The sequence below is a fragment of the Desulfovibrio sp. genome (genome assembly GCA_016208105.1).
Lineage (GTDB): Bacteria > Desulfobacterota > Desulfovibrionia > Desulfovibrionales > Desulfovibrionaceae > Fundidesulfovibrio.
The window spans coordinates 56251-113921 of sequence record JACQYS010000027.1; the positions used below are offsets into that span (position 1 = coordinate 56251).

A 57671-nucleotide genomic window follows, 5' to 3' on the forward strand; every position below is an offset into this window, starting at 1 on the left:
ATGGGGCCATCGCTGGAGTTCTTGAGGAGCTCCTCCAAGGTCATGGAGTCGAGGCGCTCGAGCAAAGCCTTGCTCACTTCCTGCCAGAGCTTGCTGGTTGCACAGGTTTTGAGCCTGGGGCAGCTGGTCCGCTCGGTCCAGCAAGTGACGAGGTTCAAATCTCCTTCCAGGGCCCGTACGATTTCGCCCATGGAGATATCCGCAGGAGGCTTGGCCAGCAGATGCCCGCCCTTGGACCCGCGCATGCTGCGGATAAGACCGGCTTTCTTGAGAATCCTGGACAACTTTTCCAGATACTTAACCGAAATACCCTGGCGCTGGGCAATCTCGCTGACCCGTACAGGGCCGTTTCCGCCGTTCTCGGCTAGGTCCAGGAGCATTCGGGTGCCATAGCGGCTTCGGGTGGTCAACTTCATCGGACGTGTCCTTCTTCTCTGCCGGTGCTGAGCTGCTTTCGATGGGCGAAATGTTTCAAAACCTTAGCTGGAGTCTAACGCGCTGACAAGTCGTATAAATTCCTAAAACCATGTCACAGGACAGCGAACTATCTTCTGGGCCTTGTTGCGGTACAAAAGATACCCGTTTTCGCGCCCGAAGAGATAGATATCGCGGGTAAGAGCCACGTCCGTCGTGCAGTAGCGGGTGATCTCGTCCAGTTTTCCCTGCTTCCACCACTCCAGGGCCTTGAGCCCGTCTGCTGTTTTAGACGCTCCCAGGGTGGCCGCGCCAAGAGTGTCCAAGGAGATCCGCACACCGATGCGGCTCTTTATGTGCTCAAGCATGTCCAGGGTGGGCAGTGAGCCGAAGTCGACATTCGAGTAGCCGCGCAACACCTCGTAATCGAACCGTTTGCAGTTGAACCCCACTACGAGGTCCGCTTTTTCAAGCGACTGTATCAGCTCCCCTACGCGCTCCTCCGTAAAGACCAGGAAATCGTCCAGCGCGGAGTCGTAGACCACGCCCACCGAAAGACGCATTTTGCTTGCGTTGTGCCAGCCGCCTACTTCCTGGGCGGAAAGCTGGGTTTCCAGGTCGAACACGGCGAACCGTCCTGGAGGATGCGACGCTTGGGATTGCGGCACCGAACCGTTGAATACGTCTGAAGTGCCATCCGTTCCCTGTCTGTCATGAGCTTCGCCCAGGGTAAAACCTGGGTCGTTAACCCCGCCAACAGTCTCCACAACAAAAGGTTCCGTGGATTCTGGAACTCCCCTAAGGATGGACTCCGCCACGAACTGGGCGGCGACCTTGTCGATCGGCCGGTTGCCTGAGCCGCATTTGGGGGAATGCACGCAGGAAGGGCAGCCGTTCTCGCAGGAGCAGCCGGTCATAACGGACAGCGTCCGCTCGAGCAGTTCCCCGGCCCGGGCATAGGCCTGACGGGTCAGGCCCACTCCACCGGGCACACCGTCGTATATGAACACCGCCGCTCTTCCAAGCTGCGGGTGCAACGGGGTGGAGATGCCGCCAAGGTCGTTGCGGTCGGTCATGACCAGCAGCGGGAGGATGCCTATGGAGGCGTGCTCCATGGCGTGAATGCCGCCCATGAAATGAAACAGGCGTCTCTCAGCCTCCTCCTGCACCTCTCTGGGTATTTCGTACCACAACCCTTCAGTTTCAAATGTCAGGGGCGGCAGGTCCAGGGGCACAATGTTCAAAATTTGGCCGCCACGGGTTTTGCGTCTCTCATATCCGGTGATGGTCTCAGTTACCTTGAGCCGCCCGAAGCCAACACGGGCCCCGAAGACCACTCCCTGATCCTTCACGCTGAGTATTTCCGTGGTCTTCTGGCCTCTTGTGCGGGTGTAATAATCGACTTGTTTGGGCACCACCTTGGCCAGGCGCTCAGCCAGAGACAACTCCTCGACCAGGTAACTGACGCCACGATGCAGATAGATGGCACCCGGGTGGGTTTCACGAAACGCCCTGTGCTCGTCCATGAACCCGATGGAAATCCCGCCGGAAGCCTCGATATGGTAGCGTCCGCCCGAGCCGCGCAGATCAACGTCCCGGTGCGGGGATTTCCGCCCGGCATGGATGCGCTCGCCCTTGGCGTCCAACAAAAGCTTCCCAACAACCAGGAGTTTCTCCACCTCGCAACGCGCCGCCTCCGAAGCCAGGTACGGCTCACCGGGACGCAGGGCGTATTCGGCCGCCGCGCATTCCAGATGCCTGGCCATGATGGCCGGATTGTTCGGGTTGACCACGGCATCCTCGGGCGGCCGGTCGAAGAAGTCCTCAGGATGGCGCATGAAGTACTGGTCCAAGGCGTCTTCACCCGCAACCAGGATCATGGCCGACTCGCGCATGCTGCGCCCCACGCGGCCTCCGCGCTGCCAGGTGGACATCACCGTGCCGGGGTATCCGGCCAGTATGCACAGGTCGAGGCCCCCGATATCGATGCCCAGTTCCAGGGCCGAGGTGGAAATGACTGCCAACAGCTCCCCCGAGGCCATTTTTGCTTCGATGTCGCGGCGTTCCTCAGGCAGAAACCCGGATCGGTAGGCGCTGATGCGCGGGGCCATGGGGCCGGCCTTTTCCGCTGCCCACAGGGCGATGAGTTCGGTCATCTTGCGGGACTGGGCATAGACGATGGTGCGAAGCCCTCGGGCCAACGCAGCTTTGAGGAGCATTATGGCCGTGTGCGCCGCCCCTTGAATCGGATTCACGAAGAGGAAGTGGCGTTTGCCGGAAGGCGCGCCGGATTCGGAGACCACCTCCACAGGAAGGTCCGTGAGAGCCCGGGCCAGCTCTCCAGGATTTCCTATGGTGGCCGAACAGAAAAGATGTGTCGGGCGAGTCCCAAAGCGTTCACACACCCGGTTCAACCGACGGAACACGTGGGCCATGTGCGAGCCCATCACTCCCCGGTAGGTGTGCACCTCGTCCACAACCACATGGGTGAGCCCGGCCAGGAACGTGGCCCAGGTTTCCTGATGGGGCAGAATGGAAAGGTGGAGCATCTCAGGATTGGTGATCAGTACATTCGGAGGGTTCTGGCGCAGCTTCTTGCGGAAATGCGGGGTGGTGTCACCGTCGTACACCGCCACCGTTGGCCTGGCCGAGGCAGGCAACAAGGACGTCAGCTCATTAAAAGCCCGCAACTGGTCCTGGGCAAGAGCTTTAAGAGGAAAGAGAAACAGGGCCCGGCTAGCCGGATCGGCGATGATCTGCTCCAAGACGGGCAGGGTGTAGGTCAGTGTCTTGCCGGACGCGGTTGGCGTGGCAGCCACCACGTGGCGCCCGGCCCGGGCAAGGGAGTGGCAGCGCGCCTGATGGCTGTAGAGGCGTTCGATCCCGCGTGCGGCCAGCATCTCCTGCACCGCCCTGGACAGTGGTCTTACAGGATCAGCATATTCGGCTTCGCGAGCAGGGATGAGGCGATGGTGGCAAATGCAGTTCTTGAGGCGCTCCGAGGCCTTCAGCGCCGAGACGTATTCGGCGATGTCGAGTGTGTTCATCGCCCCGCCGGAAATCCGGTGACCATCATGCGCCGCTCCCGCTTTTGCCCGTCCATGCGTTCGGTGCAGAGCCTACTCGTACCGGACATGCGCACGAGTATTCTGAAGGAGGTAGGGGCAATGTCCTTAAACGGCAGGTCGAGGAGAAAGTATGATTCGTACGTTCCCTGTCGTTGCGATCCCGTGCTGGCCTTGCAAAGAAGAGGCTGCCAGACTTTGCCATCAAGGGAAAAATATGCCTCGAGCTTCGAGCGACGGGCTGGATCCTCCCCAGCATACCCTGGCAAGCGCAACTCCACGGAAGAGAGGGGCTCGGGGGCAACAAACGAGAACTCCGCCTCACCTTCCCCAGCGGCCTCATCCTCAAGCTTAACGGCGTTGATGGGGAAGGAGCCTTCTTTTTCTACGGTCAGACCGGACACACGCTCCAGCCTGCCAATCAGCCGAGCGCCCGGAGCCAGGGTGAAAATCGCCTGAGGATCTGCCAGGACCTCCGCCTCCAAGGGGCCTGCGAAGCTTGACATGCGAGGTCTCGGAGCCACTCGCAAAAGGCTTTTTTTCTCAGATGATTCGGCCAAGACCAAACTGTCCGCCACAGCGCGAGCGATGAGCTGGTTACCATATGGGGAGCAGTGGCCATCGCGGGGAACCAAGTAGGGATGGACACCGGTCAAGAACCGGGCGGTCCTGAAGGATGCGAGCATGTCCACAGCCGGAATGCCAAGTCTTTCCAGGGCAGGAGACAGGACTTGGTTCACTGTGTAGGCCCTGCCCTCAACCTGCACTAGGTCCGGCACACACAAAAAGAGCATGTCCGCACCGAAATGGCGGGTCATGTCCCTGAAGCCCTTTAGAGCCTCCAGATAGGCTTCCCAGGCAGGCGCGGCCGGACCTGAAGGATCACCGCCCGCGATGCGTTCATGGGAGCCGAAAAAATCGACCGTTTCTTTGGAGGCCTTGAATCTGTATGGATCGAGTCCTGGATTGAATCTCGCGGTTTCCCTCGCGCTCCGGCTGACAGGCTGGGTGAATTGGGTGGTTTTGGTGAAGGCGAGGCGAACACTGACGGCCAATTGATACAACCTTGAACCGGAGAGTAGCTTAGAAATCCCACTCCGCCTGGAATAGGTGGGATCGTTGGAAAACATCTCGCGGATGACTACCTCGCGACAGATATCCTGGAGGTCGTTGAGGAAGAACTGCAGCACTACCACGTCTGGGTTCAGAGCCGCTCCCTTCTGGAGGAAGTAATCCATTTCGTCGAGGATGCCGAACATGGGCACCCCGGCGTTAACGATCTCGATAGAGCGCCCTGGAAAGCGGCGGCCGAGTTCCTGGCGGAGAAGTTCGGGGTAGGTGTCTTCGTCATCCACGCCGTACCCGAAGGTGAAGGAGTCGCCGACACACAGCACGCGCAGGGTTCCTTCCGGCTTTTTTGCAGTAAAAGGTACAAGCCCTCGCGTGCCCTGTTGAGTAGCGGTGATACGGTAGAGCAGTTGCGGATAGAGGCTATCCGTGATTCGCATTCCCGGCTCCAGGTCTCCGTGCACACCGGCGTAGTACCTGGGTAGGAAAAAACTGTTTGGAACAAAGTCGAAAAAGCGCAGGCCGAACTCGATCACAAAAAAAAGTCCTGCCACTGTCGCCAGAAGGTAGAACGCGAACCAAACCTTGCGCATGCGTCCTAGTGCCCTGCAATATTGTATTTTTTCAGTTTATACTGCAGCAAGCTCTTGGAAACGCCCAGCATTTCGGCTGCCTTCACCTGCACGAAATCCGTCCTGGCCAGGGCCCGGCGCACCAGGGCGGCTTCGATCTTCTCCAGGGTCTCGCCCAGGTTTATCTGGACAGGCAGGAGGTCCACGGCCGATTTGTACTGGGTTTCCTCGTCACGCACTTCGGCGGGCAAATCTTCCACGCCGATCAACTCACCTGAAGCCAGCACCACGCAACGCTCCACCACGTTCTGGAGCTGGCGAACGTTACCCGGCCACTCGTATCCGGTGAGTGAATCCATAGCTTCGGACGTGAAACCCTGTACCGTCTTTTCGTTTTCAGCTGCGTACTTGCGAAGGAAATGGCCGGCCAACAGCGGGATGTCCTCGCGCCGCTCCCGCAGGGCGGGCATGTCGATGCGAACCACGTTCAAGCGGTAGAACAGATCCTCACGGAAGGTACCGGCTGCCACCGCGGCCTGAAGGTCCTTGTTGGTGGCGGTCACCACCCGGATGTCCACCTCGATGGGCTGCGTGCCACCCACGCGCTCGAAGGTGCGCTCCTGCAGAACGCGAAGAAGCTTCACCTGTATGTCGGCGGAAAGCTCACCGATTTCGTCCAAAAAGAGCGTCCCACCATGCGCCATTTCAAACCGGCCGCGCCGTTTGGCCACGGCACCAGTGAATGATCCCTTTTCGTGCCCAAAGAGTTCGCTCTCCAGCACCCCGGAACTCAAGGCCATGCAGTTCACGGTGACGAAGGGCTGGTCCTTGCGCGGGGAAGCGTAGTGTATGGCTTTGGCCACCATCTCCTTGCCCGTTCCAGATTCGCCCATGATGAGCACCGTGGAGCGCGACGGAGCGGACCGGTCCACCAGCTCCAGCACCTGCCCCATGGCCTTGGAACGCCCGATCAGCTGATGGACGGCGTAGCGTTCCTCAAGGCTCTGGCGCAGGTAGATGTTCTCGCGCTGTGTACTGGCAAACTGGGCGGCTTTGGCCACCGTGAGCATGAGCTCATCGTTGGAAAATGGCTTGGTGATATAGTCGAATGCGCCCACCCGCATGGCCTCCACGGCCCCTTCGATGGAACCGAAGGCGGTCATGATGATGACAGGCACGTGGGAGTAGGCCTTTTTGACGTGTTCAAGCACTTCCTGGCCGGTCATCTTGGGCATCTTCATGTCAGTGATGACCACGTCCACTTCGGATTCCTCCAGATAGGCCAAGCCCATCTCGGGATCGTCCAGCGCGGTTACTGCATAGCCGGCGTCCGCCAGCAATGCTTCCAGAATGAGCAGATAATTGCGTTCGTCGTCTAATATGAGAACTTGTGTCGCCATGGTTATGGGTATCTATGGTTTGGAGAAGACTATGTCCACCCTGGCCCCGCCCTCGGGATTGTCGCCCAGCGCGATTGTGGCGCCGTGGCTGCGCAGGATGTTGGCGGTTATAGCCAAGCCCAGGCCCGTTCCGGATTCCTTGGTGGTAAAAAACGGGTCCAGGAGCTTGTCACGGATACCGGCGGGAATGCCGGGCCCTGTGTCCGTGACTCGAAGCGTTGCCCCGTCCTTTTCAGCTGACGCCTGGATCACTATCTGGCCGCGAACGCCCTCTTCAGTCACACCGGGTTGTCCATTCATGGCCTCCAGGGCGTTCACCAGAATGTTGTACACCGCCCGGTACAGGAGGTCCTTGTCCGCCTGGACAACGATGCCCGGCCCGTACTGGCGCACCACCTCCACACCCTGCTCCCGGCACTTCTGCTCCAGGAAGGCCAGGGCCTGGTCGATCACCAACCCCAGGTCCGCCGGCTCCACTTTGAGGGCCTTGGGCCTGGCATAATCCAGAAATTCACTCACGGTCTTGGAGAGCCGGACCGATTCCTCATGAATGGCCGAGAGAATCTTGACGGTCAGCGGGTCCTTGTCCTTCAGGCGGGAGACTAAAAGTTCAGCACTGGAGCGGATGATGCCCAGGGGGTTGCGGATCTCATGGGCGATGCCCGCCACCATGCGCCCCATGCTGACCAGCTTTTCGTTCTGCACCATCTCCCGCTCGAAGTCCTCTTTTTCGCGCATCCGCTGGGCATTGATTCGGTCCGCGCGGTGGATGAGCATGCGCAGGATAAAGAAAATCACCAGCGACGTGCCAAGATTGGCAAGGATGATGATGCGCTGGAAGTTGATGAGCTTCTGGTAGTCGGCTGTGATGTCCTGGGTGAACTCCAAGGCTCCGATGACCTCGTCCACCTTCACGAGCCCCCCGGGGCTGCCGACCTCTCGGGATTTCTCTTCATGAGCTCCGTTGTTCTCCAGAAACTGGGCCGGAAAGGACCCCTTGAAGCGCAGAGGGGACATGGTGCGCATCACCACGGAGCGGGGGACGATTTCCGCGGAGAACATGGCGCCAAGAAGGCCCGTCTGGTAGAGAAACTCGTAGTGGAGCTTGCCTTCGCCCACAGCCTGGGCCACTGCCTCCCCTCCCAGCCCCTCCTGTCCCACAAGAGACTTGTCCAGGGCATAGACCACGACGCCGCCGGAAGTGAAGATGCGCATGTCCTGTACCGGGAAGTCCTCCAGAACAGACTGGACCACTGTATCAAGCACCTTGAACTGCTCAGGATTGGCCAGATTGAGCTCGCCGAACTGGAGCACGGCTGGCAGGGCGAAGCGGCGCGAGATGTTGTGGTTTAGGGTCTCGGCCCAGAGGCGCGCGAACTCGTGCTGTTTGTCCAACAGCACCTGCCGGGCATAGTTGGCCAGGAAGATGGAAAGAAAGAGGCTCGAAAGCAGAATGAGAACGAGGGCGCCCCAGGATACGAACTTTATTAGTCCAAAAGACCCATCCCGGCCGGCGCCCTCCTGTCGCGTCACCCGTTAAAACTCCGTGGTCTTGTGTTCGGCCGCCAGGAATGCGGTCAGCTCGGATTTTTCCTTGACCAAGCCGTCCGCTCCGAGACGGGCCTTGGCCAGGCGCTTGCCCAGCTCCACCGCCGGCTGGTCCAGAGGATCGATGGACATAAGCCAGCCTGTGAACAGGGTGGTCAGTTCCAGAAGGGCCATGAGCCTGCCGCACTGGTGCTCGGAACATTCCCCGATGCGCACCTCAACCAGGGGAATCCCCCGCTGGGTCATGGCCATGCGCGATCCCAATGCCTCAGCCGGGAGAAGATCGCCCATCATCTTGCCGCGCAGGAAGCCGAACTCGGCGGGGATGTCGTCCGGGAAAGCCAACCCCTGGTGTTCTTCATCGCTGGTGATGAACAGGCACCCCTTGTTGCGCGGGCCATCCAAGAACATCTGCTGCAGCGAATGCTGGTCCGTGACGCCCACGGCCGGAAGCGGCATGGATCCCTTGCCCTGCTTGCCCAGGCTCTCCGCCCAGAGCTGGCCGAACCAGGCGCCCATGGTGGCCAGTTGCGGCACGTAGCAGAAGAAGATCAGCTGGTCGAAACCGGAGTCGACGAGGGACCAGTTCCAGGTGGCCAGTTGCCAGGCGGGGTGGGCCGACAGGATTTTGGGGGAAAGAATGGTGTCGAAAAGCGGAGTGGACACCGCCAGAGCGCCCTCCACCAGGGCCTCGTAGTCGATGCCTAGGAACGCTGCCGGAACGAGCCCCACAGCCGAGAGCACCGAGTACCTCCCCCCCATGTATGTGGGCACGGGAAGGGTGGTGAAGCCGTGCTTCTGGGACTCCTGGTGGAAGAACCCCTCGTCTCCGGTCACCATGATCAGGTGGTCCTTCCACTTCTGGCCCAGGCTGTCTTTCAGCCATTGGCAGGCCAGAAAATACTGGCTGGTGGTCTCGATGGTGCCGCCGGACTTGCTTATGGCCAGCACCACCGTCTCCTTGGGATGCAGTTTAGTGAAGTAGGCTATGAGCGTGGGCACGTCCACGTTGTCCGCGATCCAGAGCCAGGGGCCGTCGTGGCCCGGATGATCCTGCTGAGGGAAGAAGGCCTTTTGCAAGGCCCTGGGGCCAAGCGCGGACCCGCCTATCCCCAAAAGCAGCATATGCTTGAATTTCTTCAGCTTGGGTTTGAGCTGGTTCAAATCCTTTTTGAGCGCGGGCCAGTGGGGCATGTTTATGAAAGGCAACTTGCCGCCGCCGGGACCGGAGAGGTCGGTGGAGAGCTTTTCCACAAAGGCCCCGAGCCGGGCCTGACCTTCGCTGGGGAACACCCCCTTGGGGTAAGCGCTGGTCCAATCGAGCAGGTTGTTAGACATCGCGGCAGCTCCTTTTCGTTCTCGCGTGTCGCCTTGGGGCAAACACGGCTCCCTCTACTCCAAACAAACGCCAACCCCTCATGAAAACACGTTCATGTTACGATTGAGCAAGCTAAGACTTCAGCACCTTACCCACAGCTTCCAGGGCCTTCACCAGAGTCTCGTCGTCCACGGCGTAGGAGAAACGGATACAGCGATCGTCGCCGAACGCACTTCCCGGAACGAGAGCCACCAGGGCGTCCTCCAGAATTCGGGTGCACAGCGTGGCCGAATCCGGTGTTTTTTTGTTGTAGCAGGCGGACACATCCGGGAACAGATAAAACGCCCCGCCAGGATTGGGACATTTCACCCCTGACCAGGTGCTTACGATCTTCATGGCCAGATCGCGGCGGCGCTGGAAATTCGCCCGCATCATCTCCACATAGTCGAAGCTCCCGGTGAGCGCGGCCACAGCGCCCTTCTGGGCGAAGGAGCAAACGTTGGACGTGGACTGCCCCTGGATCTTGGATTGAGCCTTCACCAGATCCGGATGGGTAACCGCGTACCCGATGCGCCAGCCGGTCATGGCGAAGCTTTTGGCCAGGCCGTTGACCACCGCAACCTTGTCCGGATGCTTCTGCCACCATCCGATGCACGAGGCTGGTTCGGCCGGAGGGTAGACCAGCTGGTCGTAGATTTCGTCGGAAATGACGAATACATTTCTTGAGACCGCCCACTCCATGATGGCGTCCAACTGGGCCTTGGAGTAGCAGCAGCCCGTGGGGTTGGACGGCGAGTTGAGCACCAGGATGCGCGTCCCGGGGCTCAGGGCCTTTTCCAAGGCCGCCACGCTGACCAGGAAGTCGTCTTCGGGTTCGGTGGGCACGGGCACGGGGTTGCCCCCGGCCAAGAGCACCATGTCCGGATAGCTTACCCAGTAGGGCGCGGGGATGAGCACCTCTTCGCCAGGATTGAGCAGGGCCGTGAACAGGTTGTACAGCGCCTGCTTGCCGCCATTGGACACGATGACGGATTCCCGTGGTGGGGTAACCCCGTAAAAACGGCCAAAGTACCCGCCCACAGCGTCGCGCAGTTCCGGGATGCCCGGCACCGGGGTGTACTTGGTGAAGTTCGCGTCCAGAGCGGCCTTGGCAGCATCCTTGACGTGGTCCGGAGTCGGGAAGTCGGGCTCACCCACCGCCAGGCTGATGACGGCCTTGCCCTGGGCCTTGAGTTCCTGGGCCTTGGCGTTCATGGCCAAGGTGGCCGACGGCTGGATACGGGACAATTTCAGGGAAATACGCATGCGGCTCTCGCTGTTGCTTTCGTGTGTGACGGTGGACGAATCGCCAAGACAGTAGAGGAAAATGTGCAAACAGTAAATTCTTCATGCCCGCTTATCGCCTTCTCCGGCAACACCCGGCGGGCCAGGCTCATCGGGCGCAGGAAGCGGTTTCTTATGGACGTGGAGGATGCCGCAGGAGCCTTTACTGCCCATACCAACAACACCGGAACCATGCTCGGGCTCTTGCGCCCAGGATGCGAGGTGCTGCTTTCGGTGAGTGATGCGCCCGGACGTAAGTACCCATGCACTGTCGAGGCCGTCATGCATGAGGGATTCTGGGTGGGCGTAAACACAGCCATGCCCACTCGAATCTTGAAGGCTGCCTGGAATGCCGGGATTCTGCCAGAGTGTGCCGGGTACACGCAGTTCGCTGCCGAGCCCCGCTTCGAGCACGGCCGCCTCGACGCGCTGCTCTCTGGGCCTAACGGGACTCTCTATGTGGAAACCAAAAACGTGACCCTGGTGGAGGATTGCGCCGCCCAGTTTCCGGACGCCCCGTCCGACCGGGCCCGCAAGCACATGGGAGAACTCATGCGCCTGGCGCGCATGGGAAATCGGGCGGCTCTCTTTTTCGCGGTTCAGCGTCCGGACGGGCAATGCTTCGCCCCGGCCGAAGCTATCGACCCGGAATACGCCACGCTCTTTCGCCAGGCCCTGGCCGTGGGTGTCCAGGCCTGGGCCTATGTGGTGGATGTCTCGCCGGAAGGCTACAGGCTGGGACAAAGCCTCCCCTTGGCTCCAGGCTTTTGACGGTGCGTACTGGCAAATGCGGGCCCGACTGGACCAAGAGCAAATCCATGCCTGCCCCAGTCGACTCCTGGAACGTCACATGCGGTCGGCTATCCCTCCAGTTCGTGCACTTCCGCAGGGTGTTCCTTGCGGAGCTTCTCCCCGTACTTCACCCTGGCCTCCCAGATCTTGAGCCCAACCCGTTTGCCCAAATCCATCTGGCGGGCCTTCAAGAGAGCTTCGGCGGCATCCCGGTTTCCCTGGGACTTGAGCATGGTGGCGGACTCCAGGTCCCGCAGATACTTCGAACACTCGGCGATGACCCCCGTCAGGTCCAAATCGTCGAGTTCCGCCGGGACACGCACTGACCGAACGCGGCGTTGCATGGCAGCCTCCTTGATTTCATTTCGTATTACAATATCGATGTCATCCCGGCAATAGTCAATCGCTCCGGAACCTGGGGAACCAAGAGCTTGCCTACGTTGCCGCAAGAATGATACCCGTTGCCCCCAAGGAGTCCCAATGGCCCTGACACGCAACGACAAGATGCTCATTCTAGCGGCCCTGTTACTGGCCGCTTTGGTAGTGGGTGGGCTGGCCTGGTGGCGCACCTCCGGCAAGCGGGCCGAACCCGCTCCCGGGGCGGCCTCCCCCCAGACCGCGCAGTTGCCGCCCATTGTCGAGCACAAGGTACAGGTACCCCAGGACGCCAAGCCACCCGTTGTCTCCCCGCTGACTCCCCCGGCGCCTTCGATTCCCGCTGCCCCGCCCGTGGAACCGGACAAGTCGCTCCAAGGCATATTTGCCGAACAGCCCGCCCCAGAGCCCATGCCCGAAGTGCTCCCGCCTCCCGAACCGGAAAAGGCTCCAGCCAATACTGTGGAACCGGAAAAGCCCAAGAAAAAAGAGACTCCGGCAGAACGCAAGGCGCGCTTGGCAGCTGAACGCAAAGCCGCTGCGGAAGCAAAAAAGGCTGAGGAAGAAGCCAAGAAGGCCAGGGCTGAAACCTTGCGCCGGGCCCAGGAAGAGCTGCGCAAGGCCGAAGCCGATCTCAAACGTGCCCAGGCCCAGGCGAAAAGCGGGCAGGCCGCGCCTGCAGCCGTGCAACCTGAGCCCCCTGCTCCCGCTACCGAGCCCGCAAAACCCGAAGCCGCTCCTGAGGCCAAACCCGCGCCAAAACCCGAAGTGAAGATTCCCGAGAAGCCCGCCCCCGAACGCCGGGTGGTGGACAAATTGACGGTCAGCGAAACCGGTGAAGAAGTCATTATCACTCTTCAAGGGGCCTCCACATCCTCTAAACCAGAAGCCCTGCTCCTTGGAGCGCCCCCAAGACTTGTGATCGACCTGCCCGGGGCATGGTCTTACAAAAGCACGGACAAGCCTGCCGGCAGCCTGGTGAAAGCAGTCCGGGTGGGCACGCATCCCGAGAAACTCCGGTTGGTGCTAGACCTGGCCAATCCTCCCAAGGGCCCCAAACACCCCGCAGTGGAGAAGACCTCAGAGGGTCTTGTGATCAAGCTCGGCAAATGAACAACCGAAAACAACGGAGAAACGCCTTGAAAAAGACGGCCGTTCTTCTCTTTCTCGTAAGCATGGTCTGCGCGCCATTGGCTGCCCACGCCCTGCAGGAACGAAACATCACCGACGAACCCAGCGTCAACAAACCCCAGGCCCCGGCTAAACCGGCCCAACCAGCTCCTGCCGCTCCTGCGGACAAAGCGCCTTCAAAGCCTGAGACCCAGGCCCCTGAGCAGCAATCCTACCAGCCTTCCTCTCAACCGCAGCCATCCGCTGGAGGAAGCTGGACACCGGGCGAATCCAAGGAAGCGGCCAAACAGGATTCCGCGCCACAGACCGGCCAGAGCTCCGGGAAAATCTTCGACATGCCCGAGGCCAAGCAGGTGCAGGTGAGCACCTACTCCCGCAAGGAAGTGGACGAGCAGGTCATGGGCTTTTTCGAGGGCGGGGCCAGAGGATTGGCCGACCTGATTTCCAGGGCTTTCGAAAAGTATGGTGAACCCACCGGCTTCATCAAAGGCAACGAGGGCGCGGGTGCGCTCGTGGTGGGTCTTCGCTACGGCGAGGGCTGGCTGTATCTGAAGAATGGCAAGAAAGTGTACGTCTACTGGCAGAGCCCGTCCGTTGGGTTCGACCTTGGTGTGAACGCCTCCAAAGTGTTCTGCATGATCTACAACATGACCGACCCGGAGCAGATCTTCCAGCGCTATCCGAGCATCGACGGCAGTGCCTACATCGTGGGCGGCTTCGGCATGAACTACCAGCAGTCCGGAAAGGTCATCCTGGCCCCAATCCGCTTCGGAGTGGGCTTACGCCTGGGCGCCAACGTCGGGTACATGCACTTCACCAGGGAGAGGACCATCAACCCGTTCTAGGGTTGCCTTATTGAAATACGGACATAGTTAGGGGTACGGTTCATGATACGCCCGGGCGGCTAACGCGGCCGCGGCGTAACCCCGCCCAAAGAAACAACGTCTACAAACAGGTGTCAGGGCGCTCTGTTTGGAGTCCGCCCTGCATATTCCAGTTTTGGAGAAAAGATAACGATGACCCGGTTTGCACTCTTGATCCTTGCCTGCTTTCTGTTCTCGTCCCCTTTCGACCGCCCCTCCCAGGCTGCCGAAGACGGCAGCGCCCTCCTGGCCCTGCTGGAGAAGATGGAGGCGAGCTACTCTCAGGTTCGTGACTACACTGCCAATTTCCAGAAGCAGGAACGAATTGGGGATACCCTGAAGGAAAAGGAACTCATTCTCGTCAAATTCCAGAAGCCGTTCAAGGTGTATATGAAATGGCTGGAGGGCATGGCCAAGGAAGCTCTCTACGTCCAGGGCGAATACAGCGACAAGGTTCTGGCCCGTTGCGACGGTCTGCTCGGATTGTGGACCTGGTCCTTCAAGCCCAGGGACAAAGCCCTCATGGACGGCAACCGGCATCCCATTACCGACATCGGCGTTGGCTTCATCATCGAGATGATGCGCCAAAACATCCCCCTGGCCTTGGAGCACGGAGAGCTGAAGGGCGTGAACATCACCGACGACACCTATGACGGCAGGCCTTCCACCAAGGTTGAAGCCGCGTTCACTTCGGATGGCGGCAGGGAATACTACGCCGCCCGAGTGGTTCTTCATGTGGACAAGCAGCATCTGCTGCCAATCGGCATTTCCTGCTATGACGGCGCCGGGGCCCTGCAGGAGCAATACGGTTACAAGGACCTCAAGGTGAACGTGGGGCTGACGCCCATGGATTTCTCCAAGGCCAACAAGAGCTACCGTTTCTAGCAGCGTATCCAGTTGTCACTTGTGCGCGTTCTTTCGGGGCTATGCCTTCACTTCCCGCATGGCCCCGATTGACAGCGCCAGGAACTCATCCAGCCCCAGCCCCGCCTTCTCGCACTCCAGGATATTCTCCCGGCGCACCGCCCGGGCAAAGGCCTTGTCCTTCATCTTCTTCTTGACGCTCTTGGCCTCCAGCCCATCGTAACCCGTGGGTCGCATGAGCGAGGCGGCGTGAATCATGCCTGTCACCGTTTCCGCGCAGCGCAATCCGAAATCGAACACGGACTCGGGAGAGACCCCGGTCATCTCGCCGTTGTGGGCCTTGATGGCCCGCAGGGCTTCCTCGGGCAGCTTGCCTGAAAGAAGCTCTGCCGAAACCAGGCCGTGGCGTTCGGGCTGATCCTTTGTTTGAGGGTAGTCCAGGTCGTGCAGGAGCCCGGCCAGCCCCCACATGTCCTCGTCCCGGCCCAAGCGCGCGGCCAGGGCCCGCATGACGGCCTCGGTCTGCAGCGCGTGAAGGACCATGTGCTGCTCTGGCCCCTGGGCCATGATGTCTTTCAACGCCTGGTCTCGGGTGGTCATGTGTTCTCCTTGAGCTTAGGCTGTGATAGAGCCTGCGGCCATGGCGATTGAGAAAAAAAAACTGTGCATCCTTCACGGCAACTGCCAGGGGGAAACCTTGGCGGCCCTGCTGTCCGCCTCTCCCGAGTTCGCCTCCGGGCTCGAGGTGGAATTCTATGTGAATTTCACCCGCCAGGCCATCCCCGAGGAGAGCCTTTCCCGCTGCGGGCTTTTCCTCCACCAGCACCTAGGCGCCAACTGGGGAGAATTGTCTTCGGAAAGCCTGAAAGCGCGGCTGCCTCGAAACGCGGCTGTCCTGTGCTATCCCAACATGCTTTTCAAGGGGTATTGGCCTTTCTGGTCCAACAGGGCTGGCTTCGACTACTCCGACTCCCTGCTGGACGGTCTGTTGGAACGAGGTCTCGCCAAGGCCGAGGCCCTGCACGTGGCCCTTAAGGGCAATCTGGACCGCATGTTCGGCCTTGCCGGGCTTTTGGCAGACACCCTGGGCAGGGAACGTGAAAAGGAGAGCTTGTGCGATGTGCCCTACGTGGACCTCATTGAAGACGCGTTCAGACACGAAAAGCTCTTCCAGAGCGTGAACCACCCGCGCAAACGCCTCATGGTCCATGTGGCGCAAACCATTCTTGCGCGCCTTGGCTTACCGCCTCTTCCGGACGGTTTTCAGGAGGCCTGCCCCGAACTGTACCCGGATTTCGAACTGCCTATCCATCCCCAGGTTGCGGCCTTTCACGGGCTTACGTTCGGGGGCGAAGGCTGGCGGTTCAACGTGTACGGACAGCCCATGACCTATGCCGAATATATAGGCCTCTACCTGGACTGCAAGCTGGCCGGCCGGGGGGATTTCATCCGCTACCTGCATGGGGAGTGACGACGAATTCTTTTTTCACCAAACAAATGCACGGTCAGCATGACCATCGTTTCGAGATGTGTTATGGACAAGCCTCACCTAGGTTAAGAAACAGCAAGGAAGGCAGCAATGGACGCCACCAAGACAGTTTTTCCGGACATCATCTCTTCGCGGCTCGAGGATCTCTGGAACGCACCCCTTCCAGGCGAGGAAGCTCCGCAATACTTCGAGACCCTGCGCACGGTGGAGGAGCGCATCCTGGCGCTTATCCCCGAGGAGAAGAAGCAGGACGCTCATGGGATACTGACGGAAATGGAAGGGCTTACCGAAAGACTCAGACACCTTTACGTGCGTTTCGCCTACATTCAGGGGCTCCAGGACGGCGGCAAGCTCCGCGAGGTACTGGGCGACCCTAACGCATGCTGAATTGATTCCTCAGCAGCGGCTCGAAGTGAAAAGCAGGGAGCCAGGCCCTGGCCGCACGAAAACGCATACACTGCTGGACGCTTCCAAGGCTGCCTCAAGTTCAAGTGGTCGCCACGAACCCAACTTGCGAAGCACTTGAACATCCTGCAGGGAACGCCCGCCCCGAGGATCTTCGCTTCTCTCCTGCTTCAGGAGCTGGGAGGGGTCACGCGCCGGCGGAACCGCCGTCTCCGGCCGGGGCTTTGAGCGAATCCAGGTCGGCCCTGATGCCCCCAGCGACTTTTTCCGCAAAGGCCAGGGCTATTTTCTGGGCATCCTCCAGGGAGGAGAACTTGTCCTTGAGCGAACGCTGCCCTACCTGAACCTTCCATCCGGGCGGAGTGAGGCGATCATACACCACAGTCATGAGCAGGGCCTTGCCCAGGCTCATGTAGTAGGTGGAGTCGTCGTGCTTGATCCATTCCAGGCTCATTGGCCCTCCTAACGGGTCGTTTGCGACCACACGATAACACAGATAGTCTCGGAGAAGAAATACTCCTACGTGGAAAGACTCCTCGCCAGCACATTGGTGAACTGTTCGATGTCCGCCGCGTTGGCATAGAGGTGTGGCGCGACCCGTAGCGTGCCGGCCCTGGCGCTCACGAACACGTTTTCCTTGGCCATGGCCGCGGCAACCGGCTTGGCCGGGCCGTGCGGAAGCCTGAGCCCGATCATGTGCGGGGCGCGCTCGCTTTCGGCTGTGGGGGTTAGGCCAAAGGCCTGGCCCGTGAGCGCCAGCTTTTTGGTGATCGTGCTCAAACTCATGGCGATTTTATCAACGCCCCAGGAATCGATGAGAGTGAGAGCCGCGGCGGCCATGGGCATGAGGATGAAGTTGCTGGCTTCGCCCACATCGTATCGTCTCGCTCCAGGCCGATAGTTGTCCCTGTATTCGGTCAGACTCGAAAAATCCTCGCTGCCTTCGCGGTTGAGCCAGTTCTCTTCCAAAGGCTCGCCCCTCCTCCAGCGCTCGTCCACATAGCAGAAGCCGACACCGTATGGGCCAAGCAGCCATTTGTGCCCGGCCACTGCAAGGATGTCGGGCCTCACCGCGTCCAAATCGAACTCCATGGCTCCGAGCGACTGAGTGGCGTCGACAACCAGATGCGCTCCAACCTTGTCGCAGGCCTCTCGCACCGCCTTCAAGTTAAAGACCGTGCCGTCGATCCAGTGGCAGTGCGGCAGGGCCACCAGCCCGATCTCGTCGGTTATGAACGAGAGCACGGAATCGGACCAGGTCCCTTCGCCAGGGCGCGGAACGGCGCGTACTCGTCCCGGAGCCATCTTGAGCCAGGAATAGACGTTGGATGGAAACTGCTCGTCCAAGATGAGCACGGCCTTGTCCTTGGCGAGGGGCAGGTTCTTGGCTGCCACCGCCATGGAGTAGGAGACCGACGGAACCACGGCCACACCCTCGGGCTTTGCTCCCAACACCCTGGAAAAGGCGGCTCTGGCCGCTTCCAGATCCGCAAAGAAACGGTCCGGGGTCATGAGCCAGGGCGAGCGCTTGAGTTCCATGGCCTCTCGCCCCGCTTCCAGCACGGGCTCGGGTAGGGGGGAGGTGTACGCGCAATTGAAGTAGGCGATTCCGTCCGGAATGCCGAAAAGCAGGCGCTGGTTACCGATCATGGCTCCTCCTGGCGGTAGCGATGGGGGCAGGATACCCGGATACCGGGTAAGTTCAAGTGTGGGCCGTTCTTAACCACAAAGGCCGCCCGTATCCGGGCGGCCTCGGGCTCGGCGTCTTCGCCCGCTACAGAATCGGCAGGTACTTCTCGATCTCGTATTCGGTAATCTGCATGCGGTATTTGTCCCACTCGTCATGCTTGTATTCCACCAGGGCCGTGTGCAGGTGGTCGCCGAGAATGTCGCGCATGAGTGTGGATTTCTCCAAGTTGCTTACGGCCTCGTACAGGCTGCCGGGCAGCGAGGCGATGCCGTGCTTCTTCATCTCCCTCTCGCTCATGTGGAAGATGTTGTCCTCCACTGGCTTGGCCAGCTTGTATCCGTCCTCGATGCCCTTCAGGCCCACGCCCAGCATCACCGCGAAGGCCAGGTAGGGGTTGGCGGCCGGGTCAGGGCAACGAAGCTCGATGCGGGTGGCCGACTCCTTGCCTGGCTTGTACATGGGCACGCGGATGAGCGCGGAACGGTTGCGCTGGGCCCAGGCGATGTATACCGGGGCCTCGTAGCCGGGCACCAGGCGCTTGTAGGAGTTGACCCATTGGTTGGTGACGCAGGCGAACTCCGGAGCATGCTTGAGAAGACCAGCGATGTAGGCCTGGGCTTCAGTGGAGAGATGATTTGGAGAGGAGGCGTCGTAGAAGGCGTTCTTGGAGCCCTTGAACAGCGACTGATGCACGTGCATGCCAGAGCCGTTCTCGCCGAAAAGCGGCTTGGGCATGAAAGAGGCGTAGCAGCCGTGCTTGCGGGCCACTTCCTTGACCACCACGCGATAGGTGATGGCCGTGTCCGCCATGGCCAGGGCCTCGTTGTAGCGCAGGTCGATCTCGTGCTGGGACGGCGCCACCTCGTGGTGGGAGTATTCTACGGCGATGCCCATGGATTCCAGGGCGAAAATAATGTCGCGGCGAACGTCGTTGGCCAAGTCCAGGGGGGGGGCGTCAAAGTAGCCGCCCTTGTCGAGGATCTTCGGTTCGGAAGCGCTGGAGAAGAGGAAGAACTCAAGCTCTGGACCAACGAAGTAGGTATAGCCGAGGTCAGCCGCTTTCTTGAGCATTTTCTTGAGCACGTAGCGCGAATCCGCGGCGAACGGGGTCCCGTCGGGATTCTTCACATCGCAGAAGAGCCGGGCCACCGGACGGTCCGACGGGCGCCAGGCCACCAGCTGAAAAGTGGTGGGGTCGGGAAAGGCCACCATGTCCGATTCGTGGATTTTGGTGAACCCGGTGATGGAAGAGCCGTCGAAGCCCATACCCTCGTCGAAGGCCGCTTCCAGCTCCCTGGGGGTGATCTGGAAGCTTTTGAGCATTCCCAAGATGTCTATGAACCAGAACTGCACGAAAGAGACGTTATAGTCTTTTACCGCCTTGAGCACATCGTCAGCGTTCTTACACTTGAACACCGCCATGTTTGTCCTCCAAGTAAGGTCGTTTTTGGGTTCCCCTGGTTCAATGCGGGGATTTGCTTTTTTACTCCAAAGGGTGGCCTGCTTCAAGGCGAAAAGGTGGATTTCGTTGACAAAAATGTAACCACTTGCCTCGTTTGACAGCATAAACGCTCGAAATACAGCTCCTTATGCCGCAGCGGAACACCATGGTCCGCCCTAACCCGAATCCTGTTCGAACATTCTCTTTAGCAGTATCCGCAAAGTCCCATGGCTTCTTTCATCCAGACGGGAGATACCCGAAGCCACGGTTGCTTCGCGGGCGCGCCGGAATTCCTCGGCAGTAAGCGTACGGTCGAGCCCGGGCAAGGAGCAGGCATCCGCGCAGGGACGGTACTGGTCCATGAGGTTGACGTAGGTTTCGGTGGAGAGTTCTGTCGCCAGAAAATTCATCCACCCGGCTGTTCCGGCCAATTCTCCCGGAAGAACGAGATGGCGCACCAGAAGCCCTCGTTCGGCCACTCCATGCTTGTTCAGGCACAAATCCCCCACCTGGGCGTGCATGGCCGTGAGGGTCTGCCGGGCTCGCTCAGGATAATCCGCTGCCCCGCACAACTTGGCCGCCACAACAGGGTCCCAGAACTTCACGTCCGGCATGTAGATGTCCACTACTCTCTGAAGCAGTGCGAGCGTTTCCAGGCTGTCATACCCGCCCGAGTTGTACACCAGCGGCAGGCACAGACCACCTTCCACCGCCAAGGGGAGGGCTTCGAGTATCTGGGCAGTGACATGGCTTGGAGTGACCAGGTTGATATTGGACGCGCCCCTAGCCTGAAGGTCGAGCATGATGGCGGCCAATTCGCTGGCCGACACCTCGATTCCGGATTCCGGGCTTCGGCTGATGTCGGAATTCTGGCAGAACACGCATCTGAGATTGCACCCCGAAAAGAAAATCGTGCCCGAACCGCCTTGCCCAACAAGGCACTCCTCCTCGCCGAAATGAAGACAATGGCTGGCCACCCGCGCCAGGCGCCCAACCCCGCAAGAGCCGATTTCCCCATCAAGCCTGTTCACCCCGCAGATACGGGGACAGATCCGGCATTCGCGCATCAGGGCCAACGCAGCCTCTGCTCTGGGTTTGAGCAAGCCTTGGGCATTGAGAGCGACGTAAGAGGGGGCCATGAGAGCCTCGTACAGGTAAGGCAGATCCTTCCGAGCCATGAGACGCAGGGAGACTGGACCAGAACAAGCGCAGATAACCTCGCGCAAACAGCGAACTATTCTCTTCAGTGCTCCGGCTGGTTCACGACGATTGTTCAGTAAATGAGAAGCCCCCCTCCCGCAAGGGGAGGGGGGCTCTGACAGAGCAGACGCATGAAGCGCCTGCCGGAGGTGTTTAGGTTGGTTGACCGGTTGCCTGCGTCCAGTGCCTATCCGAAGAACCGCGCCGGGATATCACGTCTCATTCTTCTGCTTCCGGTACCGCCCTGAGGCTCGGTATTCCGGAACACTTCCACCCGGCGTCCCGGGGCTTTCAGCCCCATTTTCAGGTTGGTTGCTCGGTTGCCTGTGTCCAGTGCCTGCCGAAAAACCGATCCGCGCGGTTCAGACACTTACTCCTGCCTGACCCTGGGAGCGTCCTTTTCATCCGCTTCCCTTGGGGTGTTCTCCGCCCGGAATCTTTGGGCCTCGGGCCCCGCGGAGATAGCGGTTCGTCGTGATCCCTCCTTTTCGGGTTGGGCCGGTTCCGCTCGATCTCCGCACGTAAAATAAAAAATAGACATCGTTCCGGAGATGGCAAGAGGGGGAAAGCAAATTATTTTTCCGATACACTCTGGAGGCTAAAATCCAGAAATCGAACTCCATCCGTATCCTCACCAGTGAATGCCGAAAAACTCCCATCCCTGAAGAGTTCAAAACGGAGCGTCAGAAACCTGTAGGGACGATCACGGACAAGCTCTATCTTCTCGTGTCCTCGCATGTCGGGCCCTACGCTCTCGAATGAAAATGAATCCGCATAGGGTTCATCATCAAAACGGCACTGAACACCAAAGCGGTTTCCAGCGCGACGATTTGAATAGCCGAAATGAACGACTATTCTTTGCGGGACGTTTGAATAGTTCTCGAATGTGAACTCCGCAAATCCTGTTCGGCCCGCCTCGGTGGCTATTAGAATATCCTCAAGCACTGGCTGGCATGCGACATATTCCATGCGGTGGACATAAGTCATGAAATCATGAGGAGCAGCAGTGATCCTCTGTTTGAAAGGCAGGTTTATAAGGCTGATGACAGGTTCTCTGGTCAAAACTTCCTGCTGAGATCCAGTGTCTGAAGACTGCAATATCACAACCCCATCATGTGAAACCAGCCGTTGTGCTCGCAAGGGATTGGAAGTGGCAAACTGGTCCAGGTACCAGTTGAGGGGGCCTACCTCACCGTTTTGCTTGTACACATAGATGAGGCCAGGTTTATGTTTGCCAAGAATTCTTTGAGCTTTGTCTTTGTAGTCCCCACTATAACTGGCAGCAGAATAATAAGACTCCCGGACTGGAAAGAGGTACCATATCCCTCCGATTATTGCGAAAGCACACGCAAGCCAGGGGATGGCCCTCTCACCGGCCAGACTTCTAACCGCCTGGGTCTTCCAGATGAGAACTGGGGGGAGCAGAAACATCAGGTGCCATGGGTTGAAATAATCACTGTATCGAGCTGCGACTAAGGCCAGGAGAGGGAAAGTAAACCACCCCAAAGAGATGAATCCCAGCAACTTGTTTCGTTTGAATAGAGTTGAGGCACCAATTACGATTAATACAGCAAGCCCAAGACGAATATGCACTAGCGCATCTCGGAAAAAAAGCTCACCAAGCTTTTCTAAAGTCACACCGGCTACTTCCGGATAACCAGCGCCTCCGGCGATGGCCCTCTCGCGTTTAATAAGAGCTACGAAATACGGAATAACGCAGGCCACCCCCATTCCAGATACTAGGCAAAACAATAGAAACCTTGAAAATTTTATGCGTCCTCGCGCCCAAGCACACAGCATAATCAACCCTGCCCCGCCGACCGCCAATAAACCAGAAAAATGGAGCAAAACCGGCGGCCAGAGGGCAAAACCAGCCAGTAAAAAATCCTTGGCTTTTCCTTCCTTAATTGCGCGCCAGAGGAAAAAGAAACTCATGAAGCTGAACAAGAAGACAATGCTATAGGGGCGTAGCTGCCTGGAAAGTAAAACGTGCCACGGCTGCACTGCGGTGAGCGACGCAAGCAAAAGCCCCGAGCCTTCCGAGAGCATCTCCCTCCCGGCCCGCCAGGCAAACCATACCCCGGTCACTCCGAAAGCCACCTGGGGCAGGCGCAGCACGAAGTCTGAGAGCCCTGCGGTCATGACCAGCTTGGTGAGCAGATAGAACGTGGGAGGATGAAAATCCTCGGCCATTGATCGCTGAAAGATGGACCAAACAGGTAGTTTGGCCACCATGGCCACAAGGACTTCGTCAAACCACAAGGAGGGAACTTCCAGCTTCCACAACCTAAGGGCTGAGGCTACCAGAAGAACAAAAAGAAATACGCGCCCAAACCAAACCGTTTCGTATCCGTTGCTTTGGGCGCGTTTTATCATTTTGCGCGGTGGGAACTAAACAACCTTATTCAGCGAGTATTCGATGATCCCCTCGGCTCCAGCGTCCTTGAGCTTGGGGATAAGGTCACGCACCACTGACTCGGCCACAACAATCTCCACCGAGAGCCAGTCCGAGTTGAGCAGGTGGGCCACCGTGGGAGAATTCAGGCTCGGCAATTCGGCCAGGACCTTGTCCTTGGCGCCGTGGGGCACGTTCATCTTGAGCCCAACCAGCTTTTCGGCGCGCAGCGCGCCCTGGAGCATCATGATCATGTTCTCGATCTTGCGGCGCTTCCAGGGATCTGCCCAGGCCTCTTTGTTGGCGATAAACTGGGTGTTGGTCACCAGCACTTCGGCAATGATGCGCAGCCCGTGGGCCTTGATGGTGGTGCCGGTCTCGGTGACTTCGACGATGGCGTCGGCCAGGCCCTCGACCACCTTGGCCTCGGTGGCGCCCCAGGAAAACTCGACATCCACCTTGATGCCGGCCTGCTCGAAGTAGCGCTTGGTGTATCCCACCAATTCGGTGGCTATGCGCTTGCCGTTCAAATCCTCGGGGCGCTTGAAAGGGGAATCGCCAGCCACGGCCAGCACCCAGCGGGCCGGACGGGAGCTGACCTTGGAGTAGACAAGGTCGGTCACGATCACCACGTCGGACTGATTCTCGAGAATCCAGTCCTTGCCGGTAAGCCCGCAGTCCAAGAGGCCGGATTCGACGTAGCGGCTCATCTCCTGAGCGCGGCACATGGAGCAGGTGATCTCCTCGTCATCGATCTCAGGGAAATAGTTGCGGTGGTGTTCCTTGATTCTCCAGCCCGATTTCTCAAAGAGCTTGATGGTGGCGTCCTGGAGCGAACCCTTGGGGATTCCCAGCTTGAGCTTGGGAGAAGACATTGCGGCCTCCTAGTATATGGTCCCGAAATGCGGGATTATGTGAAAAAGTCGTGGACGGGCTTGGTAGCCCGCTTTGAAACGCTTGGCAAGCGGCGGTCTGGTTACGATCCGTGCTCCTCGCCCAATTCATTCAGGAAAAATTCGTCCTCTGTCCAGTCCTCGCGCACCTTCACGAAAAGCTCCAGATGCACGGGCGCTCCGGTCAGTTCCATGATCTCTTGCCTGGCCTGGGTTCCCACATCCTTGAGCACCTTGCCGCCCTTGCCGATCACCATCCCCTTGTGCCTGTCGCGCGAGACGTAGATCACCGCGCTCACGCGCGCGCCCTTGGCGGTTTCCTGCCAGTGTTCGATGGCCACAGCCGTATTATAGGGCAGTTCCTGGGTGAGCTTCAAAAAAAGCTTTTCGCGGATGATTTCCGACGCCAGAAAACGCATGGGCGCGGTGGTGAGTTCGTCACTGGAATAGACCGACTCGCCCTCGGGCAAATGCCCGGTCATGGCTTTCACCAGAGCGTCCAGGCCGCGCTCCTTGAGCGCGGACACCGGCACTATTTCGGAGCCGGGCCAAGCCTCGCCGAGACGGGCCATAACTGGCAATAAGCCCTTCATATCGGCCAGGGCGTCGGTCTTGTTGAGGGCAATGATCACAGGCAGACCGGAACGCTCCACCGGACGGGCGAGGAGCTTGATGTCTTTTTCCAGGATGTCTGGTTTGCGTGAATAGAACGGGGCATCCAGCACGATGACGATGGCCTGGGCCTGGGACAGGGCCTGCCAGGCGGCCTCGACCAGGCGGCTGTTGAGCTTCGAGCCGCGGGGGATGTGCACGCCCGGGGTGTCCAGCAGCACAATCTGGGCCTCGTCCGTGGTGAATATGCCAGCCAACCGGTTGCGGGTGGTCTGGGGTTTGGGGCTGACAATGGCCAGCTTTTGTCCGAGAAAAGCGTTCAACAACGTTGACTTGCCAGCGTTTGGCGGTCCGATCAGGGCCACGTGGCCGAAGCGGTGAGCATTCATAGAGTGGCCTCCTTTTTTATTGTATTTGGGCGACAAACGTCACCCGCCCCTTGCCTAACCTCTTGACGATGGCTATAGCCGCCCTGTCATGGCGAAAGACCTCATAATTGTCGAGTCCCCGGCTAAGGTAAAGACCATCAAGAAGTTTCTCGGAGACAAGTTCTACGTGGAAGCCTCTGTGGGACACGTCCGCGACCTGCCCCAGAAAAAGCTCGGCGTGGACGAAGCCAACGGCTTCGAACCCCAGTACGGCGTCATCCCGGGCAAACAAAAGGTCGTTGACCAGCTCCTCAAGGTGGCTGGCAAGGCAAAGACCATCTACCTTGCCCCTGACCCCGACCGCGAGGGCGAGGCCATCGCCTGGCACATTGCCGAGCTTCTCAAGGAAACCAATCCCAACATCGGGCGCATCCAGTTCAACGAGATCACGGCCAAGGCCGTGCGTGAAGCCCTTGACCACCCCAGCTCCATCGACGAGAAGCTCTTCGAGTCCCAGCAGGCCCGGCGTATCCTGGACCGGCTGGTGGGATACAAGATTTCCCCTCTCTTGTGGAGAAAGGTGCGCAAAGGCATCAGCGCCGGGCGCGTGCAGTCCGTGGCCCTCAAGATGGTTGTGGACCGCGAAAAGGAACGCCTGGCCTTTGTTCCCGAGGAATATTGGCTCTTCAAGGCGCGCCTGGATGCCGGGACGCCGCCGCCCTTCGATGCCGAACTCAGCAAACTCGGGGGCAAGAAGGCCCACATAGGAAGCGGCAAGGTTGCCACGAGCCTGGAAGAGGAACTGAAAGGCCAGCCTTTCCTGGTGAAGGATGTGGCCGAGAAGGAACGCCAGAAGTCCCCTCCTCCACCCTTCATCACCTCCACGTTGCAGCAGGCCGCCAACCAGCGGCTGGGCTACCCCGCCAAGAAGACCATGGGCGCGGCCCAGAAGCTCTACGAGGGTGTGGACCTGGGCGAACGTGGCACCACGGCGCTCATTACCTACATGCGTACCGACTCCACCCGCATTGCCGACGAAGCCCGTGATGCGGCGAAGGCCTACATTGTGGACTCCCTGGGGCAGGAATACTACCCGGAGAAGCCCAGAATTTTCAAAACCAAGTCCGGAGCCCAGGACGCCCACGAAGCCATCCGCCCGGTCGACGTGCACGTGACGCCCAAAGACGTGGCCGGTCTTCTGCCCAAGGACCAGTTCATGGTCTACAAGCTCATCTGGGAACGTTTCGTGGCCTCCCAGATGGCAGTGGCCAAGTTCTGGGACACCGCGGCCACCATCGTTGCGGGCCGTGCCGAATTCAAGGCCAAGGGGGAGCGCCTGCTCTTCCCCGGTTACCTGAAGGTCTACGGCCAGGACGCCGAGGAAGAGGGCGAGGGAGCCAAAAAGGCCCTGCCGCCACTCAAGAAGGGCCAGGACTTGAAGCTTTTGGAGATCAAGAAAGAGCAGAAATTCACCCAGCCCCCGGCGCGCTACACCGAGGCCTCCCTGGTACGCGAACTGGAAGAGAAGGGCATTGGTCGGCCCTCCACGTACGCGGCCATCATCTCCACCCTGCTGGACCGCGACTACGCTCGCCTGGAGGAAAAACACTTCGCTCCCACAGAGCTTGGCACTACGGTTTCAGACAAACTCTCCGAGCATTTCCAGACCATCATGGACGTGGGCTTCACCGCTGGCATGGAGGAGGCCCTGGATCTGGTGGCCGAAGGAAAGAAGGACTGGCACGTTCTTCTGTCCGAATTCACCAACGGCTTCTACCCGGCCCTGGAAAAGGCCTCCAAGGACATGGAAAAGCAGGTGATCGACTCTGGTCTGGCCTGCCCCAAGTGCGCCAAGCCCATGCAGGTGAAGTTCGGCCGCACCGGCGAGTTCCTGGCCTGCTCCGGCTACCCTGAGTGCAAGTCCACCTCGAACTTCACCCGCAACGAGGACGGCAAGTACCAGTTCGCTGAAAAGGCGGCCGAAGCTCCACCCGAAGTGGTGGGCACCTGCCCCGATTGCGGCAAGGATCTGTATTTAAAGAAAGCCCGCACAGGGAGCCGATTCATCGCCTGTTCCGGCTACCCCAAGTGCAAGCACACCCGCCCCTTCACCACGGGCGTCCCCTGCCCGCGCGAAGGCTGCGACGGGGAGCTGGTGGAGAAGAGTTCACGCTTCGGCAAGCTGTTCTACTCCTGCTCCAAATATCCCAACTGCGACCAGGCTGTCTGGGATTGGCCGGTGCAGGAAAAATGTCCGGAGTGCGATTCGCCTATTCTGGTGCGAAAGCAGTCGAAGCGGTACGGCGAGCACCTTGCCTGCCCTGTGAAGACGTGCAAGTATAGGAAGATACAGGAATGATTTCGGCCGCTAGCAGCTGATAAAAGGCCCGGCAGTTACGCTACTGCCGGGCCTTTTGTTTTATCTGCTCTGTTAAACGCTCCACCAGGGCGCGCACGCTCTCGTTTTAGACATCAGGTCAGAGTGATCTTCCGTGTTGTCTCAACAAACCGCTTGGTTGTGATGATGTAGAGGAATTTCATGATATTATAACGGATCTCGATCGGAACGCGATCAAGCACCGCCTTCTCGAACTCGAACAGGATAGCGTCTCCCATGGAGACGGCCGTGACAGTCCTGGCGATATTTAAAAACGGCCCTACCTCCCCGAATATGTCGCCGGGTCCCAATGTCGTCAGGACCTTGTTGTTGCGCGTGATCCGGATTTTTCCACCAAGAACTATGTATATCTTGTTGGCCGAGTCGCCGACACGGTAAACCACGCTTCCACTGCCAAGCTTCGCCCAATGGCCTTCATTGACGAACGCCTCAAGTGTCGCATCATCCGGGAAAGCGGAGAAGAACGGGATTTTGCGCAGCAGTTCGAGCTTGGGGATCATTGACTATCCTTGGTCGTGGCAGAATGTGCGTGGCTTATAAACATGCAACATACTGCCCTTGTTAAGTCAATCTCCCCTGCACGGGACTTCCTATTCGGGTTGAAAAAAACCTCACCCCTCGCGAGGTTGGAGAAGCAAATAATTACCCCCGCCCCTCCCCGCTCTGCACGGCCCACAGGCCGGCGTAAACACCTTTCTGGGCCAGCAGATCGTCATGGCGGCCGCGCTCCACGATCACGCCTTCCACCACCACGATGATCTCATCCGCAAGGCGCACGGTGGAGAGCCTATGAGCGACGGCCAGGGTCATGCGGTTCTGCCGGAAAGCATGCAGGTTGTGCTGGATGATGCCCTCGGTGCGGGTGTCCACGGCCGAGGTGGCCTCGTCCAGCACTAGGATGTCCGGGTTTCTCAGCACCGCCCGGGCGAGCGAAATACGCTGGCGCTGACCACCGGAAAGTTTCACCCCTCCCTCGCCGATGGGCGTGTCAAAACCCTGTGGCAGCTCCTTGATGAACTCAAGCGCGCCGGCGATACGTGCGGCATCCGCTAACGCCTGACCCGTAGCCTCCGGCGCTCCCAGGCGGATGTTTTCGGCCACGCTGCCGGCGAACAAAAACGCGTCCTGGGAAACATAGCCCATGTGGCGGCGCAGGCTTTCCAAGGTGAATTCCGAAATATCCCGCCCATTGAGTGCTATCCGTCCCGAGGCCGGCTCCAGATGGCGCAGCATGAGCTTCACCAGGGTGGATTTGCCAGCTCCCGTGGGCCCAACCACTCCGAGCACCTTGCCGCGCTCCATGGTGAAATCCACACCGTTTATGACTGGCTCGCGGTCCGGGTAGGCGAAGCGGACGTTCTCGAACCGGATCGCAAGGGGCGTCTCATCAAGGGGCACCGAACCTGGTTTGTCCGCAATAGCCGGCTTGAGCGACAGCACCCCCCAGATGCGAACGGCCGACGCCTCAGAGCGCTGGAACTGATTGATGAGCATGCCGAACACGAAAAGCGGCAGGATCATGCGGGTGGCCAGCAGGATGAAGGTGGCGTAGTCGCCAAGGGTCGGCCCGTTTCCGGAAAGGGTCAGCCAGCCGCCGCCCGCAATGAGCAGGGCGAAGGCCGCTCCGGCCACGCAGTAGAGCACAGGAATAAAGCGCGCCCTGGCCAGGGCTGCGCCCACGGCCTCATCCCTGTAGCGAGCAGACTGCACATCCACCCTTCGGGCCTGGTCCTCCTCGGCCGTGAAGGCCTGAATCACGCCCATGCCCCGCAGGTTGTTGCCGATGATGGCCGCCACTTGGCCCACGGCCTTTCGGGCCTCGCGGTAGCGCGGCCGGATACGCGTTGAAAAGGTGCGCACCGCGGCGAAGGCCACAGGCATGGGAGCCAGAAGCAGGAGCGCCAGGCGCCAATCGATCCAGAAAAGAACCGCGAAGGTTCCCACGAAAGTGATCACCAGGCGAATCGAAGAGGTGGTGGAATCGGAGAGGAAGGTCTCCAGGGTGTCCACGTCCGAGGAGACCACATTCAAGAGATCCCCGGACTGGCGTTCCTCGAAAAAATGCATATCTTGCCGCTGCAGGTGGCGGTAGAGCGCGTTCCTCAAATCGTGGCGCACGTGCTGAGCCATGGAGTCCAGAGCGTAGTCGCTCACTGATTGAAACGCGGCAAGGCAGACGAAGGCAACGAGCACCCCGCCCCCGTAGAGGAGCAGGGTGTCCAGCCCCGGGGCCAGGCCTGACTTGGCGGCTGTGATGGCATCCACGGCCCGTCCCACCAGGATCATGGGTATCAGGTCGCAGGCCCGGGCCGCGGCATTGCTGATAAGGCCCAGAAAAAAACGTTTGCGGTACGGGGCCACGAAAGACAGGAGTTTGGGCAGGACCCAGCTTGAAGCGATGCGCATTTGTTCCGTATAGCGCAACCCACGAGGGAGGAAAATACCGATGGAAGACAGATACGTTTGCCTGCTGTGCGGCTACACCTACGACCCCAAGCGGGGCGACGAAAAGGGCGGCATCAAGCCCGGCACCCCTGGGGACAAGCTCCCCGTTGATTGGTGCTGTCCCCTGTGCCGGACGGACCAGACCAATTTCGCCAGGAAAGGCGAGTAGCCTACGACTCGCACCCGCAATCCCGCTACTCGGGGTTTTGTACTTGCTAAGTCGCCAAGCTTCTGCATTGACGGGCCACCCGCTCGGTGTTTCAGGACACAAATCCGCTGAAAAGGGCGCGCACTTTCACCTGAATGATGTTTTCACCGCCTGGGAGCAGTCGGGTTGCGTGCCTCACACGGCGTACCGACCTGGCACAATCCGCAGCTGTTCACCGGAAATCCCAGCTGCTCGCGCTCGACAAATCCCGCCGTCACTCCTCGGATGTAGTCCTTGCATTTTATTTTGTCGTGACCGGCTTCAGTGATGGCCCCGGCCGGGCAGCGCTTGATGCAGCCCCGGCAGACGCCCTTGGCGGCACGCAGACACCATTGGTTGTGGGCGATATAGGGCCTGGGTGTTGGTGAAAGCACGGTTTTGGCCACAACAGACCCAACTCGCACCGCTTTGCCAGCCGGGGTGATCAGCCCGTCCGACAGGCCGAATGTGCCCAAGCCGCAGGCGTGAGCCGCGTGCCGCTCGGACCAGTTCGACGCGAACCCGAACCGTTCTGACATGGCCCGCCCCCACTGGGGGAGAAGCGTCGGTGCAATCGCGGCAACACCACGCTCAGCCAGCAGTTCAATCATGAACCTCCGCAGGTTCTCGTTCACCATCTCCCCGTAGTGACGCGCCCGGCTCCACTCGATGCTCGGCATATCACGAGCCTTTCGGTGCGCTGCGCGTGTGTGTGCGGTTTGGGGCAGCACCCAGGCGATAACCGTAAGTTCTTCAGCGCGAACATCTTCCTCGGGATAGGCCAAGGAGTAGGCTTCTTGCGGCGTCCAGTAGAACTCCGGCCCGATGTCCCTCTTCAACAATGCAAACAGCGGATCCGCACCTGAGGCGCACCCAAGCAGGGGCGTATCAAAGGCTGGCAGGTCCGATCCAGGCTCAATGGAGTTGTTGTCCCTCTCGGACATCCAGGAAACCACTTTCTCTGCGATCAGGTGCATGGGTTACTCCCTTCTTGGCAACAGGATAGCCCACCGCCATTTTCAATTCAAACCCTCCCGGAACGATTGCCGGCTTTGGGTCTGCCCTCCCCCATTTTCCATCAGCTACTATTGTGTTACCGCATGGGCCATGCCGGAGATGATGAACGCGAGAATACGCCTGGATCAGGTTCGTAAACGCATAGCGCGCGCCTGTGCCCGGGTCGGCCGGAACCCGGCGGATGTGACCCTGGTGGCCGTGTCCAAGACCCACCCCCCCCAGGACGTGGCCGCTCTTAATCAGGCGGGACAGGCGGTGTTCGCGGAGTCGTACGTCCAGGAGGCTTTGCCCAAGATGGACGCTCTGGCGGATCTTCATGTCCGCTGGCACTTCATTGGCCGGTTGCAGAAAAACAAGGTGAAGTACGTAGCAGGGCGATTCGATTTGATTCATTCCATTGATTCAATTGAACTGGCCCGGATGTTGCATAAAAAATGCGCGGCTCGTGGGATAATCCAGCCTGTGCTGGTGCAGGTCAATCTTGCCTGCGAAACCCAGAAAGCCGGCTGTTCCCTGGAAGGTACGCTGCCCTTGGCGCAGGAAGTGCGCGGGCTGTCCGGGCTGAAACTCGAGGGGCTCATGCTTTTGCCCCCCTGGGATGAAGACCCGGAGGCCAATCGAAGCCTCTTCGCCCAGGCAGCCAAGCTCAAACATGAGCTTGCGGACCGCCTTGGCCAGGCCCTGCCCGTTCTTTCCATGGGCATGTCCCACGACCTGGAGCAGGCCGTGGAGGAAGGCGCCACCATGGTGCGGGTGGGCACGGACCTTTTCGGGGAAAGAAACCGCTGACGCGAACAAGGAGCCGAGGATGGCCGATCTTGAAGAAGAAGATGGCGCACAGCCAAAAAAGAAGAAAGGCAAACTCCTTATCATCATCCTTCTGGTGGTGGTTCTCGCTGCCTTGGGCGGCGGCGGATACTTCGCATACCTGAAGTTCTTCAAGGCCCCTCCGCCTGAGAGCACAGAAGAACAAGCCCCGCCTGAGGGAGCTAAGAAGGAAGAGAAGAAAGAGGAAAAGAAGGAAGAGAAGAAGAAGGAAGAGAAGAAGGATGAGAAGAAAAAAGACGAGAAAAAACCCGTTACTTCCATCCAAAATATCGTCACGAACTTGGCCGATCCAGGCGGCAAGCGCTATGTCCGCCTTTCCGTGGAATTCGACTTCAAGGACGAGCATACGGCCGCGGAGTTCGCCGAAAAATACCAGGCCCGGGTCAAGGACGCCATTCTGACCCTTCTCTGGTCCAAGACCAGCGAAGAACTTTCCAACGTGGACGGAATGATCGCCTTCCGCACCGAGCTGCAGAACCGGGTGAACCAGATCATGGGGCCTGGCATGGTGAAACAGGTGTTCATCACCGACAGGGTGATCCAGTAGGGACAGGACATGAGTAAAATCCTGAGCCAGGACGAGGTCGACACCCTACTTCGGGGACTGACCGGCGGCGAAGTTGAGGCCGAGTCTGAAATCCTGGAGGACGATTCGGGCATAGTGCCCTTTGACCTCTCCAACCAGGACCGCATCATCCGCGGGCGAATGCCCGTCCTTGAGATAATAAACGACCGTTTTTCACGTCTGGCCACCAATGCCATGGCCAATGCCATGCGCAAACGCGTGGACGTGAACCCCATCTCCATCGACATGTCCAAATTCGGCGACTTCATGCGGAGCCTGCCGGTGCCGACCTCGATAAACATCTTCAAGCTCGACCCCCTGCGCGGCAATGCCATCCTGGTTGTGGATTCGCGCCTGGTGTTCGCCCTGGTGGAAAATTTCTTCGGCGGGGCTGGCAGTCAGCCAAAGGTCGAGGGCCGGGACTTCACACCCATCGAGCAGGCCATCATTTCCAAGGTGGTCAGGATCGCCCTGGCCAACCTCGAAGACGCCTGGAGGCCCGTGCACGAGGTGCACGTGGAGCTTATCCGCTCCGAGATAAACCCCCAGTTCGCGGCCATCGTGCCCCCTTCCGACGTGGTGGTCGTGGTCACCTTCGAGGTGGAGCTGGAGAACGCCATCGGCTCCATGATCGCCTGCCTGCCCTACGCCACCATCGAACCCATTCGTTCAAAACTCTACGCCTCCTTCCAGTCCGAGCGACTGGAAGTGGACCATGCCTGGATAAGCCGCTTCAAGGAGCGGCTTATGGAAACCCCTGTGGAAGTTGTGGTGGAGTTCGGCAAGTCCCAGCTTTCCGGGCGCCAGCTTCTCTCTCTCAAAGAGGGGGACATCATCCTGCTGGACACGGACGTGGAAGCCCTTTTAAAGGCCGAGGTGCAGGGCGTGAAAAAATTCTGGGGAATCCCGGGCAACGTGAAATCCAACAAAGCCTTCCAGGTTATCCGGGAAGAGGAAACCCATTTCTAAGGGGAGGTGGCTGACATGGCCCCCGACGACATCGACCAAGACCAATTAGCCGCGGAATGGGCCGCTGCCCTGGAAGACGACACTGACGGAGGAGGCGGCGACCCCTTCGAGCAAGCCCTCGGTGCTGTCGGCGGTGGTGATGCCGCCCCTGCCGCAGGCGGCGACGCCGGTGCGGGAGACGAGGCCCTGGCGGAACAGTGGGCCGCTGCCCTGGCTGGCGAAGAAGAGACCTCTGTTAAGCGCGAACGCGAGCAGGCTCAGCTGTCAGCCAAAAGCCGCGAGGCATCGTTCAAGGATTTGACGCAGGAGGCCAAAGTCCCCCGTGCTGAATCCGGCCGGCGCGACCTGGACTTCATACTGGACATCCCCCTGGACGTATCCGCCGAACTGGGGCGCACCAAGCTTTTGATCAACGAGCTTTTGCAGCTGGGCCAAGGTTCGGTCATCGAGCTCAACAAGCTGGCTGGCGAACCGCTTGAAATCTACGTCAACGGCAAGCTGGTGGCCAGAGGCGAGGCCGTAGTCATAAACGAAAAATTCGGTGTGCGCCTGACAGATATCATCAGCCCCATCGAAAGGGTGAAGCAGCTTGGCTGATGTAACGGCCCCCCTCACCACTCCGCCCCCCTCCATGAGCATGGGAGGCGCGGCGATTCAGATGGCCGTGGCCCTCCTGCTCATTCTGGTTGTCATTTTGCTGGCGTACTGGATGCTCAGGCGTTTCGGGCCCCGCTTCGGCCTGGGCGCCCCCGCCAAGTCGCGCGGGCTGCGGGTGGAGAGCTACCTCACCCTGGGACCCCGGAAAAACATTATGGTGGTCCGCTTCTTGAATAGGCTTTTGGTGCTCGGGGTCACTGACCAGAGCATCAATCTCCTCACAGAGGTGGACGCATCCGATGAAAACAAGGATTTCCAAGCCGTTCTTGATGACGCTGGCCGCCGGGCTGACGGTCCTGGCTCTTCCGGCCCTGGCGCTGGCGGCTGAGCCCACCCTCACGCTCAATCTGGCCGCCGGGCAGCATCAGCCCGAAAAGGTCAGCCTCCTTATCGAAATCCTGTTCCTGCTCACGGTGCTCTCCCTTGCACCGTCGATTATCCTGTGCGTCACCTCGTTCACCCGCATCATCGTGGTCTTCTCCTTTCTGCGCCAGGCCATGGGAACCGGGCAGATGCCTCCCAACCAGATACTGGCCAGCCTGGCCATCTTCATGAGCGTGGTCATCATGTACCCCACTGGAAAGGCCATCTACGACCAGGCATTGAACCCTTACATGGAAGAGAAGATCGGGTTTTCGGAGGCCCTTAAAAAAGCCGACGCCCCCATGCGCGAATTCCTCTTCAAGCACACCCGGGAAAAGGACCTGTCCATATTCTACACCATCACCAAGATGGAGCAGCCCAAGACCAAGGACGACGTGCCCACTGTCATGCTGGCCTCAGCCTTCATGATAAGCGAATTAAAGACCGGCTTCACCATCGGTTTCCTGGTGTACATCCCCTTCCTGGTCCTGGACATGGTGGTATCAAGCGTGCTTTTGGCCATGGGCATGATGATGCTGCCGCCTGCCATGGTGTCCATGCCCTTCAAGCTTTTGCTCTTCGTGATGGTGGACGGCTGGAGCCTCATGACCGCCTCGCTCGTCAACAGCTTCGTCTAACATGAGGAAGATACACCCATGACCCCCGAAGTCGTCATCGGATTCGCCCGCTCCGCCATCGAGACCACCCTCTTGCTTTCCATGCCCCTCTTGGTGGTGAGCCTGGTCGTGGGCGTGGTGCTTTCAATCCTTCAAGCCGCCACTCAGATTCAGGACGCCACCCTGACCTTTGTGCCAAAAATCGTGGCCATGTTTCTCGCGCTCATCATCGCCTTCCCGTGGCTTATGGACAAAATGGTCTCCTTTACCCGCGACCTGATGCTCAATCTCCCCCAGTACATCCGCTGAAACGAAGAGCGGCCCGCTAGGGCGAGAACCCCGCGGGCCGCTACGATCACCCCTGGCAGGAGGATGGATCGGCTTGTCAGGACACGACGCTAATTGTCTTACTTCTTGGCGTACTCCGTGTCGTTGTAGAACGATTCGCCGGTTCCGGCCTTCACCCATTTGAGTGTCGCACCGTTCTTTGCCGCGAACGCCTCGCCCAAAAGCTTCAAGAGGCCCAGTTCACCCGGGCTGCCAGTAGCCAGGGTGAAGACGTTGGGGCCTGTGCCATATGTCTGGGCTACCGTAACCTCAGCGAGCCCGAAGTTCGTGATGGCCAGCAGAGTCAACACGGTGGCCAGAATTCTCTTCGCGAACATGAGGTGACCCTAGCCATGTCAATTTTGACAAAACGCTAGCCGATCGTCACATACCCGTCAAAATCCGGCTCATGGGCTTTGCCTTACCGCCATTTCAATGTACCTATCCCATGCATGGACACCCAACCCTTCCAACTGCCGATCTTTCTGGATCTGGCCGCTGTATTCCTCATGGCCCTGACCGGGGTCATCGAGGCCATCCGGCGTCAGTACGACATCATCGGCCTGTGCGTGCTGGCCCTGGCCACAGGCGTGGGCGGCGCACTCATACGCGACGGAATCTTCCTGCAGAACGGCATTCCGGCAGTACTTCTGGACGACCGGTATCTTCTGGGTGTGGCCGCTGCCGCTGTTCTCGGCCTGGCATTCGGGACCAGGGCGGTTATTTCAGAGCGACTGATCGCCCTTGTGGATGCCCTGGCCCTCGGGGCCTACGCGGTGGTGGGAGTGGAGAAAACCTTGGCCCTGGGCCTGGGATTTGTACCTGCTGTGCTGGTGGGGGTGGTGAACGCCTGCGGCGGAGGCGTGCTGCGCGACCTGTTCATCGGAGAAAAGCCCATGGTCTTCAAGCCCGGGCAGTTCTATGCGTTCGCAGCGCTCATCGGCTGCATACTCTACGTGCCCCTGCGCCGCCATACCGACTTTCCGCCCCTGGCCGTGGCTTTGATAGCCATTGCCGTCACGTTCGGGCTTCGGGTCCTGGCCATCACCCTCAACTGGAGCACAACTCCGGTTGGAGAAAAGGGGATTCTTCGCCGGCGGCGGCGCTAGTCAGCACAGAACTCGAGAGGCCAAGAGCAGTACACGCGCCATGAATACTGTTGCTTCGCAAGGTTACTACTCAGCGCTCCACCCCCAGCCTCTTGAACCAATCCGGGCGCTTGCCAACGAATTCCATTGCTGCTTCAAAGGCCTCGTCCGTGTGTGGCTCGAACGTGACTGATGGTTTGAGTCCACGCTTTTCGAGGCCCACAAAAAAATCATCCCAGGGTATCTCCCCCTGCCCCAGCCCCATGTGCTGGTCGAAACTGCCGTCATTGTCGTGCAGGTGCAGATGGCCAAGCAGCGGGGCGAAAGTATCAAGCCAGTGATCAAGGTTTTGCAGCCTGTGCCCGCCTGAAAAGCTGAACCAGTGCCCCATGTCCAAACACAGGCCAACACGTTGGCCGTGGGTCTCGCGGAGCTTTTCCACCACCCCAGCCACCGTGGCCGGGTCTGGTTCGAACGTGTTCTCCAGGTAGAGCGGGGGGTGTTCCGGCCAGGCTGCCAGCGTGGCTTTCCAGGTTTCCAGGGCCCGCTCCCTCCAGAGGGGATAGGTGTTCATGTACAGCAAGTGGTCATAGCGGACATGCCCGATCATATGGGCCGGTTCATAAATTCTGGCCACTTCCATGGCCCGGCATAACCGCTCCTGGCAGGCGGCCCGAATCAGATTGTCCGCGCTCCCGGGCTGGAGATCGAAGAAGGGCAGGTGCAGCGACGCAGTGAGGTTTGCTTCCTTGAAACGCTGCGCCATACCCCGGTGCCAGTTCAGGTCAACCATGTCCATAAGCACAGGGTCCAAGCCAAGCTCCGGGTTTACCCCGCGCTTCAAGAACGTATCTAGAACCTCAGGTTTCTTGAATGCGGTGCGCAGATTCAAGTTTACGAAAAACATGGCCGCTCCTGTCGACAAACGTTAAAAAAGAAATATTATGGGGTCTTGAACCATGAATTCAACCATGGAGCACTTCATGTCCGATACATTAAAGATCACCTGTCCCCACTGCCATACCCGCAACCGTGTCGTATCCGGCAAAGAACTCCAGGCCACATGCGGGAAATGCGGCAAACCGCTTTTCACTGGAAAATCCGTAGAGCTCACCGAGGCCACTTTCGCCAAGCACGTGCTGGAAACCGACGTCCCCCTGCTGGTGGATTTCTGGGCTCCCTGGTGCGGCCCGTGCAGGTCTATGGCGAACGCCTTCGAGGAAGTGGCCCGGAGACTGGAGCCGGAAATCCGTGCTGCCAAGGTAAACACAGAGAACGAGCAGATTCTGGCCGCCCAAATGGGCATCAAAAGCATACCCACCTTGATTCTATTCAAGAACGGCAAGGCGGTGGACTCCATTTCAGGAGCCCTGGACGCCAACAACCTGGAGAGTTGGGCCAGATCCCGAGCCATGTAAGGGGAGCTGTGGCGTGCTTTGCGCCGGCATAGCCCGCAGGAGGAACTCATGCTTGGCGGAAGATTGACCGGTTTCTCAGTCCTGGCATTTGTACCTGCCATGTCCGCCCACCCAGCCCCTCTCTGTAAACAATAAAAATCCCGGCGTGGCGTCATGCCAGGCCGGGATCAATCAGTTGCCTCACCTGACCAGATCTGCCCAGTTCACTGACCGAGGGAACCAGCAGCCTCCGTTGTCATGGACAGGGCCACCCGTCCGGACACGGGCATCTTGCCCATTTCTGAGAATGTGGTGGCTTGACGCAAAACGAGTTCATCCTTTTCGGTTACAGCGAAACTCTGCCCGGGGTTCACTGGTGTTTTCCCGGCGAAAAGCTGAACCATTCCCGCTGGACCATTTCCCCGCACATCCTTCAAAACATAGCGCCCCGCAGGCAGCAGGAGCTGTTTCCCCGGAGCCCAGGCCAGGGTCATCTCCTTGCCGTCTCCGGCTTCGACCACCAGCGACTGGACTTCCCGGGGCCTGACCCGGATGGAGAATTTAGCGGCAGGCTCCCTGTGCGTCTCGCGCACCACTTCGCAGAGGAAGTCGCCATTCTCAATAACTTTTATGAATTTTGGGATAAAGCTCTTGGGATCGAGAATGATTTCCTGTCCGGCATCCTGGCCGTCGTTCTTGCCCACGCGGCTCACGTAGCCCTTGAGATTGAGAACCTCGTCCTTCTTGCTGCCCCAGACACCTTCGAGCACAAGCTGGTCGCCCTGCACGGCTTCAAGCGTTCCGCCAGACGGGATCACCTTCAATTCGCCACCGAGCCAGCAGACGAACTTTGGCGGCCCCGAGGCTTCCGCCGCTGGCCAGTTGCCCGTCCACTCCAGCGTGGCCTTGGCCAAAAGGACACCGTCGGCCCGAACGTCCAGGGTTTGGAAAGGCGACAACGGCAGGCGGGGTGCCTTGGCCAGATTAAAGCCCGGCCGGTCCGATGCGAATACCGCGGTAACCGGGTTCATGGCGGTCAGGCCGCTGGGAAACTCGCAGCGAACGTCCAGGGGCGTACCCGGAGCGAGCTTGATCTTCTGTCTGTCCGAAATAACTTCCCGACCGTTGACCACAACCTTGAGCTCTTTGGCCGGATAGGCCTTCATGTCCTCTGGAGTCAGCCTCGGGACGTCGAGCTCCACGCCGAACTGACGCAGAAATAACGTGGTGGCTTTCAGCTGTTGCGCCACCTTCCAGGACAGGTCGGGAATATTCTTGCTCACCTCGATGGCCACGGCCGGGATGCCCACGTTGGCCAGGGCGTAATACGTGAGCGACTTGCGCTGTTCCAAATACTTCGAGCGGTCGTTGAAGGTGTCCATGTTGAAGAGTTGGAAGGCAAATTCCTTGGGGGCAATTCCATCGTTGAGCTTGGACAGAACCTGGCGGGCCAGGCGCTCCAGATGAACCAAGCGTTTGTAGTCGGTGGCGTCGATGATCACGGACTGCCCGTAGCGGTGGGGTCCGCGAAGATCGCTCTTGCGTACGGGATCATAGAATCCCGATCCCTCGTGCAAATGAACCAGGGCCTGGCTCTGGGACACGAGGAAGCGGATGAGTCGCGCCAGCCTGTCCTCGTAAAATTCGTTGTAGTCTTTGTCGAAGCGTCGGTTCAGGTCCACGTTAATGGCCCGCTTGCGCTCGTGAATGGATGGGGGATTGGCCCTGGGTACGATGATCACCGTCCCCTTGGTCACCTTGGCCCTGGTGAGAAGCTGCGCGGTAATGAATCCACCGGATTCGTCGCCCTGGATGCCGCCCTGCACCATGACTGTGGGCCCGGGTTTTTCTCCTTTGAGAAAATGCACGTCCAAAGCGTATTGGGTGCCGGGGAAAAAGGTGTGGACCTCGCCCAGAGCCGGCTGTGCGGCCAGAACGAGCAGCAGAAGGACCAGGCTACTGAGCCTGGGCAAGCGGATAGGTCTCGCTGAAGATGGTTTTTCCTGAAGCATTTGACAACACCAACCTGAAGCCGAAAACATTGCCGGGCTCGACACCCTGGGGAAGCGGGGCCTGGGACGATACCTGTTTGAAGCGCTGGATGGAAAAGCCCAAGTCTTCCTTGCCTGTCTGGACGGAGACTACGCTTCCATCACGGGTGACTACCACCAGCTGCCCATTTCCGGAAAGGGCCTGCGGCATGAGATTGGAAAGATCAAAGCCATATTGCACGGACTTCGCATCCACTTTGGCCCGGAAGTTCTCCACGCCAACTTGGCCCAGGTCAACCTTGCCCATAACATCGGCCAGATCGAAGCCAGCAGGCTTCTCCCGTTCAGGAGGAGGCCCATTTTTGATGGCATCCTTCGTTGCCGGTGCATCCTTTGAATCTTTGCCACCCTTCGTCCCTGCCTGAACCTGGGGCTTGGCTGCGGGGGTCTCTATGCCCAAACCTCCCATGAGCTGGGAAAGTTCAGTGGGATCGGAAGTCTGGAGAAGTTTTTCGATATTTTGGAGACGCTCGAGCTTCAGAAGCGTCTCGGAAAGCCGTTTCTCAACCTCACGCTTGTCGTTCTGCATCTCCTGGGAGCGGCGCCAGAACTCGTAGGCCGCAAACAAACCGCCAGCGGCACAAAGCACGACAAATACGAGAAAATACGTGACGGCGCGAATCCACCCCGGCCTCAAGCGCAAACGCTTGGCCGGCTGCTCATCCCTGAACCAGATGAGATTAAGCTTGCTCAGATCCGCCATCTATATTTTGCTCCAATCTTCATCCAGAATGGTCCAGCCATCACCCGTCGGCCCGAAAACCATCCGCTTTCTTCCCTTGTCGGTGTTTCCGTCCTTGCTGGCGTATTCCTGAATGAACTCGACCTTCACCCCGTCCTGAGCCAGGGAGAACTTCATGTCGCGAATGACCACTTTCTTGGGGGCTTTGTTGCCAGCCCAGAGCTGCTGCTTCTGTTCGCGTATGGAGGCCTTGCCCTTGCGGTCACCCTGAGTGGCGTTCTCGCCGTAAAACTGGATGTACTCGCTCAGTTTGCCCTTTTCCCAAGCTTGGCGCCAGGCTTCAACCGATTTGCTCACGTCGTCACGGACGCGTGACAGGTATTTGCCCTCCAGGCCAAGCGAGGTCTCGTCAAAATCCATTCCCACGATAACCAGCCGGCCCTGCTCGTTGCGCTGCCAGTACAAGCGCTTGATGCCCTCGCTGGTAAGGGTCGGGGAACGATAGAGCTGGCCGAAATAGGTGACCCAGTAGTCCGGACCTTGCACGGCCCGTACGTCCTCGATCAGCACATGAATCCAAGGCAGCTTGGCAAAGAGCTGGCGCTTGTGACCGCGATAGTTCTCAAAAGGCTCGCCGGAAGCGATGGCGAATTTGTTCGCGTCGTGGAAAGCGAAAAAATCTTCAGACTTGCGCGACCAGGCCTTGGCCCATTCCAGGGTGGCGGCGACAACTTCCTGGGCTTCCTTGGAGGCGGTTGGTGTGTCTTTGGCCCAATGAACCTCGTTGGCAATGACCACCGGGAGGATACGCTTGGTGAGCTGCGGGTCAAGCTCCTTGATGTCAGGATTATTGAGCGCCACGCAGCCACGGCTCTCATTGGGGGTGATGGGCCTGCCCCGGCCATGGATCCATATGCCGGAGCCCTTGCGCCCGTTTATGACATCAATGGGGTTGGGATAGTTGAGAGTAAAGGCCAGGTCGCCATAGAGGCCGAAATCGAGCCCACCCCCGATACGCTCCTTGATGAAGTACACTCCCTCGGGAGTCTTCAAGTCGCCCTCGCGCCATTTGGTGCCAGGTTCCTGGCCCGTGGTGCACGGCAGCTGCTTTATGGGCTGCAGAGGGCTTTTCTGCTCGAAAAACCAGAAGGTCTGGGAAGACTTGTCCACCGCCAGAAACCTCTGCGGGCCGTAGGGATCGGCCTTGAGATCGACGGTCCACCCCTCTCCGGCAGCGAATGCCGGGGCAAAGGACAAGCAAAGCAATGCGGCGACAACGAAACCGAGTGTGGATGATTTGGCGTTTGGCGCAGCCACGGTCTGGCTCCTCCTTGAGTCGACGGTGGTCTTGATCGAACTCAAATCCCTTTGGCCGCTACGAGGTCGGCCCGGGTAAATATGGACTGCAGTTCGTACCCGGCAGCGGCCAGATTCTCCCGGCCGCCTTCCTGGCGGTCCAGCACGGCCAGCACGGCGACGATTTCGAGCCCCGCAGCGCGCACACGCTCGCACGCCTTGAGCAGAGTACCGCCGGTAGTGACGACATCCTCAAGCATGGCCACCTTGTCGCCTTGCTTGAAGTTGCCCAATCCTTCCAGGTACTGGTTGGTTCCATGGCCCTTGGCCTGCTTGCGGACAATGAAACCCGGCAGAGGGCGTTTGCCGATAAAGGACATGACCGTAACGGCGCTCACCAGGGGGTCGGCCCCCAAAGTCATGCCGCCTACGCCCTGCACGTCTATGCCCGAGAGCATCTCGCAGAACATGCTGCCGATGAGGAAGGAACCTTCGGGATGCAGTGCCGTGGGTTTGCAGTCGAAGTAGTAGTCGCTCTTGCGACCTGAAGTGAGGACGAAATCGCCCTCACGGTAGGATTTGTCGAGAATGATTTTGGCGAGCCGCTGTTTCACGCCCCGAACACCCTTTTGTAGATGGCCGCCTCCTGATTGAGGAAATTGGCCGGATTGAACAGTTCGTCCAGCTTGCTTTCGCCTAATGTGCTGGCGATGGCCGTATCATGGCGGACCTCATCCGGGAAGAGCTTTTTTTCCGTCCAGCAGCGCATGGCCACGGCCTGCACGCTCTCGTAGGCCGCCTGGCGGTCCATTCCAGCGTCGATGAGGGCCAGCAGGATCGCCTGCGAGAAGAACAGTCCGTAGGACCCCCAGAGGTTGCGCTCCATGTTCTCGGGAATGATGCGCAGCCCGGAGAGCAGGTTGGCCAGGCGGTGGAGCATGTAGTCGGCCAGGATCGTGGAGTCCGGCATAATGACGCGCTCAACCGAAGAATGGGAGATGTCGCGCTCGTGCCACAGGGCCATGTTTTCCATGGATGCCAGCGCATTGGTGCGCAAAAGCCTGGAAAGCCCGGCCAGGTTTTCGGCGGAAATGGGGTTCTTCTTGTGGGGCATGGCCGAAGAGCCTTTCTGGCCCTTTCCGAAGCCCTCTTCCACTTCGAGCACCTCGGTGCGCTGGAGATGGCGCAGCTCAACGCAGATGCGCTCCACACCGCCGCCCAAAAGGCCCAGCGCAGTGAAGAATTCGGCATGCCGGTCCCGCTGCACGATCTGGGTGGACACCGGATCAGGGATAAGCCCCAAGATGGCGCAGGCCCTCTCCTCCAATTCAGGGGAAAGATAGACGTAGGTGCCAACCGCGCCGGAAATCTTGCCCACGGCCACGGACTCCACGGCTCTGGCCACGCGCTCCCTATGGCGGCAAAATTCCGCGTAGAACACCGTCATCTTGAGCCCGAAACTGGTGGGCTCCGCATGGATGCCGTGGGTGCGGCCCATGCACAAACGGCCCCTGTGGGCAAGAGCCATTTCCTTGAGCACCCCTATCAACCTGTCGATGCCTTCGAGTATTTTAAGGCCTGCGCGCTTGAGCAAAAGACCGTTGGCCGTGTCCACGATGTCCGAACTGGTGCACCCCAGGTGGATGAAGCGCGCCGAAGGGCCCACGATCTCTTCCACATTGGTGAGAAACGCGATGACGTCGTGCCGGGTGCGCTCCTCGATCTCGAGGATGCGGTCCACGTCGATGTCCGCCTTGGTGCGGATGGTCTCCATGTCAGTGGCAGGAATCCTACCCATGGCATGCCATGCCTCGCAAACAGCGAGCTCGACTTCCAGCCAAGCCCTGAACCTGTTTTCAAGGCTCCAGAGCCGGCCCATTTCCGGGCGGGTGTAGCGTTCGATCATGTATTTGGCGTGGGGTTAGGATGGACCCGGTTTCCGGGCCAAAAACAAGCAAGGCAGCCGAAGCTGCCTTGCAAGGGCCTTGTCAGTTGGAACAGCCTCCCGAGGCGCAGGAAGCAGCACATGGCTTCACTTCCGGCTTGGCTTCCGGCTTTGGAGCCGGCGCGGCCTCGGCGGTAGCGGATTCCGTTTTCGCAGAGGAAGGTTTGGAATACGCATCGGAATACCAGCCCCCTCCCTTCAACACGAAGGAGGAGCTGGAAATAAGACGTTCGGCCTTGCCACCGCAGACAGGACAAGGGACTTTGCGCTCGGCGAAGTCCTTCTGCCATTCCTCGAAAGTCTGCTGGCATTCCTGGCAGCGATATTCGTAGATGGGCATGACTGCCTCCTTAACGACGCTCAAATCGGAACAGCTCTTGAAGTATGATTCGCAGGAGCTGTTGTCAAATACTCGGCTAGGCCTTTTTTGCGGCCTTTGCTTCGCGCACGCGTTCTTTCAGGCGCTCCTGACGACGCTTGCGGCGGCGGTCCAATTCTTTCTTGCGCTCGATTTTCTTGTGAGCCATGGGTCGTTCCTCCTGGCGGTATACGCTCGAAAAGAAACCCCCTAATTGTTTGACCCAAGTCTGTCCAGGTGTTTTTTTCCTCGAAAACGGCTACCACCATGGTCATGAGCAATTCCCGTGCCCGTATTGTCCTGCTCCTCGTGGTAGCGGCCACGGCCTTGGCCATCCGGCTGGCCTGGCTGGAATCGACCTCGCTCTGGTGGGACGAATTCGTGACCCTGGGACGGGCCAAGCTCGGATTGTCCGAAATATGGAGAAACCTTTCCTACCAGGGGCCGTCCGATTCCTCGCTCGACTCCTCACCCCCACTTTTACACTTCATTCTTCACGCCGTTCTGGCCGCAGGGGGGGCTTCGGAAACATGGGTGAAGCTTCCTAGCGTCGTTTTCGGGGCACTCACGGTGCTTGTCCTCTATCCCCTGGGCACCAGGCTTTTCGGAGGGAGGGCGGGGCTCTATGCATCCGCCCTGCTCGGGTTCTCGATCTACCATCTCCATTACAGCCGCGAGGCCCGCCCCTATTCGCTCTACCTGCTTCTTGCCGCCAGCTCTCTGTGGCTTTTGCTGAGAGCCCTGGAGCTGAACCGGACCAGGGATTGGGCCGCCTACACCCTCGCGGCCGCCGTAACGCTCTATGCGTCGTACCTTGGGGGGGCAAGCCTTGCCGCGCAAGGCGTGTACTTCGCCTATTTGACTCTCTCCCGCCGGCTGACAAAAGGTCGTTTCCTGCCGGCCGCAGTCAGCATGGCCGCAGCGGCCGCAGCCTATGCCCCCTGGCTCCCGGGGCATCTGTTCCACATGCGGCTGATCTATTCGCCGCAATCGGACATGGGCCTTACCTGGGATTTTTTATCGCGAGCCCTGTTGGAATTCACCACCCAGAGTACATTATACTTGGCCTGCGCCTGTTTCGGATCATTCGTGGGGCTTTGGCGAAACAAAGACGGGCTCGCGCTTCTTATCTTCTGGCTCCTCTTTCCTGTGGCCACGGCCATGCTTCTGAAAACTGGCATAGCTGTGAATCCCCGGTACCTCATCAATTTCGTTCCAGGGCTGGCTTTGCTGGCCGGAGCTGGCCTGGACGGCCTGGTGAAAGGGCTCTCCATCGGCCTGCCAAGCCGCGCCGCCGCGCTTCTCGGGCTTTTCGCCGCCATCGGCCTCTCCTGGCCCAGCCTTACCGGGCTGTCGGACTACTACCGCCGCGACCAGCACTCCGTCCGTGAAGACCTTCTGGATATTGCCGAAAACTCCCCGGGCATCGATGCGCTGGCTTTTGCCCGCAACCGTCACATCAAGGTATTCGCCCGTTGGTATCTGCGGGATATCTACGGCGATCTGCGTGATAGCGGCGATTTGCGCTACAAAAGGGTGATGCTCCTTAGCGGCCGGGATTTTCTTCCCGAGGGCCTGGGCCAGCCTGAACGGTTTGGAGACCTCTACGGCTTCCGCCTCGGACTTCTCAACCTGAGCCCGCTTGCGGCAGTCAACACCTACAAGATGAATTTCTCGGACATGAGTTTCTACCGGGAGGCGGCGCAGTGGAACAATGTCGGACCCGACCTGTTTCAGAAAACGCTCAGCCTCTACGATCCGGAACGCCCAGGCCGGGCTCTCTGGCGCTTTAGAGCGCCCGAAGGCGGATTTACGGGCGATATCCCCGCGCGCTGCCTGCTGCGGCTTACCCGCAGCCAGGCCACGCCCCCTCCCGACGCCACTGTAACCGTCGTGGCCGGAGACAGTCCCGAGAGGCTCGCCACACTGCGCACATTCTCCCAGGCTGATTTCGCTGGTACCGGTCTGGATATTCGCCTGAGCATCCCGAAACCTGCGGGAGACGAGCTGACCTTTGGCTTTCTTCTTGAGCCCGGGACGGTCCACGGCGGCATCGACCTGGTAACCATGGAAATCTTCTTCCCCGACCGTCCTGGTTCGCCGCAGCTCATGGCCAGCTCCCTTGAGGGAAAAGCGGACATAGTCCCCTGGAAACCAGGAACCGTGCGCCTGGGCGATTCTTCACTGTACGGCTTCGCCAGCAACGACCCCTTGCTTCAGGCCTTCCTGGCGGAGAATCCAAACATCGCTCCCGTGGCTTCCTTACCCGGCTTGAGCCTGTACGATCCCGCCCTTGCCCGGCCCTGGTTTGCCCTTCCCGATACTCGCGAGGTGCTCATGCCCCAGGAGACCAAGGGGCTCCTGGTCTCCGGGGCCATGTCCGGGCAAAGTCTGAACCTTGGGAAAACGGCATTGGAGCTTCCATTCGATGCCCCTCCCGGATCGACCCTGGCGCTCAATCCAGGCGGCCGCGGCAGGCTCTGGGCAACACAGGATTATTCCGTTGGCCCCGGGGCCGCGTTTTCCAGTTTCAACATCACAGCTGGGCCAGAAGGCCCGTGTCTTACCTGTGCCAATGAAAACAGCTGCTTCATCACCTACGCCCTGCGTTCGCGCCTTCCGGTACGGGAAGTGCGGTTGGTCTATTGCCCGGAAGCTTACGGCGAACCCGGCATGGAAAACGGGGTGCGCCTCTCATTCTCCACGGACGGCAACTCCTACAGAACGCTCGACTCCTTTACTGTTGCGGAATCGGAACTGTGGGAAGGCAAGAAACGCCGGATTTCCCGGACCACCCTGGACAAGCCTTCGGAGCGCATCTACCTGCGATTCGAACTCAGCAGCAGCAAGGCCCGCCTCTGGGCAGGGCCTGGCTATCCCATGCGGATAGACGCTTGGCTTGACCCGGCCCAGATCATCCCCATGAAGCCTTTCGCATCCCCCTTCTCTCTCTCCAAAGGCGCTGGCCCCCTTCGCCTCTACCTCTCAACCAAACCTCTTGAAGACCTGGACCGGCTCCTGGCCCCGCACTAAGGCACAACCATGCATCCTGTTACTTCCCACTCCCGGCACACTGTTTTGAGCGTGGTTATTCTTGCTCTATCCCTTTTTTCCCTGCCGGTTTCCGCTGCAACACCCGGCGACCTCTTTGCCGAAGGATACAGGCATCTTACCGGGCAAGGCCAGCCTCGGGACGCAACCATGGCGGCGTCCTTATTTCTTGAAGCTGCACAGGCCGGCGAGCCCCAGGCTCAATACCAGCTTGGAGTGATGTACATGGATGGGCTGGGAGTGCCGACGGACTCGCTTTGGGCGTATTTCTGGCTGAGCCGGGCGATCCAAAATCCAGGTCTGCCGGATTTGGCCAGGGAGCAGGCGCGCGGTCGACTGGACGCCCTCAGGAAACAGCTTTCGGCAGACCAAAAAAGGCGGTTGGGGCTGAGCAACGATGAGACCAGAATCCCTTAAATCCAAAGGCCTTTCCCCTTGAACCATCAAAAAACGGGATCCACCGTTTTTCCGGTGAATCCCGCGAAGCATAATGCCGGGTCCAGGGGGAGATGCCTCCCCCCTGGTCGCCGAAGGCATCTTAACTGTTATTCGGATATAATCCTGTCCTGCGGTTCGGTGAGCATAAACTCGCCCTTTTCTATCTTCCCCTTTAATTCCTGAGCTATCTCCAAAGACAGGGCGTAGCTGGTCAGAGGGACGGTTCGGACCTTTTGGCCGTTCACGTCTATCTCACCGCTTTTGAGTTCAGCGAATGTTGGTTGAGCCAGGACATTGTTCACGCCGTTCGGATAATCCTGCCCGTAGTCTCGCACGGGCATGGTGATGTCCGCGTCGGAGACGCCTGTGAAAAAGGCCATGTCCTCATCCAAAATGGGAATTGGAATGCCCACGCCCACATTGAGCGAGCAGCCGTAGCCCAGGATGGAAACACCTCGAACCCATTTGGGGCTCATGGCCTTCATGTCGCCTTTGAGCATGAGCGTTCCGGAGGCGGTGAGCGGAATTCCCCGTTCGTTTCGAGCTGGTTTCGGGTTATGCTGCGTGCCCGCGCCGATCACCCAGCCCGTTCCGCCGCCGAGCCAGATTTTGGTCCCAAGGCCAATGGTGCGCAGATAGGGATCGTTGAACAACGGCGAGAGCTGCCCGGCTGTGGCGTAGTTGGCGTTTCGCATGGTGGGCTTGAGCGGGCCCATGTACGTGTAGATGACGCGGCTGCCTGTGTTCACGGCCACGTTGTAGCTCTGGTAGCAGTTTCGAGGATTCAACAGCTCCGCGTATTTCAAGTCCGCCAGAGTGACCGACTTGTCCAGTTCGCGCCTGGGGTAGCAGTCCGTGCCGTAGGCTGTGGCCTTGAGCCTGACGGCCTTGCCCCGCAAAAGCTCCTCGATCACATGGCCGCCGCCGTACAGGAATCTGCCGGGATAGACCTTGTTCAGAGGGTCGTCCTCCCGGGGCTCTGTGCAACCGAGATAGGCGTCCACCGCAGCGAGACCGGCATAACAGGGCACACCGTTCAGCCATACCTGCGAAGCCTTGATGGTCGGCGGCTCCTGGCCGAAATTGAAAAGCATCCCGGAAGAGCACATGGGTGAAAACGTACCCGTGGTGACCACGTCCACGTCTTTGGCAGCCGCGGTTTTCCCTTTCCGGCGCACTTCTTCCACCATCTCCTCGGCTGTGAGAATGACGGCTTTGCCTTTTTTTATCCGCTCATTGATCTCGCGGATGGTTTTGTGAACCTTCACCATGGCTTTCAGCCTCCCTAAGAAGAAAAGACGCGGCATCATGGCCAAAAACAGATGGCTTGGCAATACGCTCCCGGGCGCGGTTGAATCCGGTTCATTTTTGGTCTAGCTTTTACCCATCCTCGGAATAGCTCTATCCAACACCCACAGTGCTCAAACAACAGCTCCGCCGCCATCTTGCCCAGATAACTCCAGAACAGGACCTTGTCCGCTGGTATGATCCCCTTGATCTCCATCCGTTGCCCGATTCACTGGAGATCGTAATCGAATTTCCACACGCTCATTTCGGGTACTGGTTTGAAACCAAGATCAAAGATCATTTTGAAAAGCAGGTCAGCCTGTTTCTGGGGCCGGGCTACGTCCTTCGCTACCGAAGCCGGGCAGGCGCCTCGCCTAACGCAGCTTCTGCGGAATTTAAAGCTGCTGTCCTTGATTTTCCTTTCGGCCACGAGTTCACCTTCGAGCAGTTCTTCACCAATCAGAAAAACCTCTTTCCTTTGGCCACGGCCAAGGACGTGGCCAAATGCCGTGAAGTGAAGTTCAATCCTTTGATCATCCAAGGCGAGCCGGGGACCGGGAAAACACACCTGCTTCGCTGCATGGCAAACGAAATAAGCAAATACAGGGACAAGAATTTCATGTTCCTGGCCACTCTGGACGAACTCGCGGAGATGTATGATACCGTCTCCCGTACCTCACCAGTTCCTGTGAGAACTCAACTTTCAGGATATAGTTGTTTTTTTATCGACGACCTGCACCGCTTGGAAGACTATCCCAACCTGTCCAAAGAACTGCTGATACTGTTTAACATGTTTCAGGACACCGGCCGCCAGATGGCCTTCTCCTCGTCGATTCCATTGAACACTTGCGAAGGCATACCTCCTGAACTCAGGGCCAGATTGGAATGCGGCCTCATGGTGCAGCTTTCCAAGCCCGATCTCGATGTCCGCCTCAAATACGTCCAGGACCAATGCCAAAGAAAGAAAATAAGCCTTACCAAAGCGCAAATGCTCACCTTGGCTCAACGCCATCAGGAATTCAGAGGCCTGCACGGGCTTCTCAACAAGTTCAGGGCATTTCGTGAATTACTCAAGCGGGACATTTCCGAGTCTATCTTCGAGAACATCCTGGGCAGAAGCCGCGATGATCAGACCGCAAAAACCACACCCCAGATTATTTTCGACCAGGTAGCCAAACGTTTCAGCGTAGATGTGAAATCCATTCTGGGGAGCAAAAGAAACAAGCAGATCGTTTTGGCCAGGCAGGTTGCTATGCTTCTGTGCAGGGAGGAACTCGGCCTTTCCTATCCCGCCCTGGGTAAGCTCTTCGGAGGAAAAGACCACTCAACAGTTCTTCATTCAGTAAAAAAAATCCATAAATCACAAGTTGATAACAGCGATATGAAAATTTTGGTGAATTCGTTGCGCAAAAGCTGCCGCCAAGGAGGGACATAAGCCTTGCCCAGTGGCAGGCTGTTCTTTTTTGTTTCTTTCCAAGACATAACTGAACTCTTAAATAAACAATTATTTCAATATATTACCACATTAACGAACAACTGTCGCGGCTCTACTAATACAGCTAGAAGAGAATACTTGTTTATTGACCTCTTGAAGAAAGAGACACTCACCGGCCCAAATCGGTGCCGGGTTGTTTTTCTCCAACCACCAAGAAACCGCAGGTGTGTTGGTTCCGAGAGCAAACATTTGCCTCTGGTTTTTTAGGAAGCCTGAAGAAGAGCAGCTGCAGTGACGTTCCAAATATCTATTTTATGAAACAGAACGGTGACTTTGAATATAGCTTTGTATTAATTATTGAGAATTTGAAGGGAGAGATGTCATATCGTTTTGAACAATAATTTCCCCAATTGTAATTTTATTTGCAATTATTTTAATTTCTTCATTTATAGATGGTGAAACGTTGCTAATAGGAAACAATGTAAATCTAGATTTCCCTTCTCCCCAAGGCATTTGAATATATCCACTGGTTATTCCATTTTTTATTCTCCCTATTATATCCAATAAAGGTCCTGAAAAATCGAACATGTCTGAAGTTAAATATCTATTTTTAGAGAAACTCAATTTACTGGTATATATTGTTGTGAAATAAACGGGAAATTCATTACTATTTACAGCTTCAATTATTCCAAAGTTCCCCATGTTAACTCCAGAAAGAATTACATCACACCCTTCTTGAATGAAAACTTCTGCTGCTTGACGGCTGTGCATTGGATCATTGAAGTCGCCGACATTGACGTATTTAAGAGTTGCATTCTGATTATATTCCCTGATGGCCATGAGAGCCGCATTCACTTGAGCACGTGAGAACGGTTGGGGCATTCCTCCGATGTAGCCTATGATTCCCGTTTTGGTGATCTTGGCAGCCAATGCTCCAAGAACATAAAATCCTTTGTGGTATTCACGCCCAAGGACGTGGATGTTTCCGCATTGGCTTGAAATGGGTTCTTCCGCTTCGGCGATGAAGGCCACATCCGGAAATTCCGCACACATGCCGAGTATGGCCTCGAGATATTGCCCCCCATGTCCCCATATTACGGAACATCCGTCAGCTATGAGTTCGCGTATTGCTCGCGGGGCGTCCCAGGGGGATATGCGTTGGCGGTAGCACGTGGTGACACCATATTCTTCTTGGGCTCGAATCATGGCCGCGTGACCGAGCTCATTGAAGTCCTTATCGACCACGACCCCTGGAAACAGAACACCCATACGCAAAGGCTGTTGGGTTTCAGCCAGCGCTGTGCAGGGGCACAAGGCGAGCATGGTCCAGATAAAGGTGATTTGGCTTATGCGAAGAAACGTCATTGAAATCATGCCTCACGTCTGTCTTGCGTGTAGGGAAGCTTGATTATGAACGTGGTTCCACTGCCCAGCTCAGATTCAACGGTGATGGTGCCAGCATGATTATTGGTGATGATAAAGAAGGAAACGGAAAGGCCGAGACCGGTTCCTTCCCCGGGAGGTTTGGTGCTGAAAAATGGTTCGAACACCTTGCGGCGAGTTGTTTCTTCCATACCAGGCCCGTTGTCCTCGATTTCTATCCTGGCGAATTCGCCATCGTTGCGGGTTCGCAGTGTGATCTTCGGGGATAATACCTTTGAAACAGACATGGCTTGAGCCGCGTTTCGTAGAATGTTCATAAAAACTTGCTCTATCTGAGTGGGAGAGCACTGAACCAGAGGCAGTGCCGGGTCGCTATCCCAAAGTATATCTATCTGTTTGAAATCGTATTTTTTCTTCAGGTCATAATCTTTCGAGCACAGCTCGACTGCTTTCTCCATCAGATCCGTCATATTCACGAAACCCATGGAAGCATCGGTCTTTCTGCTGAACTCCAGCATATTGGCAACGATTTTCGCGGCACGCTCAGCAGATTGGCGAATGCCTTCCAGCATGACTGGTATGTCTCGTTTTACCAAAAAGGACTGAATATTATCGAGAGGACATCCGGCTTCTTCGGCGGCTTCAGTGTTGGCCGCAACATTTGCGTTCAGACGTCTGATGATGACCTGTACACTCTGGAGTATTCCTCCCAGCGGGTTGTTGATCTCATGGGCCATACCTGCGGCAAGGCCACCTACAGACATGACTTTTTCAGTCTGGATCATCATCTCTTCCATTCGAACCCGTTCAGTCACGTCGTCTAAACGGATGACCGCTCCTTTTACACCATTGCTTATAAGAGGATAAGCCAGCATATCCACTTGCAGCAGTTTATCTTTGAAAGATAATGCCATTTTATTACGTACCAGCGGTGTTCCATTCATCAGGGAATCCCAACTGGTCCCAATCCGTTCGGCTACGGTTGGGAGAGCTTCTGACAATTGTTTTCCAATCACCAGTGAGGCGTTAATTCCCGTAGCTTCTTCCGCCGTGGTGTTCCAATGGGTTATTACCATGTCGGTATTGACCCCGATGACTACGGACGGCATGGAGTCGATTATTCCCTGGAATGCATTTCTGGCACTCACCAACTCGATTTCGGTAAGACGCCTCACCTCGACTTCATCTTCTAGCTGCCTGGACTTTCCCTGTATCTCCCGGCTCATCTGATTGGCCGATTCGGCCAGGCTCTTTAACTCCACAACATGTAAACTGTCGTAATTTATTGGGGTAATATGTTTTGGTGCATCACGGAAAAAAGATAGAAAAACAGCGAACTCTTTACGAAGCCTTCGCGAGACGAAAGTGCTTGCTGTCAATACTGCCAGGGCAGCTACCGCCAAAGAGCCAAGAATCAGTCCTATCTGTCGAACCATAGTGGCCCGTAGTGAATCCTTATGCTGGAAGACCACCTCGGTCATTCTGTCTAATGGAACCGTTGCCACCAGTATCCATCCCCAGCCTGGGACTGTGCGCGCATAAAACAGGTTTGTGACCGCAGCTTCCGACTTGCTCTTCGGAAGTTCCAAATACCCGAATCCACCCTCGGCTTTCAGGCCTTCCGAGAGGATGTCGTGAACGACCATTCGGCCGTTGCTGTCTTGAAGTTCCAGTATGTTCTCACCCTGGGCGTACACACCTGAGGGATCGAAAAGAACAGTTCCGCCGAAATCAAGAATACGAATGACACTGGACTCCGCGTTCTTAAAGAGGCTGAGCCTGCGTTTTATGCTTTCTTGAACGCTCAGTTCGACGTCGTCGAGATACTCGCCTGTACCAATTATCCAACCAAAAGGAGGGAATAATTTTAAATATGATATTTTTGGAAGGGCAATGCTTTGACCAGGTCTATTCCAATAATACGTATCGAATCCTTCACCGGCGGTAGTTCCAATTCTAATGAAACTTTGAATTATTTTTTTTCCTGATAAATCTGAAAGATCGAAATCGTTTTTTCCTATCATGCCAGGTCTGAAACGGTTCATAACAAGGATATAGTTAACGTCATGGATCCAATAATAACCTCTGCCATCATAAAAACTAACTGAATTAAGCGAATCAATAATAATTTTTTTAATACTAGATTCTGGAAGTGTGTTTTTATTATTGTAATAAATTACAGAAGCAATATCATACGCTTCTAATGTTTTTTGCTTAAGGTCATTCTTAATATCATTTGTTATCTTTGATCTTTCGTACCTAATAAGATCAGTGGCATGATCCATTTCATTTGTTAAAATATCCTGCTGCCTACGTACATATTCCTGTTCGTATGCGGCAGTGTTGTTCTTAAACTCGCTGTATTGCGTATATATGACGATTACAGAAATCGCGGAGCTGACGGCTAGTGTAATGAACAGTGCACTTGCTCTGAAAAGCTTAGAAATACTATACATTCTAGCCATTGGTGGTCCTTTCTGTTCTCCTGCTGAGAAAGGGGCACGCTTGCACAACCGGAGTTCTTTGTAGAAAATCCGGAAAATTTGACCGTGTATAATTCTTTTGGACGTTGCTGTAAGTGAGGTCAACTAAAGATTTTGATTTCTTCCGAGTATTCTCCCCTTTTTCTTGGCCGTGGACTTCATACTCGGCTAAGGCAACACGTATTTGGCGGGCTTGCTTCTAAAATGAGGTTTGCGTGAGGATGGTTCATGGTGCCCGCACTGGCGGACAACACGGCCATAAACCCTTGCCAGACCTAGCTTACCGGGGCCTTGCCCTTTGCGTTTTTTTCCGTATAGTCCCTTCGCCACGCTGGCTTCAAATCATCCCCGACCATCGATGCCATACCTGCTCAAGGAGACGACCCCCATGTTCGTGAAGGTCACCCGAAACGATATCATCGAAGGCCTGCAAAAATCGGCCAATATCATCCCTGCCAAAACAGGTGCCGCTTTTTTACGTACCATCTGGCTTTCCGCTGAGAATGGCACTCTGCGCATCATGTCCACGGACTCCTCCCTTGAATTTGTCGGCAAATATCGGGCAGAGGTGATCGAGCAGGGCCTTTGCGGCGTTCAAGGCCGCTCCTTTTTCGATCTTGTCCGCAAGCTTCCTCCGGGCGAGATCCAACTGAAACTCGATCCGGTGAACCAGACTCTGCTGGTCACGCAGTCAGGACGCCACTACAAGCTTCCCACCAGTGAAAAAAGCTGGTTCCAGCCTTTCGCGGAATTCCCCCAGGGCGAGCATGTCATGTGGAGCGGTGATTTTCTTCAGGAGCTGATCGACCGTGTTTTTTTCTGCGTCTCCGACGAAGACACCATGGAGGCCATGGCCTGCATGTATCTGCGCCCCTTGGAGGAGAAGGTGGAGGTCTGTGGTTTGAACGGGCACCAGTTCGCCATGGCCGGTTTCATAAATGACGATATCCGCGGTCTGTTGCCTGCCGAAGGCATCCTGATCCAGAAGAAATACGTGCTCGAACTCAAGAAATGGCTCACCTCGGACGAGATTGAGTTGGCCATAAGTCAGAAACGTCTCTTCTTTCGCACCCAGGACCAGAGGGAAACCTTCAGCCTTCCTCTGTCCTACTACCAGTACCCGGATTACAAGAACTTCGTGGGCAAGCTTTCCGCTCCAGGTGCTTCCGACCTAACTGCGGATAAGATGGCCCTGTCCGAGGCGCTGGACCGCATTTCCATATTCAACACCGATAACAACCGCTGCACCTACTTCCAGTTGGACGTTCCGGGTCAGCTCACCCTGCAGTCCCAAGGCAACGACACAGGCGCTGCAACCGAGTCCATGGAAGCCCAGATCGGCGGCGATCTTAAAAAAGTTGCCTTTCCCACACGCGATCTTCTCGAAATCCTTGGTCATTTCAATTCCACCAAGGTCCGCTTCACATTGACCGGGGCCGAAGGGCCCTGCGGCATCAATGGCGAAGACGACTCGGACTATCTGGTGATCATAATGCCCATGAAGATCGTTGAAGAGACGTACTATAGCGAGGAAGCCTCCGCATGACCCAGTCTTCTACGCCTCAGTCCTATACCGCGGATTCTATCACAGTTCTGGAGGGACTTTCCGCGGTTCGCAAACGCCCGGCAATGTACATCGGCTCCACGGATATCCGTGGCTTGCATCATCTCGTGTACGAGGTGGTGGACAACTCCATCGATGAAGCCATGGCTGGCTACTGCGACCGTATTCGCATCATCATCCACCTCGACAACTCGGTGACCATCTCTGACAACGGCCGTGGCATCCCCGTGGACCTGATGGCCAAGGAGAACAAGCCCGCCGTAGAAGTCGTCATGACCGTCCTGCATGCCGGCGGCAAATTCGACAACGACGCCTATAAGGTTTCCGGCGGCTTGCACGGTGTCGGTGTGTCCTGTGTTAACGCTCTTTCCGAGTACCTTGAAGTTACTATCAAGCGCGGCGGTTCCCGCTACCGCCAGCGCTACGAGCGCGGTATTCCTGTTACTCCCGTGGACAGGATCGGCGATGCCGAAGGCAGCGGTACAACTATCCGTTTCCTGCCTGATGAGGAGATTTTCGAAACAGCGGACTTCAACCACGCCACCCTGGCCAAACGCTTCGAGGAATTGGCCTACTTGAACTCCGGCCTTACCATCGAGTTCAAGGACGAGCGCAACCAGGAAGAGCAGGTTTTCCGCTACGAGGGCGGTATCAAGCGTTTTGTGCAGGATTTGAACGCCGGCGATGTTGGCATTCACGAGATCGTCTATGCCTCTGGCACGGTTGACGCCACCATCGTGGATTTCGCCCTGCAGTACAACGCCGGTTACAAAGAGCAGATGCTTACTTTCGTTAACAACATCCGTACCCAAGAGGGCGGCACGCATCTGGCCGGTTTCAAGACCGCGCTGACCCGGGCTATCAACATATACATCGAGAAATCCGGGCTCATAAAAAAGCTCAAGCAGAAGCTTACTGGAGACGATGTCCGCGAAGGACTCACCGCTGTTCTCTCCGTGAAGATTCCTCAGCCCCAGTTTGAAGGCCAGACCAAGACCAAGCTTGGCAACTCCGAAGTTGCCGGCCAGGTGGCCAAGATATGCGGGGACGCCCTCAATACGTTCTTCGAGGAGAATCCCAAAGACGCCAAGCTCATCGTGGATAAGTCCGTCGATGCCGCCAGGGCGCGCGAGGCCGCGCGCAAAGCCAAGGATCTTGTCCGGCGCAAAGGCGCTCTTTCCGACAACTCCTTGCCTGGCAAACTAGCCGATTGCCAGTCCAAGAGCCCTGAGGAGTCCGAACTCTTCATCGTTGAGGGTGACAGCGCGGGCGGTTCCGCCAAACAAGGCCGCGATCCCAAGTTTCAGGCCATCTTGCCGCTTCGAGGCAAGATTTTGAACGTTGAGAAGACCCGTTTCGACAAGATGCTCGGCAACAAGGAGATCCGGAACCTCATCACCGCCATGGGGCCTGGGATCGGCCTGGATGAAGTGGACTTGAACAAGCTGCGCTACCACAAGATCGTCATCATGACTGACGCTGACGTGGACGGAGCGCACATCCGCACCCTTTTGCTCACCTTCTTCTACAGGCAGTACCAGGAGCTCATCGACAAAGGGTATCTCTACATCGCCCAGCCGCCTCTTTTCCGTGTTCACAAGGGCGATTGGGAAC

Annotated in this window: 52 protein-coding genes (2 of these 52 only partly in view); 22 read left to right on the plus strand and 30 right to left on the minus strand. The window is 57.9% G+C overall.

From position 1 onward, the window contains the following. From HY795_16830 to HY795_16860, 7 genes are all read right to left on the minus strand, one after another. Positions 1–416 carry the 5' portion of an Rrf2 family transcriptional regulator gene (locus tag HY795_16830; GenBank protein ID MBI4806883.1) on the minus strand. 31 nt of this gene lie to the left of the window's left edge, so the window shows 416 of its 447 coding nt (coding positions 1–416); it begins with the start codon at positions 414–416; its stop codon lies beyond the left edge, outside the window. 102 nt (positions 417–518) lie between these two features. Then, positions 519–3461 carry a DEAD/DEAH box helicase gene (locus tag HY795_16835; protein MBI4806884.1) on the minus strand — a complete coding sequence of 981 codons (2943 nt, stop codon included), beginning with the start codon at positions 3459–3461 and terminating at the stop codon, positions 519–521. Next, positions 3458–5140, minus strand: a complete 1683-nt coding sequence (locus HY795_16840; GenBank protein MBI4806885.1) for an SGNH/GDSL hydrolase family protein — start codon at positions 5138–5140, stop codon at positions 3458–3460. The genes HY795_16835 and HY795_16840 overlap by 4 nt, the downstream gene beginning before the upstream one ends. A 5-nt stretch (positions 5141–5145) precedes the next feature. Beyond that, the gene (locus tag HY795_16845; protein ID MBI4806886.1) at positions 5146–6519 is read right to left on the minus strand and encodes a sigma-54-dependent Fis family transcriptional regulator; all 1374 of its coding nucleotides are present in this window, start codon (positions 6517–6519) and stop codon (positions 5146–5148) included. Positions 6520–6531: 12 nt separating this feature from the next. Continuing rightward, complete coding sequence (locus tag HY795_16850; GenBank protein ID MBI4806887.1) at positions 6532–8052, minus strand: HAMP domain-containing histidine kinase; 1521 nt, start codon at positions 8050–8052, stop codon at positions 6532–6534. A 3-nt stretch (positions 8053–8055) separates the two neighbouring features. Continuing rightward, a complete protein-coding gene (locus tag HY795_16855) occupies positions 8056–9405 on the minus strand; it encodes a glucose-6-phosphate isomerase (GenBank protein ID MBI4806888.1) in 1350 nt (449 codons plus the stop codon). 112 nt (positions 9406–9517) lie between these two features. Further along, on the minus strand, positions 9518–10690 hold the full coding sequence (locus HY795_16860; protein MBI4806889.1) for a pyridoxal phosphate-dependent aminotransferase: 1173 nt from the start codon (positions 10688–10690) through the stop codon (positions 9518–9520). 153 nt (positions 10691–10843) lie between these two features. On the opposite strand from HY795_16860, the gene sfsA reads away from it, so the two are divergent. Continuing rightward, on the plus strand, positions 10844–11479 hold the full coding sequence (gene sfsA / locus HY795_16865) for a DNA/RNA nuclease SfsA (protein ID MBI4806890.1): 636 nt from the start codon (positions 10844–10846) through the stop codon (positions 11477–11479). Positions 11480–11568: 89 nt separating this feature from the next. On the opposite strand, the gene HY795_16870 is transcribed toward sfsA, so the two are convergent. Next, on the minus strand, positions 11569–11844 hold the full coding sequence (locus HY795_16870) for a hypothetical protein (protein ID MBI4806891.1): 276 nt from the start codon (positions 11842–11844) through the stop codon (positions 11569–11571). Between the two features lie 136 nt (positions 11845–11980). Here HY795_16870 and HY795_16875 point away from each other — a divergent pair, with 136 nt between their 5' ends. From HY795_16875 to HY795_16885, 3 genes are all read left to right on the plus strand, one after another. Continuing rightward, entirely contained in the window at positions 11981–12988 is a 1008-nt protein-coding gene (locus tag HY795_16875; GenBank protein MBI4806892.1) for an AMIN domain-containing protein, read from the plus strand. Positions 12989–13050: 62 nt separating this feature from the next. Then, positions 13051–13851 (plus strand): DUF1134 domain-containing protein, encoded by an 801-nt coding sequence (locus HY795_16880; GenBank protein MBI4806893.1) that lies wholly within the window; start codon positions 13051–13053, stop codon positions 13849–13851. A 171-nt stretch (positions 13852–14022) separates the two neighbouring features. After that, the gene (locus HY795_16885; protein MBI4806894.1) at positions 14023–14754 is read left to right on the plus strand and encodes a DUF1571 domain-containing protein; all 732 of its coding nucleotides are present in this window, start codon (positions 14023–14025) and stop codon (positions 14752–14754) included. Between the two features lie 39 nt (positions 14755–14793). Here the strand turns inward: HY795_16885 and HY795_16890 are convergent, their stop codons facing one another. After that, entirely contained in the window at positions 14794–15333 is a 540-nt protein-coding gene (locus HY795_16890) for an HDIG domain-containing protein (GenBank protein ID MBI4806895.1), read from the minus strand. Between the two features lie 40 nt (positions 15334–15373). Here HY795_16890 and HY795_16895 point away from each other — a divergent pair, with 40 nt between their 5' ends. Both HY795_16895 and HY795_16900 read left to right on the plus strand, forming a co-directional pair. Further along, positions 15374–16204, plus strand: a complete 831-nt coding sequence (locus HY795_16895; protein MBI4806896.1) for a hypothetical protein — start codon at positions 15374–15376, stop codon at positions 16202–16204. Positions 16205–16312: 108 nt separating this feature from the next. After that, a complete protein-coding gene (locus HY795_16900; GenBank protein ID MBI4806897.1) occupies positions 16313–16609 on the plus strand; it encodes a hypothetical protein in 297 nt (98 codons plus the stop codon). 205 nt (positions 16610–16814) lie between these two features. On the opposite strand, the gene HY795_16905 is transcribed toward HY795_16900, so the two are convergent. The 7 genes from HY795_16905 to era form a co-directional block, all read right to left on the minus strand. Continuing rightward, complete coding sequence (locus HY795_16905) at positions 16815–17081, minus strand: hypothetical protein (protein ID MBI4806898.1); 267 nt, start codon at positions 17079–17081, stop codon at positions 16815–16817. A 65-nt stretch (positions 17082–17146) separates the two neighbouring features. Beyond that, on the minus strand, positions 17147–18277 hold the full coding sequence (locus tag HY795_16910) for an aminotransferase class V-fold PLP-dependent enzyme (protein MBI4806899.1): 1131 nt from the start codon (positions 18275–18277) through the stop codon (positions 17147–17149). 124 nt (positions 18278–18401) lie between these two features. Further along, the gene (locus tag HY795_16915; protein ID MBI4806900.1) at positions 18402–19739 is read right to left on the minus strand and encodes a glutamine synthetase; all 1338 of its coding nucleotides are present in this window, start codon (positions 19737–19739) and stop codon (positions 18402–18404) included. Between the two features lie 195 nt (positions 19740–19934). Further along, positions 19935–20897 (minus strand): 4Fe-4S cluster-binding domain-containing protein, encoded by a 963-nt coding sequence (locus HY795_16920; protein ID MBI4806901.1) that lies wholly within the window; start codon positions 20895–20897, stop codon positions 19935–19937. A 634-nt stretch (positions 20898–21531) separates the two neighbouring features. Next, the gene (locus tag HY795_16925) at positions 21532–23334 is read right to left on the minus strand and encodes a glycosyltransferase family 39 protein (protein ID MBI4806902.1); all 1803 of its coding nucleotides are present in this window, start codon (positions 23332–23334) and stop codon (positions 21532–21534) included. 15 nt (positions 23335–23349) lie between these two features. After that, a complete protein-coding gene (locus HY795_16930) occupies positions 23350–24228 on the minus strand; it encodes an ATP phosphoribosyltransferase (GenBank protein MBI4806903.1) in 879 nt (292 codons plus the stop codon). Positions 24229–24329: 101 nt separating this feature from the next. Beyond that, the gene (era, locus tag HY795_16935) at positions 24330–25247 is read right to left on the minus strand and encodes a GTPase Era (GenBank protein ID MBI4806904.1); all 918 of its coding nucleotides are present in this window, start codon (positions 25245–25247) and stop codon (positions 24330–24332) included. 88 nt (positions 25248–25335) lie between these two features. Here era and topA point away from each other — a divergent pair, with 88 nt between their 5' ends. Beyond that, positions 25336–27585 (plus strand): type I DNA topoisomerase, encoded by a 2250-nt coding sequence (gene topA / locus HY795_16940; protein MBI4806905.1) that lies wholly within the window; start codon positions 25336–25338, stop codon positions 27583–27585. Positions 27586–27698: 113 nt separating this feature from the next. On the opposite strand, the gene HY795_16945 is transcribed toward topA, so the two are convergent. Together HY795_16945 and HY795_16950 are read right to left on the minus strand one after the other, a co-directional pair. Next, complete coding sequence (locus HY795_16945) at positions 27699–28124, minus strand: cyclic nucleotide-binding domain-containing protein (GenBank protein MBI4806906.1); 426 nt, start codon at positions 28122–28124, stop codon at positions 27699–27701. Positions 28125–28266: 142 nt separating this feature from the next. Further along, positions 28267–30030, minus strand: a complete 1764-nt coding sequence (locus HY795_16950; protein MBI4806907.1) for an ABC transporter ATP-binding protein — start codon at positions 30028–30030, stop codon at positions 28267–28269. A gap of 40 nt (positions 30031–30070) precedes the next feature. On the opposite strand from HY795_16950, the gene HY795_16955 reads away from it, so the two are divergent. Continuing rightward, on the plus strand, positions 30071–30238 hold the full coding sequence (locus HY795_16955; GenBank protein ID MBI4806908.1) for a rubredoxin: 168 nt from the start codon (positions 30071–30073) through the stop codon (positions 30236–30238). A gap of 143 nt (positions 30239–30381) precedes the next feature. On the opposite strand, the gene HY795_16960 is transcribed toward HY795_16955, so the two are convergent. Then, positions 30382–31233: a 4Fe-4S ferredoxin gene (locus HY795_16960; GenBank protein ID MBI4806909.1), complete on the minus strand. Its 852-nt coding sequence runs from the start codon at positions 31231–31233 to the stop codon at positions 30382–30384. A 142-nt stretch (positions 31234–31375) separates the two neighbouring features. Here HY795_16960 and HY795_16965 point away from each other — a divergent pair, with 142 nt between their 5' ends. From HY795_16965 to fliQ, 7 genes are read left to right on the plus strand one after another with little or no spacing between them, the layout of a single operon-like run. Continuing rightward, a complete protein-coding gene (locus tag HY795_16965) occupies positions 31376–32062 on the plus strand; it encodes a YggS family pyridoxal phosphate-dependent enzyme (protein ID MBI4806910.1) in 687 nt (228 codons plus the stop codon). A 19-nt stretch (positions 32063–32081) separates the two neighbouring features. Continuing rightward, on the plus strand, positions 32082–32648 hold the full coding sequence (locus tag HY795_16970; GenBank protein MBI4806911.1) for a flagellar basal body-associated FliL family protein: 567 nt from the start codon (positions 32082–32084) through the stop codon (positions 32646–32648). Positions 32649–32657: 9 nt separating this feature from the next. After that, entirely contained in the window at positions 32658–33635 is a 978-nt protein-coding gene (gene fliM / locus HY795_16975) for a flagellar motor switch protein FliM (GenBank protein ID MBI4806912.1), read from the plus strand. A 15-nt stretch (positions 33636–33650) separates the two neighbouring features. Continuing rightward, positions 33651–34232 carry a flagellar motor switch protein FliN gene (fliN, locus tag HY795_16980; GenBank protein ID MBI4806913.1) on the plus strand — a complete coding sequence of 194 codons (582 nt, stop codon included), beginning with the start codon at positions 33651–33653 and terminating at the stop codon, positions 34230–34232. A gap of 34 nt (positions 34233–34266) precedes the next feature. Continuing rightward, complete coding sequence (fliO, locus tag HY795_16985) at positions 34267–34620, plus strand: flagellar biosynthetic protein FliO (protein MBI4806914.1); 354 nt, start codon at positions 34267–34269, stop codon at positions 34618–34620. Beyond that, on the plus strand, positions 34532–35293 hold the full coding sequence (gene fliP / locus HY795_16990; GenBank protein MBI4806915.1) for a flagellar type III secretion system pore protein FliP: 762 nt from the start codon (positions 34532–34534) through the stop codon (positions 35291–35293). Before fliO ends, fliP begins: the two co-directional genes overlap by 89 nt. A gap of 18 nt (positions 35294–35311) precedes the next feature. Beyond that, positions 35312–35581: a flagellar biosynthesis protein FliQ gene (gene fliQ, locus HY795_16995; protein MBI4806916.1), complete on the plus strand. Its 270-nt coding sequence runs from the start codon at positions 35312–35314 to the stop codon at positions 35579–35581. A gap of 98 nt (positions 35582–35679) precedes the next feature. Here the strand turns inward: fliQ and HY795_17000 are convergent, their stop codons facing one another. Then, positions 35680–35937 carry a hypothetical protein gene (locus tag HY795_17000; GenBank protein ID MBI4806917.1) on the minus strand — a complete coding sequence of 86 codons (258 nt, stop codon included), beginning with the start codon at positions 35935–35937 and terminating at the stop codon, positions 35680–35682. Positions 35938–36051: 114 nt separating this feature from the next. Here HY795_17000 and HY795_17005 point away from each other — a divergent pair, with 114 nt between their 5' ends. Then, on the plus strand, positions 36052–36708 hold the full coding sequence (locus HY795_17005) for a TRIC cation channel family protein (GenBank protein MBI4806918.1): 657 nt from the start codon (positions 36052–36054) through the stop codon (positions 36706–36708). A gap of 70 nt (positions 36709–36778) precedes the next feature. Here the strand turns inward: HY795_17005 and HY795_17010 are convergent, their stop codons facing one another. Then, a complete protein-coding gene (locus HY795_17010; protein ID MBI4806919.1) occupies positions 36779–37594 on the minus strand; it encodes a sugar phosphate isomerase/epimerase in 816 nt (271 codons plus the stop codon). A gap of 76 nt (positions 37595–37670) precedes the next feature. On the opposite strand from HY795_17010, the gene trxC reads away from it, so the two are divergent. Then, a complete protein-coding gene (gene trxC / locus HY795_17015) occupies positions 37671–38105 on the plus strand; it encodes a thioredoxin TrxC (GenBank protein ID MBI4806920.1) in 435 nt (144 codons plus the stop codon). 203 nt (positions 38106–38308) lie between these two features. Here the strand turns inward: trxC and HY795_17020 are convergent, their stop codons facing one another. The 6 genes from HY795_17020 to HY795_17045 form a co-directional block, all read right to left on the minus strand. Continuing rightward, on the minus strand, positions 38309–40096 hold the full coding sequence (locus HY795_17020) for a succinylglutamate desuccinylase/aspartoacylase family protein (GenBank protein ID MBI4806921.1): 1788 nt from the start codon (positions 40094–40096) through the stop codon (positions 38309–38311). Further along, positions 40041–40838 (minus strand): hypothetical protein, encoded by a 798-nt coding sequence (locus tag HY795_17025; GenBank protein ID MBI4806922.1) that lies wholly within the window; start codon positions 40836–40838, stop codon positions 40041–40043. Before HY795_17025 ends, HY795_17020 begins: the two co-directional genes overlap by 56 nt. After that, entirely contained in the window at positions 40839–42134 is a 1296-nt protein-coding gene (locus tag HY795_17030; protein MBI4806923.1) for a L,D-transpeptidase family protein, read from the minus strand. A gap of 41 nt (positions 42135–42175) precedes the next feature. After that, positions 42176–42814, minus strand: coding sequence for an orotate phosphoribosyltransferase (pyrE, locus tag HY795_17035; protein MBI4806924.1), 639 nt, complete (start codon positions 42812–42814; stop codon positions 42176–42178). Further along, positions 42724–44019: an adenylosuccinate lyase gene (locus HY795_17040; GenBank protein ID MBI4806925.1), complete on the minus strand. Its 1296-nt coding sequence runs from the start codon at positions 44017–44019 to the stop codon at positions 42724–42726. Before HY795_17040 ends, pyrE begins: the two co-directional genes overlap by 91 nt. A gap of 82 nt (positions 44020–44101) precedes the next feature. Further along, the gene (locus tag HY795_17045; GenBank protein MBI4806926.1) at positions 44102–44398 is read right to left on the minus strand and encodes a zinc ribbon domain-containing protein; all 297 of its coding nucleotides are present in this window, start codon (positions 44396–44398) and stop codon (positions 44102–44104) included. A 291-nt stretch (positions 44399–44689) separates the two neighbouring features. On the opposite strand from HY795_17045, the gene HY795_17050 reads away from it, so the two are divergent. Together HY795_17050 and HY795_17055 are read left to right on the plus strand one after the other, a co-directional pair. Beyond that, positions 44690–47449 (plus strand): glycosyltransferase family 39 protein, encoded by a 2760-nt coding sequence (locus tag HY795_17050; GenBank protein ID MBI4806927.1) that lies wholly within the window; start codon positions 44690–44692, stop codon positions 47447–47449. A 9-nt stretch (positions 47450–47458) separates the two neighbouring features. Beyond that, the gene (locus HY795_17055; GenBank protein ID MBI4806928.1) at positions 47459–47884 is read left to right on the plus strand and encodes a sel1 repeat family protein; all 426 of its coding nucleotides are present in this window, start codon (positions 47459–47461) and stop codon (positions 47882–47884) included. Between the two features lie 128 nt (positions 47885–48012). On the opposite strand, the gene HY795_17060 is transcribed toward HY795_17055, so the two are convergent. Next, positions 48013–49176 (minus strand): homocysteine biosynthesis protein, encoded by a 1164-nt coding sequence (locus HY795_17060; GenBank protein ID MBI4806929.1) that lies wholly within the window; start codon positions 49174–49176, stop codon positions 48013–48015. Between the two features lie 146 nt (positions 49177–49322). Between HY795_17060 and HY795_17065 the strand changes: the two genes are divergently transcribed. Beyond that, entirely contained in the window at positions 49323–50627 is a 1305-nt protein-coding gene (locus tag HY795_17065) for a chromosomal replication initiator DnaA (GenBank protein ID MBI4806930.1), read from the plus strand. Positions 50628–50981: 354 nt separating this feature from the next. On the opposite strand, the gene HY795_17070 is transcribed toward HY795_17065, so the two are convergent. Then, positions 50982–52001 carry a BMP family protein gene (locus HY795_17070; protein ID MBI4806931.1) on the minus strand — a complete coding sequence of 340 codons (1020 nt, stop codon included), beginning with the start codon at positions 51999–52001 and terminating at the stop codon, positions 50982–50984. Continuing rightward, the gene (locus HY795_17075; protein MBI4806932.1) at positions 51998–54475 is read right to left on the minus strand and encodes a cache domain-containing protein; all 2478 of its coding nucleotides are present in this window, start codon (positions 54473–54475) and stop codon (positions 51998–52000) included. Before HY795_17075 ends, HY795_17070 begins: the two co-directional genes overlap by 4 nt. A gap of 406 nt (positions 54476–54881) precedes the next feature. On the opposite strand from HY795_17075, the gene HY795_17080 reads away from it, so the two are divergent. Both HY795_17080 and gyrB read left to right on the plus strand, forming a co-directional pair. Then, positions 54882–56039 (plus strand): DNA polymerase III subunit beta, encoded by a 1158-nt coding sequence (locus HY795_17080; protein ID MBI4806933.1) that lies wholly within the window; start codon positions 54882–54884, stop codon positions 56037–56039. Further along, positions 56036–57671 carry the 5' portion of a DNA topoisomerase (ATP-hydrolyzing) subunit B gene (gene gyrB / locus HY795_17085; protein ID MBI4806934.1) on the plus strand. It continues 758 nt past the right edge of the window, so the window shows 1636 of its 2394 coding nt (coding positions 1–1636); the start codon lies at positions 56036–56038; its stop codon lies off the right edge, out of view. The genes HY795_17080 and gyrB overlap by 4 nt, the downstream gene beginning before the upstream one ends.

Coding starts and splice junctions, on each gene's coding strand:
- HY795_16835 (MBI4806884.1), bottom strand. CDS start 3,461: ATGAACACACTCGACATCGCCGAATACGTCTCGGCGCTGAAGGCCTCG.
- HY795_16840 (MBI4806885.1), bottom strand. CDS start 5,140: ATGCGCAAGGTTTGGTTCGCGTTCTACCTTCTGGCGACAGTGGCAGGA.
- HY795_16845 (MBI4806886.1), bottom strand. CDS start 6,519: ATGGCGACACAAGTTCTCATATTAGACGACGAACGCAATTATCTGCTC.
- HY795_16855 (MBI4806888.1), bottom strand. CDS start 9,405: ATGTCTAACAACCTGCTCGATTGGACCAGCGCTTACCCCAAGGGGGTG.
- HY795_16860 (MBI4806889.1), bottom strand. CDS start 10,690: ATGCGTATTTCCCTGAAATTGTCCCGTATCCAGCCGTCGGCCACCTTG.
- sfsA (MBI4806890.1), top strand. CDS start 10,844: ATGGACGTGGAGGATGCCGCAGGAGCCTTTACTGCCCATACCAACAAC.
- HY795_16870 (MBI4806891.1), bottom strand. CDS start 11,844: ATGCAACGCCGCGTTCGGTCAGTGCGTGTCCCGGCGGAACTCGACGAT.
- HY795_16875 (MBI4806892.1), top strand. CDS start 11,981: ATGGCCCTGACACGCAACGACAAGATGCTCATTCTAGCGGCCCTGTTA.
- HY795_16880 (MBI4806893.1), top strand. CDS start 13,051: ATGGTCTGCGCGCCATTGGCTGCCCACGCCCTGCAGGAACGAAACATC.
- HY795_16885 (MBI4806894.1), top strand. CDS start 14,023: ATGACCCGGTTTGCACTCTTGATCCTTGCCTGCTTTCTGTTCTCGTCC.
- HY795_16890 (MBI4806895.1), bottom strand. CDS start 15,333: ATGACCACCCGAGACCAGGCGTTGAAAGACATCATGGCCCAGGGGCCA.
- HY795_16895 (MBI4806896.1), top strand. CDS start 15,374: ATGGCGATTGAGAAAAAAAAACTGTGCATCCTTCACGGCAACTGCCAG.
- HY795_16900 (MBI4806897.1), top strand. CDS start 16,313: ATGGACGCCACCAAGACAGTTTTTCCGGACATCATCTCTTCGCGGCTC.
- HY795_16905 (MBI4806898.1), bottom strand. CDS start 17,081: ATGAGCCTGGAATGGATCAAGCACGACGACTCCACCTACTACATGAGC.
- HY795_16910 (MBI4806899.1), bottom strand. CDS start 18,277: ATGATCGGTAACCAGCGCCTGCTTTTCGGCATTCCGGACGGAATCGCC.
- HY795_16915 (MBI4806900.1), bottom strand. CDS start 19,739: ATGGCGGTGTTCAAGTGTAAGAACGCTGACGATGTGCTCAAGGCGGTA.
- HY795_16920 (MBI4806901.1), bottom strand. CDS start 20,897: ATGGCCCCCTCTTACGTCGCTCTCAATGCCCAAGGCTTGCTCAAACCC.
- HY795_16925 (MBI4806902.1), bottom strand. CDS start 23,334: ATGATAAAACGCGCCCAAAGCAACGGATACGAAACGGTTTGGTTTGGG.
- HY795_16930 (MBI4806903.1), bottom strand. CDS start 24,228: ATGTCTTCTCCCAAGCTCAAGCTGGGAATCCCCAAGGGTTCGCTCCAG.
- era (MBI4806904.1), bottom strand. CDS start 25,247: ATGAATGCTCACCGCTTCGGCCACGTGGCCCTGATCGGACCGCCAAAC.
- topA (MBI4806905.1), top strand. CDS start 25,336: ATGGCGAAAGACCTCATAATTGTCGAGTCCCCGGCTAAGGTAAAGACC.
- HY795_16945 (MBI4806906.1), bottom strand. CDS start 28,124: ATGATCCCCAAGCTCGAACTGCTGCGCAAAATCCCGTTCTTCTCCGCT.
- HY795_16950 (MBI4806907.1), bottom strand. CDS start 30,030: ATGCGCATCGCTTCAAGCTGGGTCCTGCCCAAACTCCTGTCTTTCGTG.
- HY795_16955 (MBI4806908.1), top strand. CDS start 30,071: ATGGAAGACAGATACGTTTGCCTGCTGTGCGGCTACACCTACGACCCC.
- HY795_16960 (MBI4806909.1), bottom strand. CDS start 31,233: ATGCACCTGATCGCAGAGAAAGTGGTTTCCTGGATGTCCGAGAGGGAC.
- HY795_16965 (MBI4806910.1), top strand. CDS start 31,376: ATGAACGCGAGAATACGCCTGGATCAGGTTCGTAAACGCATAGCGCGC.
- HY795_16970 (MBI4806911.1), top strand. CDS start 32,082: ATGGCCGATCTTGAAGAAGAAGATGGCGCACAGCCAAAAAAGAAGAAA.
- fliM (MBI4806912.1), top strand. CDS start 32,658: ATGAGTAAAATCCTGAGCCAGGACGAGGTCGACACCCTACTTCGGGGA.
- fliN (MBI4806913.1), top strand. CDS start 33,651: ATGGCCCCCGACGACATCGACCAAGACCAATTAGCCGCGGAATGGGCC.
- fliO (MBI4806914.1), top strand. CDS start 34,267: ATGAGCATGGGAGGCGCGGCGATTCAGATGGCCGTGGCCCTCCTGCTC.
- fliP (MBI4806915.1), top strand. CDS start 34,532: ATGAAAACAAGGATTTCCAAGCCGTTCTTGATGACGCTGGCCGCCGGG.
- fliQ (MBI4806916.1), top strand. CDS start 35,312: ATGACCCCCGAAGTCGTCATCGGATTCGCCCGCTCCGCCATCGAGACC.
- HY795_17000 (MBI4806917.1), bottom strand. CDS start 35,937: ATGTTCGCGAAGAGAATTCTGGCCACCGTGTTGACTCTGCTGGCCATC.
- HY795_17005 (MBI4806918.1), top strand. CDS start 36,052: ATGGACACCCAACCCTTCCAACTGCCGATCTTTCTGGATCTGGCCGCT.
- HY795_17010 (MBI4806919.1), bottom strand. CDS start 37,594: ATGTTTTTCGTAAACTTGAATCTGCGCACCGCATTCAAGAAACCTGAG.
- trxC (MBI4806920.1), top strand. CDS start 37,671: ATGTCCGATACATTAAAGATCACCTGTCCCCACTGCCATACCCGCAAC.
- HY795_17020 (MBI4806921.1), bottom strand. CDS start 40,096: ATGCTTCAGGAAAAACCATCTTCAGCGAGACCTATCCGCTTGCCCAGG.
- HY795_17025 (MBI4806922.1), bottom strand. CDS start 40,838: ATGGCGGATCTGAGCAAGCTTAATCTCATCTGGTTCAGGGATGAGCAG.
- HY795_17040 (MBI4806925.1), bottom strand. CDS start 44,019: ATGATCGAACGCTACACCCGCCCGGAAATGGGCCGGCTCTGGAGCCTT.
- HY795_17045 (MBI4806926.1), bottom strand. CDS start 44,398: ATGCCCATCTACGAATATCGCTGCCAGGAATGCCAGCAGACTTTCGAG.
- HY795_17050 (MBI4806927.1), top strand. CDS start 44,690: ATGAGCAATTCCCGTGCCCGTATTGTCCTGCTCCTCGTGGTAGCGGCC.
- HY795_17055 (MBI4806928.1), top strand. CDS start 47,459: ATGCATCCTGTTACTTCCCACTCCCGGCACACTGTTTTGAGCGTGGTT.
- HY795_17060 (MBI4806929.1), bottom strand. CDS start 49,176: ATGGTGAAGGTTCACAAAACCATCCGCGAGATCAATGAGCGGATAAAA.
- HY795_17070 (MBI4806931.1), bottom strand. CDS start 52,001: ATGATTTCAATGACGTTTCTTCGCATAAGCCAAATCACCTTTATCTGG.
- HY795_17075 (MBI4806932.1), bottom strand. CDS start 54,475: ATGGCTAGAATGTATAGTATTTCTAAGCTTTTCAGAGCAAGTGCACTG.
- HY795_17080 (MBI4806933.1), top strand. CDS start 54,882: ATGTTCGTGAAGGTCACCCGAAACGATATCATCGAAGGCCTGCAAAAA.